Origin of the sequence: Alcanivorax sp., assembly GCF_017794965.1 — a bacterium.
In the GTDB taxonomy this organism is placed as follows: domain Bacteria; phylum Pseudomonadota; class Gammaproteobacteria; order Pseudomonadales; family Alcanivoracaceae; genus Alcanivorax.
In genome coordinates, this window is sequence record NZ_CP051240.1 from 2,122,922 (window position 1) to 2,180,592 (window position 57,671).

General features: G+C 59.4%; 50 protein-coding genes (2 of these 50 running past the window's edge). 15 read left to right on the forward strand and 35 right to left on the reverse strand.

The window, feature by feature from the left end; genetic code table 11:
- The 3 genes from HF945_RS09430 to HF945_RS09440 all read right to left on the reverse strand — a co-directional run.
- Positions 1-1,306 carry the 5' portion of an alpha/beta fold hydrolase gene (locus tag HF945_RS09430; protein WP_290522360.1) on the reverse strand. 428 nt of this gene lie to the left of the window's left edge, so the window shows 1,306 of its 1,734 coding nt (coding positions 1-1,306); the start codon lies at positions 1,304-1,306; its stop codon lies off the left edge, out of view.
- Between the two features lie 258 nt (positions 1,307-1,564).
- The gene (locus HF945_RS09435) at positions 1,565-2,281 is read right to left on the reverse strand and encodes a YebC/PmpR family DNA-binding transcriptional regulator (RefSeq protein WP_290522361.1); all 717 of its coding nucleotides are present in this window, start codon (positions 2,279-2,281) and stop codon (positions 1,565-1,567) included.
- Positions 2,282-2,479: 198 nt separating this feature from the next.
- Positions 2,480-3,400 (reverse strand): oxidoreductase, encoded by a 921-nt coding sequence (locus HF945_RS09440; RefSeq protein WP_290522362.1) that lies wholly within the window; start codon positions 3,398-3,400, stop codon positions 2,480-2,482.
- A gap of 273 nt (positions 3,401-3,673) precedes the next feature.
- Between HF945_RS09440 and HF945_RS09445 the strand changes: the two genes are divergently transcribed.
- Positions 3,674-4,069: a DUF4168 domain-containing protein gene (locus HF945_RS09445; protein WP_290522363.1), complete on the forward strand. Its 396-nt coding sequence runs from the start codon at positions 3,674-3,676 to the stop codon at positions 4,067-4,069.
- 64 nt (positions 4,070-4,133) lie between these two features.
- Here HF945_RS09445 and HF945_RS09450 read toward each other — a convergent pair whose 3' ends face one another.
- From HF945_RS09450 to HF945_RS09460, 3 genes are all read right to left on the reverse strand, one after another.
- Entirely contained in the window at positions 4,134-6,095 is a 1,962-nt protein-coding gene (locus tag HF945_RS09450; RefSeq protein WP_290522364.1) for a ligand-gated channel protein, read from the reverse strand.
- 122 nt (positions 6,096-6,217) lie between these two features.
- The gene (locus HF945_RS09455; protein WP_290522365.1) at positions 6,218-7,576 is read right to left on the reverse strand and encodes a histidine kinase sensor domain-containing protein; all 1,359 of its coding nucleotides are present in this window, start codon (positions 7,574-7,576) and stop codon (positions 6,218-6,220) included.
- Entirely contained in the window at positions 7,576-8,286 is a 711-nt protein-coding gene (locus tag HF945_RS09460; protein ID WP_290522366.1) for a response regulator transcription factor, read from the reverse strand. Before HF945_RS09460 ends, HF945_RS09455 begins: the two co-directional genes overlap by 1 nt.
- A 155-nt stretch (positions 8,287-8,441) precedes the next feature.
- On the opposite strand from HF945_RS09460, the gene HF945_RS09465 reads away from it, so the two are divergent.
- From HF945_RS09465 to HF945_RS09475, 3 genes are read left to right on the forward strand one after another with little or no spacing between them, the layout of a single operon-like run.
- Positions 8,442-9,047 (forward strand): PepSY-associated TM helix domain-containing protein, encoded by a 606-nt coding sequence (locus HF945_RS09465; protein ID WP_290522367.1) that lies wholly within the window; start codon positions 8,442-8,444, stop codon positions 9,045-9,047.
- 20 nt (positions 9,048-9,067) lie between these two features.
- Positions 9,068-9,556, forward strand: a complete 489-nt coding sequence (locus tag HF945_RS09470; RefSeq protein ID WP_290522368.1) for a DUF2271 domain-containing protein — start codon at positions 9,068-9,070, stop codon at positions 9,554-9,556.
- Between the two features lie 33 nt (positions 9,557-9,589).
- A complete protein-coding gene (locus HF945_RS09475; RefSeq protein ID WP_290522369.1) occupies positions 9,590-10,396 on the forward strand; it encodes a DUF4198 domain-containing protein in 807 nt (268 codons plus the stop codon).
- A 345-nt stretch (positions 10,397-10,741) separates the two neighbouring features.
- Here HF945_RS09475 and pdxJ read toward each other — a convergent pair whose 3' ends face one another.
- From pdxJ to rpoE, 12 genes are all read right to left on the reverse strand, one after another.
- A complete protein-coding gene (pdxJ, locus tag HF945_RS09480; RefSeq protein ID WP_290522370.1) occupies positions 10,742-11,473 on the reverse strand; it encodes a pyridoxine 5'-phosphate synthase in 732 nt (243 codons plus the stop codon).
- A gap of 91 nt (positions 11,474-11,564) precedes the next feature.
- Complete coding sequence (gene recO / locus HF945_RS09485; RefSeq protein WP_290522371.1) at positions 11,565-12,236, reverse strand: DNA repair protein RecO; 672 nt, start codon at positions 12,234-12,236, stop codon at positions 11,565-11,567.
- Positions 12,223-13,134, reverse strand: a complete 912-nt coding sequence (gene era, locus HF945_RS09490; protein ID WP_290522372.1) for a GTPase Era — start codon at positions 13,132-13,134, stop codon at positions 12,223-12,225. Before era ends, recO begins: the two co-directional genes overlap by 14 nt.
- Positions 13,127-13,813, reverse strand: a complete 687-nt coding sequence (gene rnc, locus HF945_RS09495; RefSeq protein ID WP_290522373.1) for a ribonuclease III — start codon at positions 13,811-13,813, stop codon at positions 13,127-13,129. The genes era and rnc overlap by 8 nt, the downstream gene beginning before the upstream one ends.
- Positions 13,810-14,190, reverse strand: a complete 381-nt coding sequence (locus HF945_RS09500; RefSeq protein WP_290522374.1) for a DUF4845 domain-containing protein — start codon at positions 14,188-14,190, stop codon at positions 13,810-13,812. Before HF945_RS09500 ends, rnc begins: the two co-directional genes overlap by 4 nt.
- Position 14,191: 1 nt before the next feature.
- Positions 14,192-14,983 (reverse strand): signal peptidase I, encoded by a 792-nt coding sequence (gene lepB, locus HF945_RS09505; protein ID WP_290522375.1) that lies wholly within the window; start codon positions 14,981-14,983, stop codon positions 14,192-14,194.
- Positions 14,983-16,782: a translation elongation factor 4 gene (gene lepA / locus HF945_RS09510; protein ID WP_290522376.1), complete on the reverse strand. Its 1,800-nt coding sequence runs from the start codon at positions 16,780-16,782 to the stop codon at positions 14,983-14,985. Before lepA ends, lepB begins: the two co-directional genes overlap by 1 nt.
- Before the next feature lie 181 nt (positions 16,783-16,963).
- Positions 16,964-18,397: a DegQ family serine endoprotease gene (locus HF945_RS09515; RefSeq protein WP_290522377.1), complete on the reverse strand. Its 1,434-nt coding sequence runs from the start codon at positions 18,395-18,397 to the stop codon at positions 16,964-16,966.
- 10 nt (positions 18,398-18,407) lie between these two features.
- A complete protein-coding gene (locus tag HF945_RS09520; RefSeq protein ID WP_290522378.1) occupies positions 18,408-18,887 on the reverse strand; it encodes a SoxR reducing system RseC family protein in 480 nt (159 codons plus the stop codon).
- Positions 18,887-19,852 (reverse strand): MucB/RseB C-terminal domain-containing protein, encoded by a 966-nt coding sequence (locus HF945_RS09525; protein ID WP_290522379.1) that lies wholly within the window; start codon positions 19,850-19,852, stop codon positions 18,887-18,889. Before HF945_RS09525 ends, HF945_RS09520 begins: the two co-directional genes overlap by 1 nt.
- A 3-nt stretch (positions 19,853-19,855) precedes the next feature.
- Complete coding sequence (locus HF945_RS09530; protein ID WP_290522380.1) at positions 19,856-20,428, reverse strand: sigma-E factor negative regulatory protein; 573 nt, start codon at positions 20,426-20,428, stop codon at positions 19,856-19,858.
- Between the two features lie 4 nt (positions 20,429-20,432).
- Positions 20,433-21,017: an RNA polymerase sigma factor RpoE gene (gene rpoE / locus HF945_RS09535; protein ID WP_290522381.1), complete on the reverse strand. Its 585-nt coding sequence runs from the start codon at positions 21,015-21,017 to the stop codon at positions 20,433-20,435.
- 296 nt (positions 21,018-21,313) lie between these two features.
- Between rpoE and nadB the strand changes: the two genes are divergently transcribed.
- Complete coding sequence (gene nadB / locus HF945_RS09540) at positions 21,314-22,912, forward strand: L-aspartate oxidase (RefSeq protein WP_290522382.1); 1,599 nt, start codon at positions 21,314-21,316, stop codon at positions 22,910-22,912.
- Positions 22,913-23,299: 387 nt separating this feature from the next.
- On the opposite strand, the gene HF945_RS09545 is transcribed toward nadB, so the two are convergent.
- Complete coding sequence (locus tag HF945_RS09545; RefSeq protein ID WP_290522383.1) at positions 23,300-23,692, reverse strand: hypothetical protein; 393 nt, start codon at positions 23,690-23,692, stop codon at positions 23,300-23,302.
- Positions 23,658-23,960: a succinate dehydrogenase assembly factor 2 gene (locus HF945_RS09550; RefSeq protein ID WP_290522384.1), complete on the reverse strand. Its 303-nt coding sequence runs from the start codon at positions 23,958-23,960 to the stop codon at positions 23,658-23,660. Before HF945_RS09550 ends, HF945_RS09545 begins: the two co-directional genes overlap by 35 nt.
- Before the next feature lie 64 nt (positions 23,961-24,024).
- On the opposite strand from HF945_RS09550, the gene HF945_RS09555 reads away from it, so the two are divergent.
- Positions 24,025-24,963 (forward strand): folate-binding protein, encoded by a 939-nt coding sequence (locus tag HF945_RS09555; RefSeq protein WP_290522385.1) that lies wholly within the window; start codon positions 24,025-24,027, stop codon positions 24,961-24,963.
- A 377-nt stretch (positions 24,964-25,340) separates the two neighbouring features.
- On the opposite strand, the gene HF945_RS09560 is transcribed toward HF945_RS09555, so the two are convergent.
- The 4 genes from HF945_RS09560 to HF945_RS09575 all read right to left on the reverse strand — a co-directional run bounded on the left by HF945_RS09560 (position 25,341) and on the right by HF945_RS09575 (position 29,180).
- The gene (locus HF945_RS09560; RefSeq protein WP_290522386.1) at positions 25,341-26,456 is read right to left on the reverse strand and encodes an enoyl-CoA hydratase/isomerase family protein; all 1,116 of its coding nucleotides are present in this window, start codon (positions 26,454-26,456) and stop codon (positions 25,341-25,343) included.
- 574 nt (positions 26,457-27,030) lie between these two features.
- On the reverse strand, positions 27,031-27,474 hold the full coding sequence (locus HF945_RS09565; RefSeq protein ID WP_290522387.1) for a phasin family protein: 444 nt from the start codon (positions 27,472-27,474) through the stop codon (positions 27,031-27,033).
- 159 nt (positions 27,475-27,633) lie between these two features.
- Positions 27,634-27,960: a hypothetical protein gene (locus tag HF945_RS09570; protein ID WP_290522388.1), complete on the reverse strand. Its 327-nt coding sequence runs from the start codon at positions 27,958-27,960 to the stop codon at positions 27,634-27,636.
- Positions 27,960-29,180 (reverse strand): hypothetical protein, encoded by a 1,221-nt coding sequence (locus HF945_RS09575; protein WP_290522389.1) that lies wholly within the window; start codon positions 29,178-29,180, stop codon positions 27,960-27,962. The genes HF945_RS09570 and HF945_RS09575 overlap by 1 nt, the downstream gene beginning before the upstream one ends.
- 232 nt (positions 29,181-29,412) lie before the next feature.
- Between HF945_RS09575 and HF945_RS09580 the strand changes: the two genes are divergently transcribed.
- The gene (locus tag HF945_RS09580) at positions 29,413-30,162 is read left to right on the forward strand and encodes an SCP2 sterol-binding domain-containing protein (RefSeq protein ID WP_290525405.1); all 750 of its coding nucleotides are present in this window, start codon (positions 29,413-29,415) and stop codon (positions 30,160-30,162) included.
- Between the two features lie 479 nt (positions 30,163-30,641).
- On the opposite strand, the gene HF945_RS09585 is transcribed toward HF945_RS09580, so the two are convergent.
- Entirely contained in the window at positions 30,642-30,968 is a 327-nt protein-coding gene (locus HF945_RS09585; RefSeq protein ID WP_290522390.1) for a hypothetical protein, read from the reverse strand.
- Between the two features lie 195 nt (positions 30,969-31,163).
- Between HF945_RS09585 and HF945_RS09590 the strand changes: the two genes are divergently transcribed.
- Positions 31,164-31,883, forward strand: a complete 720-nt coding sequence (locus HF945_RS09590; protein WP_290522391.1) for a diguanylate cyclase — start codon at positions 31,164-31,166, stop codon at positions 31,881-31,883.
- Here the strand turns inward: HF945_RS09590 and cmoB are convergent.
- The 3 genes from cmoB to HF945_RS09605 form a co-directional block, all read right to left on the reverse strand.
- Positions 31,863-32,834, reverse strand: a complete 972-nt coding sequence (cmoB, locus tag HF945_RS09595; protein WP_290522392.1) for a tRNA 5-methoxyuridine(34)/uridine 5-oxyacetic acid(34) synthase CmoB — start codon at positions 32,832-32,834, stop codon at positions 31,863-31,865. The genes HF945_RS09590 and cmoB overlap by 21 nt on opposite strands.
- Before the next feature lie 38 nt (positions 32,835-32,872).
- Positions 32,873-33,604, reverse strand: a complete 732-nt coding sequence (gene cmoA, locus HF945_RS09600; RefSeq protein ID WP_290522393.1) for a carboxy-S-adenosyl-L-methionine synthase CmoA — start codon at positions 33,602-33,604, stop codon at positions 32,873-32,875.
- 835 nt (positions 33,605-34,439) lie between these two features.
- Positions 34,440-34,886, reverse strand: a complete 447-nt coding sequence (locus tag HF945_RS09605) for a hypothetical protein (protein ID WP_290522394.1) — start codon at positions 34,884-34,886, stop codon at positions 34,440-34,442.
- A gap of 325 nt (positions 34,887-35,211) precedes the next feature.
- Between HF945_RS09605 and HF945_RS09610 the strand changes: the two genes are divergently transcribed.
- Positions 35,212-35,547, forward strand: a complete 336-nt coding sequence (locus HF945_RS09610) for a hypothetical protein (RefSeq protein ID WP_290522395.1) — start codon at positions 35,212-35,214, stop codon at positions 35,545-35,547.
- Here HF945_RS09610 and HF945_RS09615 read toward each other — a convergent pair.
- Positions 35,510-38,047, reverse strand: a complete 2,538-nt coding sequence (locus HF945_RS09615) for an ATP-binding protein (RefSeq protein ID WP_290522396.1) — start codon at positions 38,045-38,047, stop codon at positions 35,510-35,512. The genes HF945_RS09610 and HF945_RS09615 overlap by 38 nt on opposite strands.
- A 170-nt stretch (positions 38,048-38,217) precedes the next feature.
- On the opposite strand from HF945_RS09615, the gene HF945_RS09620 reads away from it, so the two are divergent.
- The 4 genes from HF945_RS09620 to HF945_RS09635 all read left to right on the forward strand — a co-directional run bounded on the left by HF945_RS09620 (position 38,218) and on the right by HF945_RS09635 (position 42,272).
- Positions 38,218-38,847, forward strand: a complete 630-nt coding sequence (locus tag HF945_RS09620) for a hypothetical protein (RefSeq protein ID WP_290522397.1) — start codon at positions 38,218-38,220, stop codon at positions 38,845-38,847.
- Positions 38,848-39,564: 717 nt separating this feature from the next.
- Positions 39,565-41,427 (forward strand): bifunctional tRNA (5-methylaminomethyl-2-thiouridine)(34)-methyltransferase MnmD/FAD-dependent 5-carboxymethylaminomethyl-2-thiouridine(34) oxidoreductase MnmC, encoded by a 1,863-nt coding sequence (gene mnmC, locus HF945_RS09625; protein ID WP_290522398.1) that lies wholly within the window; start codon positions 39,565-39,567, stop codon positions 41,425-41,427.
- The gene (locus HF945_RS09630; RefSeq protein ID WP_290522399.1) at positions 41,424-41,816 is read left to right on the forward strand and encodes an MAPEG family protein; all 393 of its coding nucleotides are present in this window, start codon (positions 41,424-41,426) and stop codon (positions 41,814-41,816) included. The genes mnmC and HF945_RS09630 overlap by 4 nt, the downstream gene beginning before the upstream one ends.
- A gap of 219 nt (positions 41,817-42,035) precedes the next feature.
- Positions 42,036-42,272 carry a YheU family protein gene (locus HF945_RS09635; protein WP_290522400.1) on the forward strand — a complete coding sequence of 79 codons (237 nt, stop codon included), beginning with the start codon at positions 42,036-42,038 and terminating at the stop codon, positions 42,270-42,272.
- A gap of 150 nt (positions 42,273-42,422) precedes the next feature.
- Here HF945_RS09635 and HF945_RS09640 read toward each other — a convergent pair whose 3' ends face one another.
- The 5 genes from HF945_RS09640 to smc all read right to left on the reverse strand — a co-directional run bounded on the left by HF945_RS09640 (position 42,423) and on the right by smc (position 51,590).
- Positions 42,423-42,851, reverse strand: a complete 429-nt coding sequence (locus HF945_RS09640) for a hypothetical protein (protein ID WP_290522401.1) — start codon at positions 42,849-42,851, stop codon at positions 42,423-42,425.
- 1,023 nt (positions 42,852-43,874) lie between these two features.
- Positions 43,875-44,459 carry a transglycosylase SLT domain-containing protein gene (locus HF945_RS09645; RefSeq protein ID WP_290522402.1) on the reverse strand — a complete coding sequence of 195 codons (585 nt, stop codon included), beginning with the start codon at positions 44,457-44,459 and terminating at the stop codon, positions 43,875-43,877.
- Positions 44,456-46,789, reverse strand: coding sequence for an NAD-dependent DNA ligase LigA (ligA, locus tag HF945_RS09650; protein ID WP_290522403.1), 2,334 nt, complete (start codon positions 46,787-46,789; stop codon positions 44,456-44,458). The genes HF945_RS09645 and ligA overlap by 4 nt, the downstream gene beginning before the upstream one ends.
- A 185-nt stretch (positions 46,790-46,974) precedes the next feature.
- Positions 46,975-47,895, reverse strand: coding sequence for a cell division protein ZipA (gene zipA / locus HF945_RS09655; RefSeq protein ID WP_290522404.1), 921 nt, complete (start codon positions 47,893-47,895; stop codon positions 46,975-46,977).
- Between the two features lie 197 nt (positions 47,896-48,092).
- The gene (smc, locus tag HF945_RS09660) at positions 48,093-51,590 is read right to left on the reverse strand and encodes a chromosome segregation protein SMC (RefSeq protein ID WP_290522405.1); all 3,498 of its coding nucleotides are present in this window, start codon (positions 51,588-51,590) and stop codon (positions 48,093-48,095) included.
- A gap of 529 nt (positions 51,591-52,119) precedes the next feature.
- Here smc and cysZ point away from each other — a divergent pair.
- Positions 52,120-52,899, forward strand: a complete 780-nt coding sequence (cysZ, locus tag HF945_RS09665; RefSeq protein ID WP_290522406.1) for a sulfate transporter CysZ — start codon at positions 52,120-52,122, stop codon at positions 52,897-52,899.
- A gap of 269 nt (positions 52,900-53,168) precedes the next feature.
- Here the strand turns inward: cysZ and uvrB are convergent, their stop codons facing one another.
- Entirely contained in the window at positions 53,169-55,187 is a 2,019-nt protein-coding gene (uvrB, locus tag HF945_RS09670; RefSeq protein WP_290522407.1) for an excinuclease ABC subunit UvrB, read from the reverse strand.
- Between the two features lie 1,414 nt (positions 55,188-56,601).
- Here uvrB and HF945_RS09675 point away from each other — a divergent pair.
- Positions 56,602-57,671, forward strand: partial view of a pyridoxal phosphate-dependent aminotransferase gene (locus HF945_RS09675; protein WP_290522408.1) — the 5' portion only. Its footprint extends 121 nt past the window's final position; 1,070 of the gene's 1,191 nt are visible here — the first part of the coding sequence; its start codon is at positions 56,602-56,604; its stop codon lies off the right edge, out of view.

Sequence of the window (57,671 nt, forward strand, 5' to 3'; positions counted from 1 at the left end):
TCAGCATGAACAAGCGGGGGTCCCGGCGGGAAATCTGCACACACATCCGGTGGATCGGCTCCAGCCTGTCCACATCAAAGTGCTCACCGGCCACTGTGCTACCCAACAAGCCCAGGCACTCAAAACTGTCAGGATACTGAACGGCGGCACACAAGGCATAAGGCCCACCGCCACAGTAGGCGGCCAGCGCCGGTTTATGAATCCCCAGATGCTGGCACAGATACAGGATATCCTCGCCCAGATCCCGAAACTGGAATTGGGGTTTGTAGGTGGAAATGCCATACCCCGGGCGTACCAGCATGATCACCCGCAGCCCCTGCTGCCGATACCAGTCTTCAAACAGGGTATGGTCCGGCATGGATGCCCCCTGGTTTTCCAGTGTAATCACCGGCCTGCCTTTGCGGTCTCCATATTCATACCAGCTCAGCACCCGCCCATCCGGCAGGGTCACGGTGAACTCCTCATCATCCTCGGCCTTGGCGGGTAGTCTGGCCACCTGGGCCAGGGCATGGCCCATGGCATGGCTGACCAACTGAACCTGGCTGTTGGTATTCAGCTTGGCCATGATGGATTTCAGCTGGGAACGGGCAGTACTGATCTTGATGTTCAGCAACTGGGCACACTGCTGAAGATTGCCAATCTTGCACAACAGATGCAGCAGGCGGGACTCCGCCTCGGTGATGTTGAATAGCGAGCGCAATAATTCAGGAGAAGGCGTCACCACACTGTGGCCATCCAGCACCCAGACGATGGTGCGCACCAGACTGATTGGCCCCGGTGCATCCGACTTGCGCACCGGCATACACAGCAGGGAAATGCCGGTTTCCGGCGCCGTCAGCAGTTGTGGCCCACGCCCTTCTGCCAACCGGTTAACCTGCTGCAACGATGCCTTCAGCTCCCGGTCCCTGAATATCAGGGCGTTGCCTTTCAGGGAAACCGGGCCTTCCACCAACACCTGGCTGGCCACCGGATTGCTTTCCAGTACCACCAGATCATCACCCAGCATGAGCATCGGCCAGGGCATCTGGTTGTACATGGTATTAAGCACACTGGTGCGGTCTTCCAGCGCATGCATGTAGGAACTGGAGCGTACCGCCCGTTCAAGGTGATTCACCAGGGCATCCACTTCCGCACGGCTTTGCGACGCAACTTCGGACTGGGCCGACCCGGCCTGCCCGTTCCCACTCAGGGCGTCATCAGGCGAACCGGTCCATCCAGCAATGGTATCGAGCAACTCCACCCAGTCCCCCGGTGACAGGGCTGTGTCGTAGATCTTGCCGATGAGATCATGATCGTTGTTATTCAAGTGCCACCCCGGTAGTCAAAAACGATCATAGTTTTTCATGCTGGCGGCGGCAAATCCGGCTCCTGCAAACAACAACACCGCCCTGGGTATTGTTCGCTTAAGCTCGTTTGTTGCTGTGCAGCGTGCTTGCACGCGAAACCTTCATTTCATGGCGCGCCATTCGCGTGCAAGCACGCTCCCACAAGACGCCAAAATCAAATGAACAGCATTAGCCAGAGTGGCGGTGTTGTTGAGGCGCATCCCCGTGCGGCGTAGGGGTCAGAGCTCCACGTTGTGATAGACGTTCTGCACGTCATCAAGATCGTTGAGCATGGCCAGAAACTTGTCGAACAGCTCCCGATCATCCCCTTCCACGGTGGTGTAGGCGTGGGGGATGAACTGGATCTCTTCCACCTCGAAGTCGATGCCTTCGAACGCGTCCGTCAGTGCCTGGCGGGCCTTGGCGAATTCGGTATTGGGGGTGAAGACGGTGATCATCCCCTCTTCGCTTTCCACGTCCGTCACATCCACGTCCGCTTCCATCAGGGCTTCCAGTACGGCGTCTTCATCCTCGCCGGCAAAACGGAAGATGGCAGCATGGTCAAACATGTGAGCCACAGTGCCCTGGGTGCCGATCTTGCACTTGGTCTTGGTAAAGGCCACCCGCACATCACCAAAGGTGCGGTTGGGGTTATCGGTGAGGCACTCGATGATGGCCATGGAGCCCCCCGGTCCATAGCCTTCGTAACGGGCGGGCGCGAAGTCTTCTCCACCCGCCCCACTGGCCTTGTCCAGCGCCTTCTCGATCACATGGGAGGGAACCTGGTCCTTCTTGGCGCGTTCGATCATGCTGCGCAGGGCCAGGTTGGCCGACGGATCCGTGCCGCCGGATTTGGCGCAAACATAGATCTCACGACCATAGCGGCTGTACACCTTGGCCTTCATGTCCGAGGTCTTGGCCATGGATTCTTTGCGGTTCTGAAAGGCGCGCCCCATAGTGCTGCTGCTCCGAATGTGAAATGAGAGGGGGGAATTCTAGGGGAAAATGATCCATTTACCTATGCCATGGGTGGGGGCACGCCCCCTGGCAATGATCCAGAAGGGCAGACTGGACCGGGCGAGCGACGTTTTTCACCCTCATGGGGCTCCCTCACTCCATCCGCTTTCCTTCTGCCCCTCCCCTGATGACAGCCATCAATGGGCTGACGAGTCGTTCAGGTAACGAATGCCGGTCAACGTTTCAGACACGTCCCACAGTCGCTGCGCCACCTGCCGATTGGATGCAATGCGGCGGGCATACGATGGCGCCGGGTAGCCTCGCAGCTCCAGAAAGCGCCCATTCGGCCCATAGTATCCACCGGGCTGCACCGCATCGCTGGTCGCCGCCATCACCCCTGGCAGGCACCCCATACGGGCGGGCTGTGCCATGATCTTGTTGATGATCTGCCCACCGATGACAGTGTCCTGCAGGTGGGTGGCGGAATAACCCGGGTGAACCGCGTAGGCACGGGCCTTCAGGCCTGCCGTTTCAAGGCGACGGTTCAGGTCACGGGCAAAGACCAGATTGGCCAGTTTGCTCTGACCGTAGAACGCCCAGCGCGAATACCACTTCTCCGCGTTCAGGTTGTCCCAGTAAAACTTGCCGATACGATGCATGACGCTGGACACCTGCACCACCCGTGGGGCGGGAGCCGCCTCCAGCACCTCAACAAGCTGTCCGGTGAGCGCGAAATGCCCAAGGTGGTTGGTGCCAAACTGCATCTCGAAGCCATCGCGGGTGCGCTGCAACGGGGGCGCCATCAGCCCGGCATTGTTAAGCAGCACATCCACCGCGCCGTAGCGCGCCTTGACCGCATCGGCAAACTGGCCGATGGACGCCAGATCGGCCAGGTCCAGCGGCAGGAAATCCAGCTGTGCCCCGGGGGTGTGTTGTCGCACTGCCCGGGCGGCCTCCTCGGCCTTGCCGGTATTACGGCACGCCATGATCACGGTGGCGCCCTTGTCAGCGAATTGTTTCACGGCTTCAAGGCCAATGCCGCTGTTGGCTCCTGTGACCAGGAGGGTCTTGTCCTGCAGATCCGGTATCAGGCCCGGATGCCAGTCTGAACGACGCATTGCACTGTCCCTTGTGAGTAGAGTCAGCGCACATCTTGCACGGTTCGTCGCAGGATGTGGATGACCACACCCGTGGCGCAAGATACATGGCAGTGCAGGGGCCGGCTCAGGCCACGAGACCGCCAACCATTGTGTGATATTTATCACATCATGACGTTTTTACGCCCTCCCCAGGAACTTCATGAACTGAGCCTGTCGCACCTGAGAGGGATCTGTCACTAGACAGGCAAATGTCGCGCTCTCCTCAAGGGGAGTCGCAGCTGGAGAACGTTCATGAAAACCACCCTTCTCGCCGCATCGGTACTGGCCACCTCTCTCACCCTTGCAGGGCCGGCTACCGCCGAACAGCCGCAGCGCTCAGCACAGCCGGCACAGCCACCCGCTGCCGCACAAACCCCGCTGCCCAAGGCTGAGGATTTTTCAGAACAGCAACTGGAAGCGTTCGTGGATTCACAGAAAGAGATGGGCAGCATTCAGCGTGAATACGCCAAAAAGCTGCAGAACAAGCAGGACAAGCCACAGGAAGCCATGGCGATCAGAAAGGAAGCGCAGCAGGCTCTCGCCTCTGCCGTACAGGAGAGCGGCCTGGAGGTGCAAACCTACAACCAGATTATCCGCTTAGCGCAAAATGATCAGGCGTTCCGTGCCCAATTGGAAGCCATGATGTAGCGCCCCTCGTGCGGCCAGACGGCAGCACCGGGCCATGCCCGGGCTGCCAGCCGCCGTGTCAGGATTAGAAATCCACCTGCAGGCCTAGCCAGTAGCGACGGCCATCTTCCACATAGCCGTATTCCTCCTGGAAGATTTCCTTGTCGGCCACATTGTAGATGCCGGTATTCAACTTGGCCTGTGGCGACAACCTGAAGCCGATCCCGGCATCCACCAGAGTGGTGGACGGGGCAATGATGGCACTGTTGGAAGGCCCGGTGGTGGGCTGACTTTCCTCACTGCGATAACGCACCGTGGCCCACGGGGAAACCACGTCCGTGGCCTGCCAGTCCAGCTGCAGGCTGGCCAGATGCTCAGGCAACTGAGTCAGCGGCTCGCCTTTGTATTCACCGGATTTCTGCTCGGAGTCGGTAAAGGTATAACTCAGGTTCACCGACAGCACCTTGGCCAGCGTGGACGAGAGCGCAAATTCCACCCCCTGGGTTTCTGCTTCGTCCACATTCACCCGGTAGGTCGGATCAGAACCAAACTGGTTCGCCCCGTCGGTACAAATCGTCACCGGACAGGCAATACGGGTGATCTTGTCTTCGAAATCCGTATGGAACACGGTCACGTTCGCCATCAGACGGCGGCCGGCGTTGTAATACAGTCCCAGCTCCTGGTTCACGGAGGTCTCCGGCTCCAGATCCGGATTACCGTAAATATTCCCGCCCCGGCTCACCTGGCCCCAGTCCGGAATCACTTCACGCAGGGAGGGGGAACGGAACCCGGTGGATACCCCGCCTTTCACGGTCCAGCGAGGGCTGAAGCCCCAGACGCCATACAGTCGCGGACTCACATGACTGCCGTAATTTTCATCATCATCCATGCGTGCGCCCACCGTGAGGAAGAAGGTATCAGTGAGCATCCATTCATCTTCTGCAAACAGGGCCCACTTTGCGTTCTCCACCCGGGTACGGTCTGAAATCCGGTTGGATGTATCGTCACGGAGTTTTTCTTCGGTGAAATCCACCCCCACGCTGACCATGTGATCACCCAGTGGCATCAGCAGGGTACTCTTGGCGTTGTCGTTGGTAATGATCATTTCACGGCTTTCGTTTTCCGCCCGCTCGCGCTGCAGATAGGTTTCCGAAGTCCCGAACCCCCATCGGCCCGTGTGCTGGATCGACCAGGCGTCTCGGGTGTGCTCGGAAAAGGCATCGCTGCACCCGCCGCGACCGCAATCCGAGGTGGGCTGGGTACGCCCCATCAGCCCCTGCCGGGTATCCACAGAGCTGCTCGCCTCCAGGGAAATGTCCTGGTTATCCGTGGGGGTCAGAGTCAGGCGGGCATTCAGGTTCTTCAGCTCTTTCTGCTCGAAACCATCCACAAACCCGTCTTCCTGACGATTGTAGAAGCCACCATAGAGCTGCAACCCGGCGGTACCTTCCTTGAGCGGGCCACTGACACTGAAGTTGCCCTGGGTAATATCCCCGGAACGGGAGTCATCCTGGATCACAGTATCCACCTGGGCGGTCCCCCCCCATTTGTCCGCGACCTTGCGAGTGATGATATTGATCACCCCGCCCATGGCATCGGAACCATAAAGGGTAGACATGGGGCCCCGGATCACTTCAATACGCTCAATGCTTTGTACCGGCGGCAACCAGCTCTGCTCGAAACCGGCACTGCCATTGGGACGGGTTTCGCGGGTAGAAACCGGTTTGCCGTCCACCAGAATCAGGGTGTATGAGGCCGGCATGCCACGAATGACGATGTCCGTGCCGTTGTCCCCGGAGCCCCCGCCAGTGACCACCACACCGGGCACATCACGCAAAACATCCGTGACATCCTGGTAATAGCGCTCTTCGATCTGTTCCCGGCCGATAACACTGATGGAAGCCGGAGCATCCTCCACCTGCTGGGCATAACCGCCTGCGGTGACAGACACCTGCCCCAGTTCGTACGCATCCTGCTGATCGTCAGCCCAGACAGCACTACTGGCCGTGCTGATCGCCAGCGCCAACGCCCCCAAACGTATCGTCATGATTCTGCCTCCTCGAAAATTCGCCAACAGCGAGTGGATTCACGCCCCCGGCAAAAAAATGAATGTTATTCAGTTCGGCAGATGATATTGATTGCTATTTGCAATTAAAGAAGATTTACATTCTATACGGCGGCACAGGCAGGTAGCTGCATATGAATAATCAAACCGGGATGCGCGTTTTCGGCCCACATCTCTCCCCCCAGGCGGGTCAACGCCCGCCGGGCAATACTCAGGCCCAGTCCGAAACCGGTTTCGTTGCGGGCCGCCTCCAGGCGCACAAAGGGAGAGAAGATGGTTTCCAGACTGGCGTCGGGGACACCGGGGCCCTGATCGGTGAGGGTCAGGTGCCAGACGTCCCCTTCCCGGCTCCCTGACAGCACAATGCTGCCGTGTGCCGGTGAGTGACGGATCGCGTTTCTTACCAGGTTTTCGAATGCCTGAGCCAGCACATTCAGGTGTCCGTGCACGCAGGCCTGCGCTGGTAACTGGCAGGGAAACCGCTCCCGTGCCCAGCCACTTTCAAAACCGGCATTATCCACCACCAGATCCCACAGGGCGTGGATAGAGATCCCTTCCAGCATGCTGCTGTCCACCTGGGTATCCTGCCAGCCCAGCGCCAGGGTATCGTCCACCAGGTCACGCATACGCGCCAACTCAGCCGCCAGACGTTCCCGCAGGGCAGCTTCATCCATAGGGCTTTCCAGTGCGACAGCAAGACGACTCAACGGGGTGCGCAGCTCATGGGACATGTCGTTCAACAACTGCTTCTGGGTACTCATCATGGTCGACACCTTGTCGGCCATGCGGTTGAAACTCCGTGCCAGCTCACCAAACTCATCTCGGCGCTGGACCACCGGCGCCCCGACCCTGGCGGCGGTGTCGTCCTTGAAATGCAACACCTGATCCTGCAGGGCACGCAGCGGCCCACGAACCCGCCAGAAAAGCAGCAACCCCAGCAACAGTGCCGACACGGCAGGTATCCCCACCAGCAGGCCGCTCTCCAGATAGGGCCAGTAGGTTCCGGGACGGTAGCGCGGCGGCAGCTGAAGGATCAGCCGTGGGGCGTCCTTTTCTGCGGAGAACGGAATACCGATATAGGGCATCCGCTTTCCATAACGGAAACTCATCAAACCATTCAGACTGCGTTGAAAACGCAACCCTGCACGTTCCCGTTCGGTGAGCGGCGTACCGCTGAGTGACTGATCCTCGTGATCCACCACCATGATGTTGCCCGCTTCTTTCTCGCGCATCATGGCCAGCCACGCGGCCACCCCCTGCTCGCCCTCATCCCGCCAGGCCTGTTCGGCTTCAGCGGCGTAGCCGCTGAGTACTTGCCGGGCCTCACTCCCCAGCCGCTGGGCATCGCGGCGCAACTCTCCCATCAGCCAGACCCCCAGCACCATGGTCATCACTGCCGTGAGCACCAACACAATGGCAAGTCGCCAGAACAGGGAATGGGGGGCCAGCCAGGCACAGCGCATTAGCGGGAATCCATCACCAGGGTGTAGCCCTGCCCCCAGACGGTGCGCACCGGGGAATCCGGCATACCGGCATCGCGCAGCTTGCGGCGCAGATGACTCACATGCAGGTCCAGACTGCGGTCATGGCGGCCACAGCCGCGATACAGCACCGTCTGATAAAGATAGGGTTTGCTGAGCGTCTCACCACGGTGCGCCATGAGCACCTGCAACAAACGGAATTCGGTGGTGGTCAATCCCAGATCCTGCCCGTTGAAGCTAGCTTTCTGCTCCACATCATTCAGTTGCAGCCCGCCTGTCTGGACCAGCTGCCCGTGCAGATTGCGCTCCAGCGCAACCCGCCGTAGCACCGCATCCACGCGCACACCCAGCTCAGCCATGCTGAAGGGTTTGGCCACATAATCATCTGCGCCGCTGATCAGGCCCTGGATGCGAGCTTCCTCATCCCCCAGGGCCGACACCACAATCACCGGCACGGTACAGCGCTGGCGCAGGTTAGCCAGTAGCTCCAGACCGTTGAGCCCGGGCAGGAGAATATCCAGCAGCACCAGCTCATAGTCTCCACTGGCCGCCTGCGCCAGTCCGTCAAGACCATCCTGGCAAACAGCGACCTGATACTGGCGGCTTACCAGAAAATCGCGCAGATGTTCGCCGAGAAGAGGGTCATCCTCAATTACCAGCAGGCGGGCAGAAAGGTTGGCAATAGCATTCATTCGCGAATGATAAGAATTATTATTACAGCGTTCCAGCTTTTCCGGTGAATGACATTCAATTTTTCCGACTGCCTTACATTCTTTACGTGCGCGAACCTATATATCAATAACAATTCTCATTAACATCGCTCCTCAATCTGATATTGAGTCTGGCAGTGAACAAGAAACGTAAAGCTTTCTGGCTGAAACAGCTTCACCAGTGGCACTGGGTCACCTCCGCCCTCTGTCTGATCAGCCTGCTGCTGTTCAGCATTACCGGCATCACCCTCAACCATGCCAATGATATTGCCGCCGAGCCGGCAATCCGCAGCCTGGAAGGCCAGCTTCCAGAACCGTTAATAGCCTCCCTTTCCGGTCTGGAACAAGGCCCACTGCCCGTCCCGGTGCAGCAATGGCTGCAGGCACAATGGGACCTGGACAGTGCCCACAAGGCCGCGGAATGGGCCCCGGATGAGGTCTATGTCGCCCTGCCCCGCCCCGGCGGTGACGCCTGGCTGGCGATCACTCTGGACAGTGGCGAAGTGATGGGCGAAATCACTGACCGTGGCTGGATTGCGTTCTTTAACGACCTGCACAAGGGACGCCATACCGGCACGGCATGGGCCTGGTTCATCGACATCTTTGCGGTCGCCAGCTTGCTGTTCGCCCTGACCGGATTGGGGCTGATGATGCTCCACGCCAAACGCCGTCCCGCCACCTGGCCGGTTACCCTCGCCGGTCTGGTGCTGCCCTGGCTGCTGATCGTTTTCTTCATGCATTAAAGGACATCAAAGGAAATGCCATGCGTGTACTACTGACTCTCTGTCTGGCCCTGGTAGCCAGTCACTCCCTGGCGGAAAGCTTCCGTGTTGAAGTGGAAGTTCCACGTCTGCGGGTAGCGGAATACCACGCCCCCTATGTGGCGTTCTGGGTAGAAAACCCGGACCGCAGCACCATCCTTCCACTGGGACTGTGGTATGACGACCAGGAGAAATGGCTCAAGGATATCCGCCAATGGTGGCGCCGCACTGGCCGGGGCCAATCCAAACCCTACGACGGTCTGACCGGTGCCACCCGCCCACCGGGCAAGCACAGCATTGATTTCGCCGAACTGAAGGCGCTGCAGGACCTGGCGCCCGGAGAGTACGAACTGATCGTCGAAGCGGCCCGTGAGGTCGGCGGACGCGAAGTACTTCGCCTGCCGTTCCAATGGCCCGCTGAACAAGCGCAGACACAGCAAGCCAACGGCGACAACGAACTGGGCTCTGTCACGTTGACCATTACGCCCTGATTAATATTCCTGACACCGTAAAAGGAGAGCACCATGCCTTCCCTGATGAAACAGCTTGGTCTGGCCACCCTGCTGGCCGCCGCCCTGCCGGCCCACGCCCACAAACTGTGGTTACTACCCAGTCATACCGCCGTATCCGAACCGCAGTGGGTGACGGTGGATGCCAGTATTTCCAATGAAATCTTTGGCTTCGAGCGCGCCTACCCGGTCGATGCACTGAAAGTCACCGGTCCGGATGGCGAGTTGGCGACAGTGGATAACGCCACCCGCATGCACACGCGCAGCGTGTTTGATGTGCAGCTGGAGCAGCAAGGCAGCTACCGCATTGCAGTCGCCCAGCCCGGCTTTTTCCTGATGTACGAAGTGGACGGCGAGCGCAAGCGCGCCCGGGGCAATGACGCAGAAAAAATGCTCAAGGAACTGCCGGCCAACGCCAGCAACGTAAAAATGATGGAATCCCATAACCGGCTGGAAACCGTGGTCACCCTGGGCGCGCCCAACACCACCGCACTCACCCCCACCGGCAAAGGGCTCGAGATCGAATTCCTGACCCACCCCAATGACCTGTACGCCGGGGAAACCGCACAGTGGCGCCTGCTGGTGGATGGCAAGCCCGCCAAGGACCTGAAAGTGGAACTGGTCCCCGGCGGTACCCGCTACCGCGACAGCCAGGAAGACTGGGCCGTGACCAGCGACAAGAAAGGACTGGTGAACATTACCTGGCCCGCCGCCGGCCGTTACTTCCTGGAAGTCGGCACCACAGACAAGCAGACCAGCCACAAAAAAGCCGACCAGCGCCGCCTGCAATATCTGGGTACGGTGGAAGTGCTGCCAATGTAGTAAGGCCTGACGCTGGACGCCCGACGCCTGACGCTAAAAAGCTCCGCACCCGGAAAGGTGCGGAGCTTTTTTAGGTTCATCGTGGGTAAGCAGGTAGGAGCGATGCGAAGAATGTCTCCGCCCTGATCCTGCGTAGAGGTTGCCAGATTCCTGACGCCCGACGATAAAACCACCACACCGGGTTACCTCTTGCGATTGTTCTTCATCACCCCGTTTTAGCAATAACCGGCAGGCTGAGCCTCAGATTTTTACACCATTAGAGCCTTTCAGGGAGTGCCGCCTCCAGGCCAGGATTTGCCTTGCGCAGAGCGTTCTTTTCCGGCAATAGGCATCCGGCGTCGAGCGTCAGGCGTTCAAACGATCTATCAGATCGCGCATGTCTTTCACCGCCTGATGCAAACCGCTGATGACTGCCCGGGCGATGATGCCGTGGCCGATGTTCAGTTCGTTCATGCCGGGAATTTCAGCAATGGGCAGGGTGTTGTGGTAGTGCAGGCCGTGGCCGGCGTTTACCACCAGGCCGAGTTCCAGTGCCAACGCAGTGGCTTCACGGATGCGCTGCAGCTCCTTTTGCTGAGCCTCAGGGGTTTCCGCATCGGCGTAGTGGCCGGTGTGGATTTCAATGGTCGGGGCACCACATTCACTGGCGGCACGTATCTGCGCCGGATCTGCATCAATGAACAGGGACACATCAATGCCGGCCTCCCCCAGCGTCGTGCAGCACTGGGCAATCCAGGCCTGATTGCCAACCACATCCAGTCCTCCTTCTGTGGTCAGTTCCTCGCGCTTTTCCGGCACCAGACAGCAATGCGGCGGCTTGATCCGCGTGGCGATGGCAACCATCTCTTCGGTGGCCGCCATTTCCAGATTCATGCGTGTCTGCAGCGTCTGCGCCAGCAGCTCCACGTCCCGGTCATTGATATGACGACGATCCTCACGCAGGTGAACGGTAATCCCGTCCGCCCCTGCCTGCTCCGCCACCAACGCCGCCTGCACCGGCTCCGGATAACGGGTGCCACGTGCCTGACGCAGGGTGGCAACGTGATCGATATTAACGCCGAGAAGGACTCTGGACATGAAATTCACCTTAAACGCTTTTATGAGGCCCTCCGTGCGGGGACTCTCGGAATGTTTTTCTAGCTCGTAGCTCGTAGCTCGTAGCTGATTTTCACTTTTCCCGGAACAGCTCGCGGCTCTTCAGGGGCTTGTCGCCCAGATGCGGGGCCAGCAAGGCCCGACATAACTGCCTGGCGGTCCGACGCGTGTCTGCTTGCCAGTCGCCGTTGAGCATGGCCAGCAGATCAGAACCCGGGTAGCCTTGGGCGGCAACCAGCAAGCCCTGTTCAGGATCCAGCTGATAGTAACAGTCCGAGCGGACCGGTTCGCCCAGGATGTCATAACCCAGATTGATACCGTAGCCCATCTCTTCAAGCAGCCCCATCTCGAACTGTCTCAGAATCACATCCAACCTCTCTCCCTGGCAAAGGGCGGCAAGGGTGTGCTCGTAGAGGGGCCACAGATCAGGGTGAGGATCATCGCGATGGAGCAGCCGGGTCAACAGCTCGTTGACGTAGAAGCCGCAGTAGAGCCCCTTGCCCTGCAGCTGTAGCGTCTGGCCACGTGGCTCACAGCCTCGCAGGGAATACATCTCCCCGGAGGGTTTCAGCTCCACCAACAAGGGACGAAAGGGGGACAGGGACGGATCCTTCCGCCCTCCCCTGACCACCGCGCCGATCCGGCCCAGACGGGGCAGAAACAGCTCAACAATCAGGCTGGTATTACGAAATGGCCGACGATGCAGTAACCAGGCCGGCTGCAGAGTCTGATCAACGGGGCTCATCGTAGCCGAGGGATCGCAGGGCACGGGCATCATCAGACCAGCCAGCCTTGATCTTCACCCACAGGTTGAGCATCACCCGGCGCTCGATCAGGCGCTCGATATCTTCACGGGCCTGGGTACCGATCTGCTTGATCCGTTCGCCCTTGTCGCCGATCAGAATCTTCTTCTGGCCACGACGCTCAACAAGAATGGCCGCCGAAATTTCGGTGACCCGCGGGCCATCTTCCCACAGCTCCACTTCCACGCTGACCTGATGGGGAACTTCCTGACCGAGCTGGCGAACCACCTTTTCGCGAATGATCTCCGCAGCCATGAAACGCAGGCTACGATCAGTAAGCTGATCCTCGTCGTACCAGAAGTCGCCTTCGGGCAGCCGCTCGACCAGGGCCTTTTCCAGCTGTTCCAGGTTCTGTTCTTTCAGGGCAGACACCGGCACAACGGCATCAAAGGGATAACGCCCGGTAAGACTCTCGATGTAAGGCAGCAACTCGGCCTTGTCTTCCAGGTTATCCACCTTATTGATGATCAGCAGCACCGGCACATCCGGGTTGGCCGGCAACAGCCCCAACACATGCTCGTCACCGGGGGTCCACTTGAGCCCGTCCACCATCATGCAGATCACATCCACCCCGCTCAGGGTAGACACGGCAGCATCGTTCATGGCCCGGTTCAGCGCACGCTCCTGACCGGTATGGATGCCAGGCGTATCCGCGAACACGATCTGGTAGTTATCCCGGGTATGAATACCGTGAATACGGTGACGGGTGGTCTGCGGCTTGCGGGAGGTAATACTGACCTTCTGCCCAATCAGGTGGTTCATCAGGGTCGACTTGCCCACGTTGGGACGGCCGACGATGGACACCATGCCGCAACGGGGAGTATTGGTGTGCTCAGTCATACTGCTGCTCCAGCCAGGTCAGCGCTTCTGCTGCCGCCTGCTGCTCTGCCTTGCGGCGGCTGCCTCCCTGGGCCATGAAGGTTTGTTGCATTTGTTCCAGTTCACAGGTCACATCAAAGGTCTGCTTGGGGGCCAGCCCTTCGACCCGGGTCACCTGATATACCGGCAATTCGAACTTGCGCGCCTGCAGCCATTCCTGCAGGCGGGTCTTGGCATCTTTCTGGGCGCTCTGTGGCGTGATGGCCTCCAGCCGCTCTGCAAACCAGCCGAGTACAACCTGGCGACAAGCTTCCTCACCACCGTCGAGCAACATGGCGCCAATGATAGCCTCAAGGGCATCCGCAAGAATGGAGTCGCGCCGGTAACCGCCGCTTTTCAGTTCACCGCCGCCAAGCAGCAGGTGCTCGCCAAGGCCCAGCTCCCTGCCTACCTGCGCCAGCGTCTGGCCACGCACCAGGGACGCCCGCATGCGCGTCAGCTGCCCTTCCGCAGCATCGGGAAACTGTTCAAAGAGGGCCACGGAGATGATCTGCCCGAGCTGGGCATCCCCCAGGAACTCTAGCCTCTCGTAATTGCGGTGGCGGCTGACACTGCGATGTGTCAGCGCCAGCGCCAGCAGTTCCTGATTGGCGAACTGGTACCCCAGGCGGGGCATCAAACGGTCCAGGTTCTGGGTCACTGGCGCACGTCTTTGCTGAACTCTTCCTGGAACGTCATGACAATGCTGACGTTGTAGAACATGGGCTCACGCACTTCGTAGTCAACCTCCGCCTTCAGGAAGGCACCGTCCTTGTACACGTCAACGTCGTCAGGGCTGATCACCTTGACCTGATTGAGCACAAAACGCTTGCGAATACTTTCCCTGATTTCACCCTCGGACATCATCGCCGCCCTGTTATCCTGCAGGGTTGTACGGATAGTCGTGGCTACGGTGTTGTATTCCATGTAGGCCGGTATCATGCGAAACGCTGCCGTACCAAGAATCACCACAACCACCAGGATAACCATCCAGCTGATCAGGGAAAGTCCACGTTGCCGAGCGGGCATTGTCGTCATTTTAATTTGCCTCCACCTTGTCTATGGCACCATTACGGGAAAAGCTGGGCAGTGAGAAAATCGGCTTCCAGTGCATCCAGATCAGGAAGGCCTCCCCCATTACCAGCTCATCCGGCACTATACCCCAAACCCGGCTGTCGTTACTGTTATCGCGGTTATCGCCCATCACGAAGAACGCCTCTTCCGGCACAGTCCATTCTCCGTCCAGGTTCATCTTGGCGACTTTCTTGCCGGTAAAGGGGTTGATCTTGCCTTCCTGCCAGATCAGGTGCTCCACGCCGCCTAGCGTTTCAATGTACTCGGATTGCCAGTATCGACCATTGTCCACTTCCCGCACTACATTGCGTGACACCAACTCACCGTTGATGAACAGCCGGTTATCCTTGATCAGGATGGTATCCCCTGGCAGCCCCACAACCCGCTTGATGAAGTTCTGGTTACGGTTTTCGGGGAACTTGAACACCATGACATCGCCCCGCTCCGGCTCACCGGTGTCGAGGATCTTGGTATTGGTGACCGGCAAACGCAGGCCATAGGCAAATTTGTTGACCAGAATGAAATCGTTCACTTTCAGGGTCGGCAGCATGGACCCTGAAGGAATGGTGAAAGGCTCGACAATGAACGAACGGATCACCAGCACCACAAAGAATACTGAAATCAGCGAATTGGAGGTTTCCACCACATTCGCCACCGGCCCCTCTTTCTGTGAAAGCTTCAGGGCCTTGTCCAGCCCCCAGACGATCAGCGTGACCAGCAGCGCCAGGGAAAGCCAGAAACCGATATCAATATCCATTAATCATCCACCTTGAGCACGGCCAGGAAGGCTTCCTGCGGAATCTCCACATTGCCCACCTGCTTCATCCGTTTCTTGCCTTCTTTCTGCTTCTGCAGCAGCTTCTTCTTACGGGAAACGTCACCACCGTAGCACTTTGCCGTCACGTTCTTGCGCAGTGCCTTCACGGTCTGGCGCGCAATGATCTTGCTGCCGATGGCCGCCTGGATCGCCACGTCGAACATCTGCCGTGGCACCAGCTCTTTCATCTTTTCACACAGGGCCCGGCCGCGGTAGGCGGACTGGTCCAGGTGACAGATCATGGCCAGGGCGTCCACCTTGTCGCCATTGATCAGCACATCCACCCGCACCAGTTTGGTTGCTTCAAAGCGCTCGAAGGCGTAGTCCATGGAAGCGAAGCCACGGCTCACAGACTTGATACGGTCAAAGAAGTCCAGCACCACTTCGGCCATGGGAATGTCGTAAGTGAGGGCCACCTGCTTGCCCAGATACTGCATATTGATCTGGCTGCCACGACGCTCCACACAGAGGGTGATCACATTCCCCACGAACTCCTGGGGCACCAGAATATTGACCCGGGCAATGGGTTCGCGGAATTCCTCGATCTTGTTGCCTTCCGGCAACTTGGAGGGGTTATCCACGTAGATGGTTTCGCCGTCGGACAGCAACAGTTCATAGACCACGGTGGGCGCGGTGGTAATCAGATCCAGATCGTATTCGCGCTCCAGACGTTCCTGGATGATTTCCATGTGCAACATGCCCAGGAAACCAACCCGGAAACCAAAGCCCAGGGCATCCGACGTCTCCGGCTCATAGAACAGGGAAGCGTCGTTGAGGGTCAGCTTGGCCAGTGCATCACGGAAGTCTTCATAATCATCTGCACTCACCGGGAACATGCCCGCATACACCTGCGGCTTGACCTTCTTGAAGCCCGGCAATGCTGCCACATCCGGCGTTTTCGCCAGGGTCAGGGTATCCCCCACAGGCGCACCGTGAATGTCCTTGATGCTGCCACTCACCCAGCCTACTTCACCGGCTTCCAGCTGTTTGGTCTCGGTACGCTTGGGAGTGAAGATGCCCAGCTGGTCCACCACATGGGTCTGGCCGGTGGACTTCACCAGGATCTTGTCGCCCTTCTTGAGGACGCCATCCTTCACCCGCACCAGGGAGATCACCCCCAGGTAATTATCGAACCAGGAATCGATGATCAGTGCCTGAAGGTCAGTATCCCGCTCCCCTTCCGGGGCGGGAATACGCTCAACCAGTTGTTCCAGCAGGTCATCCACCCCCACACCGGTCTTGGCGGAAACCCGGCAGGCATCATGGGCATCCAGACCAATGATCTCCTCGATCTCGTTTATCACCATTTCAGGCTCGGCCTGGGGCAGGTCGATCTTGTTAAGTACCGGCAGCACTTCCAGGTCCTGCTCGATAGCGGTATAGCAGTTGGCCACCGACTGGGCTTCCACGCCCTGGGCCGCATCCACCACCAGCAACGCCCCCTCACAGGCGGAAAGGGAACGGGACACTTCATAGGAGAAGTCCACATGCCCGGGGGTATCAATGAAGTTCAGCTGGTAGGTCTCTCCATCGCGGGCCTTGTAATAGAGCGTCACGCTTTGGGCCTTGATGGTAATGCCTCGTTCCCGCTCCAACTCCATGGAATCCAGTACCTGCTCCTTGAGCTCACGGTCGGAGAGCCCGCCGCAGACCTGGATAAAACGGTCCGCCAGGGTGGATTTGCCATGATCGATATGGGCGATGATGGAGAAGTTGCGAATATTCGAGATGTCAGTCATAGGGCCTTGTAAGCAATCAGTCGCTGCCGCACCGGCCCATCACAACAGGGCCTTACACCACCGGAACACCGGTGGCACCGAAATCAGAAAACGGCAAACAAGGGTCGCGATTCTAGCGGATAACGGGGGGCAGTTGCACGACGCAGCCGTGCTGCGCCGTGAAATAATGCCCTGGCGGGGATTATTTGAGCTTCAGGGCGAGAAAACGGGGAGTCCCGTCCCGGTTGATCAAGGCCGCCACGGTACCGGACTCTGGCAGTGCCGCTACCACCTCCGCGAAACGCTCAGGGCTTTCCATGGGGGCGTTATTCAGGGTCACCAGCACATCGCCCTTGGCAATGCCGGCGCGCAGCGCAGGCCCGTCGTTCACCTCGGTAACCACCACGCCGGCCTTGATATCACGCTTTGCCAACTCGTCGTCGGTCGCAGCACGTACCTTCAGCCCCAGGGCATCCGCACCGTCCTCACCACTGATACCACCCCGCATAGCCAGGCCCGGATCGTCCGGCAGCAGCCCGATAGTCACTGTCAGGGTTTCTTCATCGCCATCCCGGATAACGGTCAGTTCCGCATCCTCGCCCGGCTTGACCAGCCCGACCCAGCGCGGCAGCTCGGAAGAACGGTATATTTCCTCACCGTTGAAACCGGTGATGATATCCCCCGGCTGAACCCCGCCCTCTTCCGCGGGAGAGCCGTTCAGCACCTGGGACACCAGCGCCCCGCGGGGCTGGTCCAGTCCGAAGGACTCGGCCAGATCCCTGTCTACTTCCTGAATCAGCACGCCCAACCAGCCCCGGCTGACCTTGCCGTGCTCCTTGAGCTGGGACACCACATCCATGGCCATGTCGATGGGAATCGCAAAACTCACCCCCATGTAGCCACCGGAGCGGCTGAAAATCTGGGAGTTGATCCCCACCACCTCACCACTCAGGTTGAACAGCGGGCCACCGCTGTTGCCCGGGTTGATGGCCACATCGGTCTGGATAAACGGGACATAGCTGTCGCTGGGCAGACTGCGGCCCTTGGCACTGACAATGCCGGCGGTCACGCTGCTATCAAACCCAAAGGGCGCACCGATGGCCAGCACCCATTCGCCCACCTTCAGCTTCGCAGAGGAGCCGATCGCCGCCACAGGCAGATCCTCGCCCTCAACCTTGAGCAAGGCGATATCACTCTGCTCATCGGCACCAATCAACTCCGCCTTCAGCTCGCGACGGTCCTGCAGGCGCACCATGATCTCATCCGCTTCCGCAACCACATGATTGTTGGTGAGCACATAGCCGTCCGAGGAAATCAGAAAGCCGGAGCCCAGCGATCGTGCCTCACGATCCTGAGGCATGCGGGGCGCACCCTCGCCGCCAAACTGTTCAAAGAAGCGGCGGAAAAATTCGGGAATCTGCTCCATCTGTTCCTGCAGATCTTCCTCTTCCTGGTGGGTAACCGTGCTGATATTCACCACGGCCGGCCCTTCCTTCTCCACCAGCAGGGTGAAGTCAGGCAACCCGGTTACCAGGGGTTCCGCACGTTCAGAGGACGAAGTTGAATCGGAGCAGCCAGCAAGAAAACTGAGTACCACCAACAGCCATAACGCAGCTACGGGGCGCAATTTTCGCATGGAGTTCTCCTTATTTTTTGAGAGGTTGGACCTGTATCACCTGGCAGCCATCATCCCCTGGCGGCACCAGCGCAGGTTGATAAGCCTGATTATGGCCACTTCGATGGCTCATGACACGGTTAATCACGAAACCGGCCAGCAGACCGCCCATACCGAGAAGGGCTGAGGCGTCCACCGCCGTGACAGGCAGAGAGGCGCCGATCAGAGCGCCAAGAAACAGTAGCAAAAGAGGAAGGCCGTACACCCAGAGGGCACCCCGCATCAGGGCACCTTCCGGCAGCCCAAGGGTAACCGTATCCCCCACCTGATACGCAGAGGTATCCGCTTCGGGAACCCGCAGTCGGGCCCGCTGCCCCGACTGCTGTTGGTTGATCATATGATGACCACAGGCTGAACGCGCCTTGCAGGCGCCACAGGTTGAGGCTCGCACTGTTTCTACCCAGACAGCGTCCGGGGCCACAGCCACCACCACCCCCTGCTCATAAATCATCAGTGACGGGCGTCCCTGACACTGACCCCCTGAATCACGCGTTCCGCCGTGGTCTGGGGAACCTCGCCCACCAGGGTGATCAGATAGTTGCCACTGGGCGCGGCAAGACGGCGGCTGACGGCAACGGTGGGCCCTACCCGGCTCACCCCTTCCTCAACCGCTCCCTCTCCCACGGTTTCCACAAACACCGTGAACGCGGCGAGACCGTCTGAATAGCCCTGGGCGGCAACCGGCTTGCGCTTGCCATCGCCACTGCGCCAATCCTGATCGGCCGCTTCAAACCCGGCAGGCAGCCACGCGGATTGTACCCGCAGCTGGCTTGCCTCATGGTCACTGGCCACCGGTTGCAGTTCATTCTGGCCTACCGCGGCAGGCACCTCGAAATCGGCCAGGGTCAGCGACGGGTTCAGGTCCAGGCTGACAAACTCAACCCGCTCCAGCGCCACGCCACTGCCGTCCACCACCTCGGATTTGAGCAACAACCGGGAAGCATCATCCAGCCATAGTCGGTAGCCATAGCGATGGGTATCCAGGGGAGCAACACGAACCCGGGTAGCGGTGCGACCGGCCACTCGGCCGTCACCATCCACCAGAATGTTGTATTGGGCGGGCACATCATCGGCCAGACGCTGGGCAAGCCCCATGGGCCCACCTTGCGCTTTCTGCATCCGGGTCAAACTGCGGTCCGGGTGCACACATATGACCTCATCACCGCGGCGGAGCACTTCCACCAGGCGGCCATCAAGATGGGTAAGTCGCTGGTATTCATTGCCGTCAATCACTGCATGACTGACTTCCATGGTGCTCACTTCAGCACCGAATTGGTAAAGAAAGCGGCCGGTGTATTCAAGAGAGCGATTGGCCTGGGACATGGCCTGGAGCTGGGCGTGCGCTGGCGATACTTCCGCCAGCGCCGGCACAGGGGCAAGCAGGGTCAGGGAAAGGGCAACAACACGCAACTTCATCCGTTATTTGGCTCCGCTACGGGCATCCATACTTACCAGACGAGCAAAAGGCATCATCCCCTGGCCACTGTTGCGGGCAGCAAAATCACTGTGACGCAGCAGCATTTCATTCACCCGCGGCGAAGCGGAGACCGGCGTGGTAGCCGCTGCCGGCGTCGCGCCAAAGGACTGGGACACCAGCGATGCTTCAGCAAAGGGACGGTTCAAACGGGTGTCCTGGGCGGCGGCCAGTGCCGGCGTGGCGTCAGCGCCCCCGGACACATTGCCTTCCCAGGTCTGCCAGCCCACCACTGTCGCTGCGGCCACAGAAGCGGCCACGGCCAGCCGGGCCATACCGCCCAGCCAGGCAGGACGCTTGGCGGGTGCACCTTCGGCGGACAGTGCCGCCGACAGGCTGGCATTGAAATCCGCAGGCACCGCCACGGATGAATGACCATGCATGACATCCTGGGCCAGCTGCCATCGGGACAGCGTATCCAGTTCTGCATTATCGATATCACGCATTACACGACGGGTTTCCAGCTCGCTGGTTTCACCATCCAGAAATGCGGACAACGTTTCCAAATCCCTGTTCATACACTCACCCTTTCTCGCCTCGCTGCGTGCCCAACAGAGGGCGAACAGCCGTATCAATCGCTTCCCGCGCCCGGAAGATGCGCGAACGCACCGTACCGACCGGACAGTCCATCACTTCCGCAATGTCCTCATAGCTGAGGCCCTCAAACTCACGGAGGGTAACAGCCGTTTTCAGCTCTTGGGGCAGCTCCTCGATGGCCGAGTGAATCACTGCCTCCAATTCTTCTGACAACACCAGAGACTCCGGGGTTCCAATTTCATGCAGCATTTCTGCCCCGGCGTACTGTTCAGCCTCAGCGGCATCCAGGTCTGAACGGGGTGGACGCCGACCAGCGGCCACCAGATGGTTCTTGGCGGTATTCACCGCGATACGGTAAAGCCAGGTGTAAAAGGCACTGTCACCCCGAAAGCGGGGCAGCGCACGCCAGGCTTTGATAAAGGCTTCCTGAGCCACATCCTGCACTTCATCCGGGTCACGTACATAACGGCTGATCAGCGCAAAGATACGTTGCTGATACTTGCGCACCAGCACCTCAAAGGCGCGCTGGTCGCCGGATTTGGCTTTCTTGACCAACTGTTCGTCTGACACCGATCCCCCGGATCTATCGCGAAATGCGTAATTCTGTGGACGGTCGGTTTCCCGACCTCATAACCCACTATTGTAGCAGTTGTTATTGCCACGGCCACACTCCATGCATTGGAGGCCGTTGATTTACAAGCATTTCACATTACGTGCACAATTCCAGACCCTTTGTGACCCGGACCGCACGCCAGAGTTCCACGATCCCCGGGAGAATTTTCCGCTTCGTCATTTCCGTCATTTAGTCGTCACCCGGTTCGCCGCTATACTGGCGCGGTTTTCAGGCCATTCACACAGGACATCCCATGGCTACCTACCGACACGATGTACTCATTATTGGCTCCGGCGCCGCCGGACTCACCGCTGCCCTGCGGTTGCCCGATGAGTGTCAGGTTGCCCTTCTCTCCAAGGGAGAGCTGACCAGCGCCAGCACCTACTACGCCCAGGGCGGCGTGGCAGCCGTGCTGGACCAGCAGGATTCCCTTGAGAGCCATGTGGCCGACACCCACGTGGCCGGTGCCGGCCTGTGCCATGACGATGCCGTGCGGTTCACCGTGGAAAATGGCCCGGATGCCATTCGTTGGCTAATCGACCTGGGGGTGGATTTCACCCGCCTGGATGCGGGCGATGACGGCAGCACCCTGCCCTACCACCTGACCCGCGAAGGGGGCCATAGTCACCGCCGCATCATTCATGCCGCCGATGCCACCGGCAAGGCCATCTCCAGCACCCTGATCGGCCAGGTGCGGCAACGGGACAACGTGACCCTGTTCGAGCACCGGGTGGCTGTAGACCTGATTCTGCAGGAGCATGCAGGAGAAAAACGCTGCTGCGGCGCCTATATCCACAACATCAAGACCGGCGAAACCGATGTGGTACTGGCACGCTCCGTGATTCTCGCTACCGGCGGGGCCTCCAAGGTCTACCTCTATACCTCGAACCCGGATGTGGCCACCGGTGACGGCATTGCCATGGCCTGGCGAGCGGGGTGCCGGGTGGCCAACATGGAATTCATGCAATTCCATCCCACCTGTCTCTACCACCCAAAGGCCAAGAGTTTCCTGGTCACCGAAGCCATTCGGGGCGAAGGCGGCCACCTGTTGCTACCGGATGGATCCCGGTTCATGCACCGCTTTGACGATCGCGGCGAACTGGCCCCCCGGGACGTGGTCGCACGGGCCATTGACCATGAAATGAAACGCCTGGGTGCCGACTGCCTTTATCTGGACATCAGCCACAAGCCCGCCGACTTTATTATTGAGCACTTCCCCACCGTCTATGCCAAATGCCTGCAATTGGGCATCGACATCACCCGTGACCCCATGCCGGTAGTCCCCGCCGCTCACTACACCTGTGGCGGTGTCATTATCGACGAGCACGGCCAGACCGACCTGCCCGGCCTCTATGCCATCGGCGAAACCAGCTTCACCGGCTTGCACGGTGCCAATCGCATGGCCAGCAACTCGCTGCTGGAATGCTTTGTCTACGGCAAGGCCAGCGCCGACCACATCAGCGCCCACCTGAGTGACCTGCCGCAGCCCCGTGATGATGCAGAATGGGATGATTCCCAGGTGACAGATTCCGATGAAGACGTGGTGATCAGCCACAACTGGGATGAGCTGCGTCGCTTCATGTGGGATTACGTGGGGATTGTGCGAACCGACAAGCGCCTGCAGCGGGCGCTGCACCGTGCCGAATTGCTGAAGAATGAAATCACCGAGTACTACAGCAATTACCACATCAGCAACGACCTGCTGGAATTGCGCAACCTGGTAGTGATCGCCGAATTGATCATCCGTTCGGCCATGCAGCGTAAGGAAAGCCGTGGCCTGCATTTCATGCGCGATTACCCCGACAGCATGGAAAGCCCGGTGGATACGGTGCTGGTGCCGGGGAGCTTTTAGCACGTCCCCCGCAGAAGCCCGCCTGCACGCAATCCGAGCCTCAGCGGTGGAGGTATTGATGTAGGAGCGGTCGTTCGACCGCGATCCGAGCCTAAGCGAGGAAGTGAGTGTCGAGTTACGAGAAGCGAGTTGCGAAGATCAAACCCCGAACCCACAGCCGGTTTCAGGTTTTCGAAACTCGGCACTCGCCTCTGGAATCCGTACCTCGCTTGGGCTCGGATCGCTCAGGCAAGCTGAGCTCCTACAGGTCAGACTATAGCTGTAGGAGCCCAGCTTGCCTGGGCGAATCGGGCCGCTAAAGAAACCACCCACCTCCAGGAACTTTTGGCCTTTCCTGATCCAATCGAGCGTAGCTCATAGCTCATAGCTCATAGCTCATAGCTATTATTATTTCACCCGATTCAGCCAAAGCCACTGATAAATCGGTTGCAGCTGTTCCCGTGGGGCCTGATCCTCGAACAGATTCAGCCACCCGGCGGGCGTCTGCATGGCCAGCCAAGGCCCCAGCCGGATTACGCGCCCCGGCGACGTGATGACCTGCACCTCATCCGCCACCACCGTGAGCACATTGTCACACAGCTGTAGCTGGCGAATCTGGGGCAGCCGCCAGCGGTATAGACACGCTGCGATGACCAGCAACAACAGACCCTTACCCCACCAGGGCCAACCCACCAGCCCCACCACCGGCAACAGACACGCCCCGGCCAGCCAGGGAATCCGGCGAAAATACCGGGACTTGACCAGGTTAACGTTTACCGTGGGCGACCAGTTTGAGGACATGCTTCACGTACTCTCGCATTTCGTCATCCGCGGGCTCACTGCGATAGGTGAACCACTCGAACATATCCGCATCCTGGCAGGCCAGCAGCGTTTCGAAACGTGCCTGATTGTCCGCACTGTCCTCATCAAAGTGATCATCCAGATAGGCATACAGCACCACCTCCACCTCGGAGGCACCACGCCGGCACTGCCAGCGGTATTTACGTTTCAGCTCTTCGTTGCTCATGAGATCCAGATCCGGTGTATGACTTTCAGACTGCGCGCGCATTATCTATCATGCCCGCTGAATTCTCGACACTTGATCCCGATTGGGTAAGCCCCACAGGAGTCTCATGAGCTGGTCCGCCTTTCTCGACACGCAATCTCTGCTTCCAACGGCCGACACCCCCTGGCTCGCTCCCGTTGAGCACCTCACCGTCGTGCGCGCACGGGGCGAGGAAGCTGATCACTATCTGCAGGGCCAGCTTTCCTGCGACCTGCGGGCTGTGGATCAAGGCGCCCACCTGACCGGCATGCACCTGAGCCTCAAAGGACGCGGCCTGGTCAGCGTCCGCGTGGTGCGTGACGGTGATGATTACCTGATGCTGACACCCGACGGAATGGGGGAGGCCCTGATAAAGTCCCTGATGAAATATCGCCTGCGCGCCAAGGTTGAGTTTGAACAGTTGGAGGATCTGGCGGTCATCATGCTGGGCGGCGAACTCGCCCCTGATCTGCCCGCACCGGGGCAGAGCCTTCGCACCCCTGAAGGGCTGTGGCTGCGTTACCCTCATACAGACCATGCACTGCTTCTGGTTGAAGCAGGCGAAGCAGAAAACCGCTGGCAGACGCTTTCTGAAGGGCGCAATGCGGTGACCCCCAATGGCCCTGTACTGGCTGATATCGAAGCCGGAGAAGGCATGGTCTACCCGGGCGCAGAAGACCTGTTCTTGCCTCAGGTGCTCAATTACGACGTGACCGGCGGGGTCAACTTCAAGAAAGGCTGCTATACCGGCCAGGAAGTGGTGGCCCGCATGCACTTCAAAGGCAAGCTCAAACAGCGCATGCAACGGGTGGACTTCACCGCCGACCTGGCCCTGCAACCTGGCGAAGTCCTCCGCGATGGCAACGGCAAGGCAGCAGGCGAAGTGGTCATCAGCGCCAACACCCGCAACGGCGGAGCAGCGCTGGTGGTGCTGCGCCGTGACACTGACGGTGTGCTGTACAAGGACGACACCCCCCTGGACAGCCAACTCAATGAACTGCCCTACCCCCTGCCCTGGAAAGATTGAATTGATGCCTGATGCCTGATGCCTGATGCAAAAAGGCCCGCCCAGTAAACCGGGCGGACCTTTTTGCATCGGTAAAACCCTCGCTATACCCCGCTGTAGGAGCCCAGCTTGCCTGGGCGATCCGAGCGACAGCGAGGCAAGGATTCCAGAGCCGGGTTTCGAGTACCGAGTCTCGAAGATCAAAAGACAACAACCAAGCACGAGGTTTGAGGTTTTGCCTTTCGAAACTCCTTACCTCGCCTGGGCTCGGATCGCCTGCAGGCAGGCTCCTACAGCGGCTTCGTAGAAATGCAAACCCCGGGAACTTTCCCGGGGTTTTCTATCGAATCGAGCTATAGCTCATAGCTCATAGCTCATAGCTCATAACTCATAGCCCCTCACCCCTCCCCGAGTGACGCCAGTGGGTGGACGGGGGCCGGACAGTCGAAATACCTGTCAATGTAATCCCGTGGCACATCAGCGATGCTGCGGTGACGGAAGCCCGGCTTGCCATCCTTGTCGATCAACAAGGCACGCACCCCTTCGCGGAAGTCACCGTGCAGGGAGCACTGTACCGCCAGGCACCATTCCATGCGGAACACCTCTGCCAGGGACAGATAAGTAGACCGGTCCAGCTGCTCCCAGACCAGGTGTGCGGTTTGCGGACAGCCCTTTGCAAGGGTACCCAGCGCACGATCCAGCCAGCTGTCCCGATCCTTGGCAGACAGCAACTGCTCCACGACTACCTGCAGACTTTCCCCGTCACAGAGGCTGTTGATCAGTGGCAGATGGTCGGTCAGCGGATGCGCCAGTGCACTCATGTCCGCCTCGTGCTGCTTGAATACGCGGTAGAGCACCGCCCGGTTATCGCGGGCTTCCGGCGAGAAGTGTTGCGCCGCCAGCGCCGCCAACAGGGCATCCGCATCCCCGTCCACCATGCGATCTGCCAGCCCAACGTCCACCGCTTCACGGCCGTTGATGTGAACACCAGTGAGCCCCAGGAACAACCCGGCTTTACCCGGCAACCGGTTGAGGAACCAGCTCCCGCCCACATCCGGGAAAAGGCCAATGGTGATTTCGGGCATGGCCATCTTCGAGCGCGGCGTCACCAGCCTGAAGTCCGCCCCCTGCAGCAAGCCCATGCCGCCGCCCATGACAATCCCGTCACCGAAAACCACCACCGGGATACGCGAGCGATGCAGACGGTAATCCAGTGCATATTCTTCTGCGAAATACTGTTCAGTAAACGGGTTTCGCCCTTCCCCGGCATGCTTCACCATGGATTTGTGCATCTGCACAATATCGCCACCAGCACAGAACGCCTTGCCACCTGCACCGTCCAGCCACAGCGCCACAATATCGTCCCGCTGCTCCCATTCATCCAGCTTGGCAGACAGGGCCTGAATCATATCCAGCCCCAGCGCATTCAGCGCCTTGGGCGCGTTCAGGGTGGCACGGGCAATCACCTGCCCACAGGCAGTCGGCATTTCGGAAAACAACACACAATCAGACACTTTCTCTCCAAAGCCAAAACGGCATCCATGAATGCTCAGGGATACTAACAAAGGGACGCAAAGCCTTCATTGGTGATTTGCGACGGTTGAGCGCCTGATGCCTGATGCAAAAAGGCCCGCCCGGTAAACCGGGCGGGCCTTTTTGCATCGGAAAAGACTCGCTAGAGCCTGCTGTGGGAGCTTGCCTGCAAGCGATCCGAGCCTAAGCGAGGCAAGGATTCCAGAAACCCCTCCCGAAGAGCAAACCCTAAACCCTCTCGATGCTTCTGGTTTTGCCTTCCGAAACTCGCTTCTCGCAACTCGAAACTCATCACCTAACCAAGGCTCACAGCGCCTGCATGCAGATTATTCGCTCCGCTCACCCCCGCACTACGTGCGTTACTCCGCTGCGCTACGTTCCCACAGCGGCTTCGTAGAAATGCAGAGGCCCGGAAGCGTTCCCGGGTTTGCGTGTTGCATGTTGCGTGAAGCATGATGCAGCCGCGTAGCGGCCAAAAAAAAACGGGTACCCAAGGGGGTACCCGTCGAAAGACACCACTAGGGGTTAGCGGTGTGCGCTACAACACTGGTTGGATTACTCGGGCTTCTTGCGCGAGCGTTTTGCCGGGGGCGCTTTTTCTTCAGCGCTGTCCAGAGCCTGCGTCAGCTCCAGCACCCGTTGTTCGAGCTCTTCGACCTCACGCTTGTTGGGCAAGCCCAGGCGGGACAGCGCCTTGTTCAAACGATCATCAAAAGCCCTTTCCATTTTTTCCATGGTTTCGCCGGTGTGGTGGCGAACCCGTTCCTTGATCTCTTCAACCCTGGACTCTGTCTTGTCCTTGGTCTGCTTCTCCACTTCACGCCCCGCTTCAACGAGGGCGTCGAAAAAGCCGCTTCCCTCTTCTTCAGCGCGAGCGAAAGCGCCCAGACCGGCGAGCCAGATCTGGTGGGTGTACTTGCGTATATCTCTGGAAGCACCGGTGAGTGCTTTCAGCGGGTTTACGCGACCGTCTTTATCGTTCTGATTTTCATCGGACATAGTCCAAACTCCCGAAGGCAATTCCACGAGCGAATGCAGCGGGAACAACACACAACATCATCAACGCGTGGGTGAATTATAAGAGAGGAAATAGCGGGGAGCCGAAGAGTTGTCGAACAATCCGGCATATTTTGTTTATGTGATCAATTTCTCAACGATTCAGCGATCCAGATCATCGTCCGGGTCATCCGGCGGCGGCCGTCTGGCACCACCGATCAGGCCCATTCCCCGCGCCAGATCCCGGGTCCTGTCGCGAAGCACTTCACGGGGTCGGCCAGTCAGCAGATCCATGAACCGTTTTCGGAGGTTTTCTTCCAGGCGCTGCGCCCCTTCTTCAAGGCGCCGATCAATCTTGCGCTCCACTCTTGGGGCAACCACATAGTGCCCCAGAATCGCCACCAGTATCAGCGTCAGGATAGAGGACGCGCCGGCTGCAGCGAACAGCAACCACCCGAGGGTGGCAACGTCGATCTGCAGCCCTTCCATTACGCGGCCCCGAACATGACCAACAGCTGGAACAGACCGGCCATGGCACCCAGAAAGCCACCCACCACAATCAGGATCCATTCATCTTCCTGGAAGGCCGGACGCAACAGATCCTGGAATTCTTCTGAACTGAGCGCCTGCATCCGGTCGGACATGATCTTCTCCACCAAGGCCCCACGCTCCCGGTTGAACCCCTGATCTTCAAAGGGTTCCACCGCCAGATCCACGGCTTTCTCTTCCACTGCCTTCTTCAGATCCGCATACCCTTCCGGGCCCACGGTCAGCTGGGCGGCAGTACGCACCACCCCGCCGTTGAGCAGAGGCTTGAGATGACGCTTGATCAATGCCTTGGTGCGGTCTCCGCGAGGGCCATTAACCACCTGGTACATGATGTTGCGCAGCGTGATCACTTCCTCAGTAGAGAGACGGGCAAAGGTCTCTGCCACATCTTTCTGGCGTTTGAGGAACAGGCCCTGAATGCGGAACGGCCCGACTTTCACTGGATTGAGAGGACGGAAGATCAGGTTCAGGGCCAGCCAGTTAGTGGCCACACCCACCAGAAAACCGAACAGGGGCAGCACCCAGTTTTCCGGCATCAGGATAAATACCGGCACCTGGATCAGGCCAAACAGGAAACCGAAGTAGAGCCCGGAATTGGTTACGAAGCGGAATTCCGGATCACCCACCTCACGGAACATCTGCACCATCAACTGTTTATCTTCCGCCATCTGTACGGTGACCATGTGCTTCATGTCCACCAGGCTGTCCAGATTACGGCTGATATCATCCACCACGCTGTCCATCACCGACGGGATAGCCCGGCGGGCACGGCTGTAGACACGCTTGCGCACCAGCAGGGGCAGGTTTTCCCACAGCACGGCATTGCGCTCGGTCATGACTTCGTCGGTGTATTCTTCGATGCGACCCTGGATCGTGCGGGTCAGGTGGGCGGCGATTTTTTCAGGCTCCATCTCCCGAAAAAACTCATCCAGACTACCCAGCTTGGACAGCGCCTTGTCGACAACAATGCCGGCCATCTTTTCCACTTTGGACGGGATGATCCCCTGCCAGCCAAAAAATGGCCGAATCCCCATGAATTCCAGGGGATAAAAGGTCATCTGAACCGCCATCCAGTTGGTAGTCCAGCCTACTGCACCAGCGATAAAAGGAATACTGACGTACTTCCAGAAATCCGGGTACGCAAGCAACGATTCCAGCATTTATAAACTACTCCCCTCCAAGGGCTGCCGCAGAGTAACAGGCGCGGCAGAATGTAAACAGGTTGCGCATTCACCCATCCCGGTCAAATAAGTCAATGTTGTCTTGTTATGAAAATGCATAGTATAGGGAGCCGGGTTTCCAAATATAAGCAAGATAACGTAATTTTTGGCAACTGTAAGAAGACCGAACCAAACAAACCGGTCGCATTTAGAACAGGAACCGTCATTGCCCATGGCCCAAACCGGTAGCTTTCCACAATTGATTGTGTTGGGGGGATTGGAAAGTGCGCTCAATCAGGCGCTCACTGCAACCCCCTCAGGACAGCAGTATCTGGCGGATTTGCACGGCACAGTGGTGCGCATCCGCGCCGAACGGCCCATGTGGGTACTGTATGTGCTGATCTATGAAGATGGCATCGAACTGCTGCCCGAATACGAAGGCAACGTGGATGTGCGTATCCGCGGCCCATTGGGAGGGATGCTGCACTGGTTGTTCTCCAACACCCCACTGGACGAGCAGGAAGAGCTGCGGGTGTCTGGTCACGAAGAGCAGATTCGCCAACTGACAGTACTGATCGAACAATTCAGCCTCTGGCCGTTGGTACGCAACTGGCTGGATGACCATGTGCGGCTCAAGGAGCTGCTCGCCGTCCTGCGCCGTGAAGACCCGGTGTGGCTGGAAAAGCTGTCCTCATTGCCGGAGCAGATGGGCAAGCTGGCCGAGCAGGTGGCCCACCAGCAACTCCTCCAGGAAGATATCCTGGAAGAACTGCAGCAGATGCGGGGAGAGTTGCGCCGCAACCGCAAGATGGATTTATTCTTCACCCTGACCGGCACCCTGCTGGTGTTGCTGTCGGTGCTCAAGGCCGCGGACCTGTGGAGTGTCACCTGGCATGCCCTGCAAGAGGATGTGCTCTCCCTGGCCATGCTCAGCCTGGGTATTGCCTGCCTGGTCGCCAGGCTGCTGCCGGCAAGAACTTAGGCATCATTGCAACTTGGCACAAAACGGGGGAAGCCACCTCCAATGTGGGAGCTCTCTGTGCTCGTCAGGGTATGCTTGCAAGCGAACAGCCACCCCTTCGTCTGCAAGCAGACTCCCACAAAAACCTGGTTCATCGCGGGTTTGCGGGAACCTGCTGCTCCAGCGCTTTACTCTGCCTGAGTGGAATCGATGCCAGGGGGGATTCAGCTTGCTGAACGAAGGGGGGGGGTGTGATCCTGGGTTTTGTTCGCCCCACCAGTGGGCCTCCTAAAACAAGAACAGCAACACTTCGCAATTCGCCCTCAGTGAACTCTGTGCCCTCTGTGGTGAATCCGCTTTTGATCTTTGCGTGCCGCATGTTGCAGCCGCGAAGCGACATAAAATTTACCCCACACCAGTTCAACAGCCCCGCTTTGGCTTTTGATTTTCCTCATAGCTCATAGCTCGAAGCTGCTTTTCAACTCGCTCCTGCTGGCGCCCTAATCTTTCTTGCGCGGCCCACCGCCGAAGATCTGGCCCAGACGCTCACTGACCAATTCGGCGCCAGAACGGGCCAGGCTTCGGCTGGCACCTTCCAGAACCTCTCGGGACGGCAGATTACGCACCCCTTCAACCAGACCGCGCCGCACCCCCTCCTCTACCCGCTCGGAGATCACCTGGGCTGCCGCTTCCACCTGCTCATCCAGTTCCCGCTGCAGCGTATTACGCAGACGCGGCTGGAAATAGAAATGCCCCCACACGGCCACCACCACCAGGGTTAGCAGCGAACTCAGAACCGCACTGGCAACAATTGCGAAAATACTCATGACACCCCTCTGTAAACCCAAGCCTTCACGTCAGCTCCCACATTATCGGTGGAGCAACGTTACAAACCCCGGCATTGTTGTTAAATAAAGTATGCACCAACTGCCAGTACACGAGTGACCGACTAGGATAGTGACCGTGGCAGGACGCCATTCACTTGCAGGGAACGCATCTTACCGCTCTGGATACAGATGCCAATGACTGCCGTGACACCCAAAAAACGTAAAGAAAGTCACACCCCGCTGGCGATTCATCAAGTCTTTTCACTATGCCATCGCCACCAACACCCGGTCAGCCTGCTTGCCATCGAAATGGCAGACCGGGAGAACCTGAGTGCCGACATTGGCGCGTCCCGGATGGACACCCTGTTCAGACGACTCGCCAGCCAACTGCATGCCCTTAAACGCTGTGAAGATCTGCTGATCACTCATGGGAACAGCCACACCCTGCTGATGGTGCTGCCGGCTACCCCCCTGTCCGGCGGCCAGGATCTGGCGCGACGCCTACTCGCACGCCTTGCAGGCACAGAAACCCAGCTGGATGAATTTCAGGTAGAGATCTCGCTGCGAATCGCACTACATGGCAGCGAGCGTCTGGAAAACCCTGATCCACAGCCGCTGATCGAAACCACGCTGGCGCTATTGCAGGGCCAGGTGAAAGGCCAAGTGAAGGAAAAGATAAATGGGCAACCGCTGTTACTGAGCAAGACCGCCAAGCAGGCCCTGGCAGCACCCGGCAAACCGGTTGACGACCTTGTCGCCAACCTGGTCACCCAGGCCACACACAAAGGCGGTCAGGCCCTGCTGGATTCACTCAAGCCGGCCCTGTCCCGGCTGGCCGAATGCGATCGCCTGAAGCTGGTGGACCACCTGCTGAATCTGTCCATCCGGCTGGATTCAAGGCTTTCGCGCCACTAACACGGCCCGGCGGGGGGCCGGGTAACCCTCGCGGGTGCGAGAGGGATCATCAGGGTCAAGAAAATCCGGCAAGGACTGGAAACGCATCCATTCGGTGGCTCGCTGCTCTTCCACCGTGGTGGTCGATTCATCCACACAGCGAATATCCACGAAACCGCAGCGACGCAACCAGATTTCCAGCATAGCCACTGAGGGCAGGAAAAACACATTACGCATGGCCGCATAACGGTCTTCCGGCATCAACGCAGTCCGCGCATCGCCTTCAACCACCAGGGTCTCCAGCACCAACTCGCCGCCCTGGGCCAACGCGCCCTTCAGTTCCAGAATATGGTCCAGGGGGGAGCGACGGTGATACAGCACGCCCATGGACAACACCGTATCAAAGTTCTGCTGCCCTGCAGGCAACTCCTCCATGCGCAACGGCAGGAACCACACCGGCATATCGGGGGCGAACCGCTTTACCGCAAGGTACTGCACCAGGAACAGGATCGTGGGGTCAATGCCCACCACCTGCCGCGCCCCTGCCGCCGCCATGCGCCAGCAGTGATAGCCGCTACCGCAGCCCACATCCAGAACCCGGCGACCGGACAGCGGCGAAAGGTGCGGCGCCACCCGTTGCCATTTCCAGTCCGATCGCCACTCGGTATCCACCGATACCCCGAAGAACTCGAAGGGCCCCTTTCGCCAGGGGATGAGTCCTTCCAGAGCTGCCCTGACCGCCTGCGGTGCCTGCTCCCCTGTCTGCCCGATACGCAGCGCTTCAGCGCCCAGATCACAGTCCGCTGGCCCGGCAGGTAACGCCTCGAGCGCAGCCAGCCAGCGAGGCAAGTCACCATGGGGACGATCCAGCAGGCGCTCCCGGGTCAGGGACATCATGAACGCCAGCGATTCGTCGGCAACGTTGTCGGCCAACGCGGCCTGACAGTCCTGCAGATAGGTAGTCAGATTCATTACTTTGCTCTTGCTGAAGCCGCTGAAACGAGCGTGGCTCAACGCACCGCCAGCAACGACATGAAATTGAAACAGCGGAACCACACGTGGATATGGCGATACCCGGCCTTGCGAAGGCGTGCCTCATGGGCGGCCAGCGTTTCGGGAATCAACACATTCTCCAACGCGGTACGCTTCTGGCTGATCTCCAGGTCGGAATAGCCATTGTTGCGCTTGAAGGCATGATGCAGCTCGGTCTGCAGGGCATCCTCCGCCTCGTCTTCAAAACGGATCTTTTCGGACAGCACCAGGATACCGCCAGGCACTGTCGCCTCAGCCAGCCGCTCAATGAAATCATCGCGGCGCTCCGGCGCGATGAACTGCAGGGTAAAGTTCAGCACCGCCATGGAACAGGGCTCAAAAACCATCTCTGCCACGTCTCCTTCCACCAGCGACACCCGATTTGAAAGGCCGGCATGATCCAGCAGCACCCGGGCCTGTTCGATCATGGCCGGGGAATTGTCCACCGCAATCACCGAATTGCCCTGTTCTTCAGTCAGCGCCGCCATCGCAGTCGTAGCCGCGCCCAGAGAACAGCCCAGATCGTAAAGGCAGGTATCGGGTTGGGCATAACGGGCCGCCAGCACCCCGATCATATCGATGATGGAAGGATAGCCAGGCACCGAACGACGAATCATATCGGGAAAGACCTGCACCACCGTCTCGTCAAACGAAAAGCGTGCCACCTGCTGGTGCGCAGTGGCGTAGATGTTGTCCTGCTGGTCAGACATGACGACCCCGGTTGGCAAAGTGCGGCGTGATTATAGCGGCGGGAGGCGCGAGAGAGAAACGGGCGCAGCGAATAGCGCCTCTCGTGGTGCTACCTGCGGTGATTGTGGTGCCCACCTGGCTGACTTGGCATCTGCTGATATGTCATCGCACTATGACACGTGCTTGTCCTCGCCGGACGGGCCCAAAGGGGGAACAGGCTCCCCCTCTGGCGTTCCGGCCATTCCCCGGTATGGGAATGGCGCTCCAGCGGGCAAAACATGTTTTGCAAACACCCGCTTCCGCCCCCTTACCCCGACTCCCTTCGACCCGCTCCGCGGGCACACTCCGGTACTCGCCCTGTGACGGACGCAAGAAAGACTCGCTCCGCTCAGACAGGTTTTTTGCTCTACGCCGTCACAGGGCTCCGTTCCTCGACTCACTCTAACGGGGAAGCTGCCGTGCTGATGGCATTGGCTTTCTTTCTCGCGCAAACGCTGAGGGTTGCTGTAGGAGCTCCCTTCCAGGGGGCGAACCGAGCGCAGCGAGGCGACCGAAGGGAGGTCATTCTTTTTGGCCCTGCCGAGCCCGGATATGCCTGATCGCCCTGAGGTCGATTCCGTGCTACGCACGGTTCGTCCCCTGGAAGAGAACGCCTACAGTTCAATCCTGGGCTCTGGAATCCTTACCTCGCTCAGGCTCGGATCGCGAGCAGGCTCGCTCCTACAGCGGCTTCGTAGAAATGCAGAAAACCCGGGAACTTTTCCGGGGTTTTCTATCCAATCGAGCGTAGCTCATAGCTCGCTCTTTAACGCAAAACGCCCGGTCATAGCCGGGCGTTTTGGTTGGCGCTGAGGCTTACTTCAGCGTCAGCAGCAGGTTCGGATTGAAGTCTTCGTCAGCCAGATCGCTCAGGTAGCGCTCCACAAACTCACGGGTCTCGGCATCCCCACGGTCAGCCAGCGCCTTCATGGCATCTGACAGCACCATGGACTCACCATCCAGTTCCACACGGGACGCAGACAGGCTCAACCCCATATCAATCACGGCATATTCCAGATTCTCGGCCTGGTGGGTCAACACCATCCGCGACAGCACCGTATCATCCTGACCACATTGCAGAGACAGCAGTTCCTCACCCCCGGACAGGGCCAATTCATCCCGCTCGATGAAACCATCCACCAGCACACCAAAGGCACTGTCCTCACCCGCCGCCAGGCACAACTGGCCTGCCACGGACTGATCCAATTGAGCCTGTGACATGGATGCACAAGCCAGCAACACTGCACCTGCAAGAATCCGCATGACGCTTCCCTCTGCTTTATGGTTAGCCAATATATCGGTTACGGGAGCCGATTATACGAACAAATAATTACTCAACGTAACCACTATGATGCAAAAAGATTGATCTTTTATGACATAAAGCAATGCGATTTTCGGGCCAGTTTCATAACTTTGCCATACCGGGGGCGTAGATTTCTGCGGAAAAACGGGGACTTAACCCAGGTAGCCCCGCCTCCTGTCCCGAAATGACAGAAACAGGCACGCTACTTGCTGTATCCCACAACACCATTGTCAGGCGAATTAACCATACCCCCGGCAGGGAAGCCGGCTAACCGGAACGCTCACCATGTCTGCTATTATCATGAACGCATCTCTGATTACCCACATGCCTTCCCACTACGCCCGCCCACGCATGGGGATCACCCTGCTGGCCAGCATAATGGTCATTACAGGCCTGCTGATTGCCACTTTGGAGATACGCTGGGCCCTGCAGCTGGTCAGTCTAAGCTGCGTCTATGGCGGAGCCTTGCTCGCAGGCCTGGCTCTGGTCGTGCATCTGCTGCGCAGGAATCTGGCCTGGCTGGCCGATGGAGGGATTTTAGCGGGACTGGCGGCATTGCTGGTCAGCAGCCCCGTCCTGCCCGCTACTCTGCAGGATTATCTTGAATACCTGATGCCTTGATTCCCAGGTACTCGGACAGCACCCGTGACATGGCCGCCAGAGACAACGGCTTGATGATCTGCCCATCCATGCCTGCGCGGCGGATGGCGCCGGCCTGCTCGTCCACCGCATGGGCACTCAGGGCCAGGATGAGACAGGCTGGCCGCCCCTCTTCCTGCTCCAGCTCACGCATGGCTGCTGCGCTGGTAAAGCCGTTCATCACCGGCATATCCAGGTCCATGAGCACCAGATCAAACGGCTCTCGGGCGTCACTGAACACGTCCAGCGCCTGTTTGCCGTTGTTGGTCATCACCACCTGCTCTATGCCCAGCTTTTCAAGGTAGCCGCGGGTCACCAGCTGGTTGATGGGATTATCTTCGGCCACCAGCACGTTCAGCTGGTCCATGGAGTTCACCGTCTCCTGCCGGCTAGTGGCCCCGCCCACCGGTATGCCCCCGGTGAACAGGTGCAGCAATTCATGGACGGTGAGCACGGACCGGCGCAGCAAGCGCACGCCCTCTGGCAGCCAGTCCGGCACCTCACTGCGCATTCCCATCATCAGGATGACCGACATTGGCGCGCCATGGGCATCCAGCCGTGCCATCAGGTCCGCCAGAGCCAGGGGATCCGGCACGCCATTGATCAGCAATTGATGTCCATGGTCCCTGAGTATACGGTCCAGCACCGGCGAACGGCCCAGGCAGTGCACATGGCGAAAACGGGGGTCCGCGGCTATCCAGTCCGACAGGTTGCCTTGCACGTCCCACAGCAACGATGCCGGTGCCGACATCTCCGCCATGGGCACAGCTACCTCATCAACGGGCATCTGCAGGCTGAAACTGAACCGGGCGCCCTGCCCTGGTGCACTGTGCACATGAATATCGCCCCCCATCATCGCCACCAGTTCATGGCTAATGGACAGCCCCAGCCCGGACCCACCAAAACGGCGAAACGTGTCCGGGGATGCCTGTGAAAAGCGCTGAAACAACCGCGATTGCTCCTCCTGACTCAAACCAATCCCCGTGTCCGTCACCGCAAAGGTGAGCAACGGGTCCTGCCCCGGGGAGTAACGACAGGTCAACGACAGCACCACCCTGCCACCGCGGGTAAATTTCACCGCGTTACCAAGCAGATTGATCAACACCTGCCGCAACCGGACTTCATCACCCACCACGGTGGACGGGGTCCCAGAATCCACATCCAGCAACACCAGCACATCATTATCACTGGCCGAGAGCTGGAACATCTGTGCGCACTCCACCAACACGCCAGGCAAATCAAAAGGCTCCAGCACCAGGTCCAGCTTGCCCGCCTCAATCTTGGCAAAATCCAGTACATCATTGATCAGCGCACTGAGGGTACGGCCGGCACTGTCAATCAGGGTGATGTATTCCCGCTGGCGGGGTGAGGGGTCAGTTTCCCGCAGTAATTCAGCCAGGCCGATCACCCCGTTCAGCGGAGTGCGAATCTCATGGCTCATGCGCGCCAGAAACAGATCCTTGGCCTGGCTTTCCGCCCGGGCACTGATAGCGCGGGAGTTGTTGCGGTAGACCATCATGCCCAACCCCAATACCAGCAGATAGCCGATAATCACCCCTGCCACCAGCAGCACGGTTTCATGGACCCGGTTCTCCCGTGAGGTCGTCAGCAGCCGGCTGGCCAACTCCACCAACATGTCGGAAATCCCGTCCAGCGACTGCATGGCGTGGCGGCTGCGGTCGTAGGCCTGCTCCCAGGTAATGGTCACCTGGGGCGCCAGAATCAATTCGGTTTCCGTCCAGGCGAGAAAACTTTGTAACTCCTGACGGACCAACCGCCACTGCTGCTGTAACTGCACCGCCCCGGTACGTGCCGCCAGCGCCTTGATTTCTCCATCGATCACCGCCAGCTCCCGCTGCAATTCCTGCCAGGCACTTTCCAGACGGCGGGCATCGTTATCGCCCAGGTAACCACCGCGCAGGCTGACATACAGAGCCAGCGCCCGGATGAGGCCGATATTCTCCTCACAATGGCGAAACGAACTGATCGGCAGGGACAACACCTCATTGGGCTGCAGCCCCGGACCGATAGCCATATCAGAGATGTAAAGAATGGTGGACAGGGTGCTGGCCACTCGGTCTGTCACTCGATTCACGTTATCGAAAGGGCCCGACACATCTTCGATGGGAATACCGGTCTTGACCGTTAGCCCCGCCCAGCTTTCACTGATCAGCCCGGCCTGGTCGTTCAAGGCAGGCAGATTGCGATCGCGCAGCGCGTCAAGAAAGCGGTTCAGGCGGCTGGCCGTGCGAGCACGGCTGAGTTCGAAGCGGGACAGGATCTCCGGGTCCTGGGTGTGAATGGCCACGGGGGCAAAATCGCGCATGTCCTGCAGGGGACGCATGGCTTCCAACCCGGCATCATAGAGCGCAAGGTCCTTGCGCATGCTCGCGTTGGCGTCAAGAATCTGCAGGCGGTGCTGAACGATAAGCACCATGGCGACCAGAAACGGGACCGTGACAATGGCAAACAACATGGCCATCGCGGTTCCCGTGTGCAATCCATTCTGTGATGGTCTTTCCATCGGCCAATCCCGAAAAGGGCTACGCTTAACTACCGGACAATCCGTTGATACACCACGACACTGCATTCCAGATGACAACAATACCTTGCAACAGTCGACGCCCCAACACTGTAAAAGTTTGCTATTTATTGCTGATTACAATCGTTTTGACGCTAGCAGGCTGCCAAAGTGCCCAACAAAAGGACCAGAATGGGGATTCTGCCGTTCTGGCCAGAAAGCTGCCCGCCCTCAACGCAGAACAGGACGCGGGCAGTGCCACAGCCCATTCCCTGCCCGGCAACCACAGTGATCTTTCCCGCTTCCAGATCCCGTCAACGCTGGCCGGGCTCAAACAGGATGGTGAGATCAGCTCCCCCACTGCCCGCACCTTCCGATACGTGGACGAATCCCGCAAGGAAAGCCTGCAGGTCATCCTCACCAACCTGCCTGCAGGCTGGAACACCATGGACCCGCAGCGGGCCGTTGCCAGCTATTACAGCGAAGCGCGACAACGTCGAGTGCAGAAAGCCCTGAGCAACCCCGCCAACGCCCTGTCCATTCTCAGCGAAACCCTGCTGGACCTGGAAGGCCAACCGGCCGCCCAGGCCCAGATGCGCTGGATCGAACCCAACCGCCCGATCCAGAACCAGTCCTTGCTGATCACCCTGGTCGACGGGGCCTTTATCCGCATCAGCAACGCCAGCTATCAGCAGAACGCGCGCTGGCTGCTACAACAAGCCAAGCGTAGCCTGGCCGAATTCAAGGCGGCACAGGAGTAGCAGCAAGCTGCAAGCGGCTCACACTCACAAGGAGGTACAGCGGGAGCGTGCTTGCACGCGAATTAACGCCAATGACAGCTCCTTAGCGCACGCTTGGCCATACACGCCAAGCATCCCAAGCGCCTCTGGAATCCTTACCTCGCCTGGGCTCGGATCGCTTGCAGGCAAGCTCCTACAACGGCGGGTCCGCAACAACGTCAGATCCATGCTGTAGGAGCACCGGTTCTTTCTACGCTTACCCCTTCGGGGCCGCCTTGAAAGACGTTCCTTCGCTTCGCTCAGTGAGGTGCGAACCGAGCGACAGCGAGACGACCGAAGGGAGGGTTTTAATTAGTCGTGGTTGTGGTGCTCGTTCTTCAGAGAGCCAGGGTGCCAGCGTGACCGCCGTTCCTCGCTGTCGCTCGGTTCGCTCAGGCAAGCTGAGCTCCTACAGAGCAGACTATAACTGTAGGAGCCCAGCTTGCCTGGGCGAATCGGGCAGCTAAAGAAACCACCCACCTCCGGGAAGTTTTGGCCTTTCCTAATCCAATCGAGCGTAGCTCGTCGCTTGTCCCTCGCAGCCAAAGCCCCCGACCTGTATATTCCATCCCTTGAACAGGACAGCCCCTCACCTTTCGTCGCGGCTCAGGCATCCCTGATACGACGCCCCCGAAACCGCGTTGCAGCTTGAGGCTTGTAGCTTGTCCCTCATAGCTCACAACTCGAAGCTAGTAGCTCATGTCTCTCCCCACCTTCCCCCCCATCCAACCCGCCAACATCGATTGGCAGGACAACGTCCCGGTTGCCAGCGACTACAACGATCCCTATTTCTCCCGGCAGGATGGCATGGCGGAAAGCCGCTATGTGTTTCTCGAGGGCAATCGCCTGGCCGAGCGCTTCCGGGACATGCAGGCGGACCAGTACTTTGTCATTGGCGAGACCGGGTTTGGCACAGGCCTGAACTGCCTGCTGGCCGCCCAGCAGTTTCTCGAGGTAGCGCCAGCAGGCGCCAGACTGCATCTGGTGTCGGTGGAAAAACACCCGCTCAACCGCAACGACCTGCAAACCGCGCTTTCACACTGGCCATCACTGGCGCCCCTGGCCGAGCGCCTGCTGGCCCACTACCCGCCGCCCACACCCGGCCAGCATCGCCTGCAGCTACACCCTGCCATCAGCCTGACCCTGCTGTATGGCGACGCGGACCAACTCTGGCCTCTGTTTAACCACCCAGTGGACGCCTGGTTTCTGGATGGCTTTGCTCCCGCCTGTAACCCGGACATGTGGCAGCCCACCCTGTTCGCCGAGCTGGCACGGCTGAGCCGCCCCGGCACCACCCTGGCCACGTTCACTGCGGCGGGTTTTGTGCGTCGCGGTCTCCAGGAGGCCGGCTTCAGCATGGAGAAACGCAAGGGGTTTGGTCACAAGCGCCACATGCTCACCGGGCGAGTCGCGGACAAGACGCCGGCCAGACAACAGGCAAGACCACACGTGCTGGTGGTGGGCGCAGGGCTGGCCGGCGCCACCACCGCACGGGCACTGGCGGAACGGGGCTGTCAGGTCACCGTCACCGACCCGGATGGCATTGCCAGCCACGCTTCCGGGAACCTGGCCGGCGTGGTGTACAGCACCCCCAGCGCCCACCTAACCCCCCAGAACCGCTTCTATCAGCAAAGCTATAGTCATGCCCTGCGCTGGCTGGCACAGCACCAGTTCCCTCTCTCACCCAACAACGGACAGCTGAATGGGGTGATCCAGCACTTTGTAGACCACAAGCAGAAGGACAAGCTCACCCAGGCCATGGACAGTGGCGCCTGGCCAGCGGAACTGTTGCGCCCCGCCGGCGATGAGGCCGTCGAACTGGTGGGCGGCGGCTATCTGCAACCGGCAGCCTGGTGTCAGCACCTGCTTGATCATCCGCACATCTGCCTGAAACGCGCCACCGTGACCGCCCTCCATGAGGGCACGCCTGCCCATGCGGATCTCGCCGACGGCAGCCAGCTTCATGCCGATACCATTGTGCTGTGTACTGCCGGCGCCACTGCGCGGTTGCCAGGGCTGAGCTGGCTACCGCTCAAGCATATTCGTGGACAGGTCAGTTACTGCACCGCCACGGACGCCTCCCGGGAATGGCAACAGGCCCGATGCCACGGCGGCTACCTGACGCCAGCCATCAACGGCCTGCATTGTGTAGGGGCCACGTTCAATCTGCACAACCATGACCCGACCCCCAGTGACAACGACGACACGGACAATCTGGCGCAGTTGCAGCGCTACCTGCCCCGGCACTGGCAGGCCCTGGGCGGTGAGCAGATTCACATCGCCGACCGGCGGGTAGCATTCCGCTGCCAGAGCATCGACTTCCTGCCCCTGTGCGGCCCTCTGCCAGTGGCCAGCGACAACCCCCATCGCCTGGCTCAGGGCCTGTATCTGAATCTGGCCCATGGCAGCCGCGGCATCACCGGCACCCCCCTGTGTGCGGACCTGATCGCCGACCAGATTTGTGGGGTCCCGTTGCCCGTTGACCAACAACTGGTTGACGCCCTTGCCCCCGCACGGTTTATTGTCCGCAAACGACGAAAACAACCCGAGTGGAAACCATGAATATTGTGAGCTTGCCGATTACCGCCCTCTACGCCGCGCTCAGCGGCTTCCTCGTCATCGCCCTGGCCGCCAATGTGGTGCGCTATCGCCTCGGCAAACAGGTTTCCCTGGGTGACGGCGGTCACAAGGACGTCAACCGCGCCATCCGCGCCCACGGCAACACCGTGGAATACGTGCCCCTGGCCCTGATCCTGATGGCCCTGCTGGAACTCAACGGCGGTGGCAGCACCGCGCTGCACGTCTACGGCATCCTGCTGGTCGGTGGCCGAGCCCTCTACGGCTACGGCATGCTGTTCCCCAAACCCACCGCCAACCTCCCCCGCCAGCTCGGTATCGTCACCAGCTGGATCGTAATTCTGGGTGCCGGGGTGCAGTTGTTGGTGATTTAGTTGAAAGTTTAAAGTTCAAAGTTGAAACGCGAAGTCAGCCATCGGTTCTGAAAGGCCGTACCCGCGGTTGCCGGTAATGGCGCGGGCACGGAGGTTCAGAATCCAGGCACTCCTGGCGCGCTTTTGAACTTTCAACTTTCAACTTTTAACTTGCCCAGCCGGACAGCACCATCGCCTGTTCGCGCACCGTTTTTCACTGTTAACTATTAACTGATCTCTATGCCGCTCATCGTTCCCTGGAAAGACATCCCCGCCGACACCCTCAACAACCTCATCGAGGAATTCGTCACCCGTGACGGCACCGACTACGGCGACCACGAAATCGCCACCAGCACCAAGGTGGAACAGGTACGTCAACAACTGAAGCAAGGCGACGCCTTTGTGGTGTTCGATGAGGTCACCGAGAGCGTGTCGGTGATGGGGAAGGAGCAGGCAGGTGAGGCAATTAATAGTTAATAATGAATAATTAATAGCTGCGCGAGCAGCGTTTGGCTTGATCTTAAAGCAGTGAGGCCGCGCCCAGAGTCTGGGCGCGGCCTCATGCGTTTCAAAACATGAAAAGCCGTCTCGCGACGTTATTAATTATTCATTATTAACTATTAATTGCTACGAAATCGCCCCTTCCCTGGCCCACTCACACCGCACCCTGAGCGGCATGTCCGACGGCTCGTGACAGACGTCGGCGCTGTCCCAGACGAAGGTATGGAAGCCGGAGAGTTCGGTTTCCAGGTGCACCACCGCGTTCACCCAGTACATGTTCTTGAGCAGGGATTCGAACTTCGCCACCCAGTGCTCCCATTCGTATTCCACCGCCCGGTAGGACATGCCAAAGTGGATCACCTGGGTCTGGAAGGTGCCTCCCATGAGGTCGTCGCCGGGCACGGAAAACATTTCCCGGCACAGGAAAGGCCACTCATCTGCCTGGGGAAGCTGGCGGATAGCTTTGCGATTGTGAAAACAGCTGGCCTTGCGCTCCTGGATAGAGCCAAAAGGCAAATGCTTGATACAGCCGTAAACGATGGATTCGTTATCCAAAAAACACCTTAACTGCAGCGGCAAGATTCAAGTTGCAAAAGACAACGCGATAATGAATGTGCCTAACCTACCAATTTTATCGTCGTGGTTCACCGGTTTGTTTGGCAAAAACCTCTCCTTCACCTCGCCAGGGACCGGATCGCTTGCAGGCATACCCTGACGAGCACAGAGCGCTCCCACAGCCCCCGCCCGCAACCACGTCCGATCCGAGCTGTAGGAGCTCCCTTCCAGGGGGCGAACCGAGCGCAGCGAGGCGACCGAAGGGAGGGTTTTAATTGGTCGTGGGTGTGGTGCTCGCTCTGCAGAGAGCCCGGGTGCCAGCGTGACCCCCGTTCCTCGCTGTCGCTCGGTTCGCACCTCAAGTGGTGCCTGTGCAGTCGGTACAAAAGGCGTTTCTGGAATCCTTACCTCGCTTAGCCTCGGATCGCGGTCGAACGACCGCTCCTACAGTAGCTTCGTAGAAATGCGGATAATCCGGAACTTTTCCAGGGTTTTCTATCGATTCGAGCGTAGCTCTTAGCTAACCCTTAGCCCCTGCCGCAACGGCTAATTGAGGATGAGGACATGCATATCCCTGCTCGCTTCAAGCGCTCAGCCATGAAAATGAACCAATGCCATCAGCGCGGCATCTTCCCCGTTAGAGTGAGTCGAGGAACGGAGCCCTGTGACGGCGTAGAGCAAAAAACCTGTCTGAGCGGAGCGAGTCTTTTTTGCGTCCGTCACAGGGCGAGTACCGGAGTGTGCCTGCGCAGCAGGCCGAACGGAGTCGGGGTGGCAGGGAGTCCAGAGGGGGAGCCAGTTCCCCCTTTGGGCCCGTCCGGTGAGGACACGCACATATCATAGTGCGATGGCATCTCAGGAGATTCAAAGTCACCCAGGTGGGGGCCACAATCACCGCAGGTTCGCGCCTCAAGTGGAGCCTGTGCAGTCGGTACAAAAGGCGTTTCTGGAATCCTTACCTCGCTTAGGCTCGGATCGCGTGCAGGCACGCTCCTACAGCAGCTGCGTAGCAGCTCTTGGGGGCTAGCCCCTGCCACAACCGCGCATTTGCTCTTGATACCGGTTGGCCATCTGGGCGGTGCGCTGGGCGGCGCCCTTCATCCACTTGTTGTTCTTCCAGGTGCCGCGGGCGTAGCCGCCATGGCCGGCGTAATAATTGAGATAAAGGCTGTAGGTATCGTTGCGGGCCACACCATTCTTCTTGTAGCTCTGATAGTGATACCAGCCCACAAACTGCACCGCATCCTTGAAGTCATCCCGGTCGGCGCCGCGTCGGCCTGTCTCTTCCTTGTACCAGTCCCAGGTACCATCCAATGCCTGGGGATAGCCATAGGCGCTGGAGGGACGCTTCCAGGGGATAAACCCCAACAGTTTGGTGCGCGGGGGGCGGGCTTTGGCGTTGAAGCCGGATTCCTTGTAGATGGTGGCCATCAGCACCGGCACCGGCACCCCGTATTCCTTCTCGGTATTCTTGGCGTACTTGTACCAGTTATTGAACCAGCCGCCCCGTTGATCGAAGACCGAGCAGACATTGTCGGTATTGGTGGGTGTACCCGCACAACCACTCAGTATCCCTGCCAGCAACAACAATGTCAGTCGGATGTTCATAACGCTCCCGGATCAATACCGTGTTCTTCAAACAACGACACCAGCGCGGCCTCATCACAAACCTCAACCCCGAGGGACTCCGCCTTGGCAAGCTTGGAACCGGCAGCCGCACCGGCCGCGACCATGGCGGTGTTCTTTGACACCGACCCGGCCACCTTGGCTCCCAGTTGCTGCAGCGCCTTCTTGGCCTGATCCCGGGTGAACTGCTCCAATGTGCCGGTCAGTACCCAGGTTTGGCCTTCCAGTGGCTTGCTCTCGGTCTGTGCCGGAGCGCGAGCCTGCAGGTCCGCAGCCATGGCCTCGGCCTGCTCCAGCTGCGCCTGCCAGCCATTCTCAGCCAGCGCCTTGCGCAACTGCAGCATCACACCGGAACGTACCCCCTTGGGTTCCGCTCCGGCCCCTTCGGCGGCACCGGCGACCAGTGCCGCCACGGTCTTGTAATGACTCGCCAGCGTCTCCAGGGACTTGTCGCCAATGCCTTCCAGGTCCATGCCCAGACGCTTGGCCGACTTGAGCAGATGCGCCAGAGTCAGGGTACCTGCAAATGCCGCAGAGGGCTCGCCACTGGACTGGGGCGACACCCCTTCCGTCAGCAAACCGTCAATCACCGTCTCGTTATCCGCTTCGGCAAAAAATGCGCCGATGGCCTTGGCCACCTCCATACCCACGTCCGGCACCGCCAGCAACAACATGGGGGGGGCACGGCGAATCGTTTCCAGATCGCCAAAACAATCCGCCAGATTCTTGGCCGTCTCTTCACCAATCTGCAGGATGCCCAACGCAAAGAGGAATCGGCCAAGGGAGACCTTTTTCGAGGCTTCCAGCGCGGCAATCAGATTATCCGCCGACTTCTCGCCCATACGCTCCAGGCCCGCCACCTGCTCCGCTTTCAAACGGTAGAGGTCGGCGATGGTGGCAATCAGTTCCTGATCCACCAGCGCATCCACCAGCTTGTCGCCCAGGCCATCGATATCCATGGCCCGCCGGGAGGCAAAGTGCTTGATCGCTTCGCGCTGCTGGGCGCCACAGATCAGGCCACCGGTACAGCGGGCCACCACTTCCCCGTCACCACGGAGAATGTCGCTGCCACACACGGGACAGTGAGACGGCAGGGAAATCGTTTCGGTATTGTCAGGGCGGCGCTCGGGAATGGCCCGTACCACCTTGGGAATCACATCCCCGGCGCGGTACACCACCACGGTATCGCCCACGCGAATATCAAGACGCTGGATTTCGTCAATGTTGTGCAAGGTCGCGTTGCTGACCGTCACCCCGCCCACGGAAACGGGCTCGAGGCGAGCCACCGGCGTCAGCGCCCCGGTACGGCCCACCTGCCAGTCCACACCGTTAAGTACAGTGAGCTCTTCCTGGGCCGGAAACTTGTGAGCCGTGGCCCAGCGCGGGGCACGGCTGACAAAGCCCAGATCCCGCTGCCAGTCAAAACGGTCCACCTTGTAGACCACGCCATCAATGTCGTAATCCAGCGCATCACGCTTGTCGAGGATGCCGTGATAAAACGTCAGCAGGTCGTCCACGCCCTGGCAAACGCGCACCTCCGGATTCACCCGAAGGCCCCACTCACGCAGCATTTCCAGCATGCCCGAATGCGTCGCCGGTTCGTCCACGCCCTCCAGTTGTGCCATGGAGTAGGCATAGAATTCCAGCGGGCGCTCTGCGGTAATGCGGGAATCCAGCTGACGAAGGCTACCTGCCGCCGCATTTCGGGGATTGGCGAAAGCTTTCTGTCCCGCCGTTTCCTGGCGCTCATTCAATTTGGCAAAACCGGCATGAGGCATCACCACTTCGCCGCGGACTTCCAGACGAGCCGGGATCGTATCGCCTCTCAGGGTAAGCGGCACCGAACGGATAGTGCGCGCATTGCTGGTGATATTCTCGCCGGTCTGGCCATCACCACGAGTGGCAGCACGCACCAGCTCACCGTTTTCGTAAAGCAGGGAAATGGCGAGGCCATCGAGTTTGGGCTCGGCCACGTAAGCGATATCGCCCGACACATCCAGGCGTTCATGAATACGCTTATCAAACGCACGCAGCTCATCATCTTCGAATACGTTGTCCAGGCTGAGCATGGGCACTTCATGCTGCACCTGATCAAACGCATCCAAAGGCACATCCCCCACCCGCTGGGTCGGCGAATCCGCCGTTACCAGCTCCGGATACGCTTCTTCCAGTGCCTTCAGTTCCCGGTAAAGGCGGTCGTATTCCGCATCGGGAACAGCAGGATCATCAAGAACATAGTAGCGGTATGACCAGTCATTGAGCTGGTCGCGGAGGGATTGGGCTTGTTGGGAGAGGTCGTTGTTTTTCGTCACGTTTGAGGTAGTGAACAGTTAATAGTGAATAGTTAACAGCGAAAACCCTAAGGTTCGCCCGTAGGGCGGAAATCGGCGCGAGCCGATCTCCGCCAAAAAAACGGCGGAGATTGCCTTCAGCAATTTCCGCCCTACGATTTTGCTTTTACGCGTGTTGCGTGCAGCGTGTTGCGTGCTGCGGCTTGTTACGCACTCGGCACCCGCTGGCGACGCTCGAATTCCTGAACCTTCTGACGCAGGTGCTCCATCATCTGCGGGGTCAGCACACTGTGCTGCTCGTCTTTCAGTTCGCCATTCAGCTCAGAGGCCAGACGTTTGCAGATGGACAGCATCTTGTCCAGGGAACCAATGGCATCGGTGGGTCCCGGCAACTTCATGAAGAAGGTCACACCGGCAAAGGTCTTCTCTTCCATGGTGTCCAGATCAAAGGTGCCCGGCTCCACCGCATTGGCCATGGAGAACTGCAGCTGATCCTGACCCTCCACTTTCACGTGACGGTGGAAGATATTCATCTGCCCATAGCGCAGGCCGGATTCAAGCAGCATGCGCAGCAGCTCGTTGCCGGCAAAGGGCTCGCCACGGCGGGCAATCAGGTGCACAACGATCACTTCCAGTACCGGCTGGGGCTCGCGGGGACGCTCCGGCTGACGGGGTGCCGGCGCCTCTGCAACGCGGGGTGCAGGCTCGGGCTCGGGTTCTGGCTGCGGCTCGGGTTCCGGCTCGGGGGGCGCTTCCGCCTGGACAGGGGCCTCCACAGGCGTTTCCGGTTCTTCCGCGTTAAACAGACTCTGCTGCTCCGCCGCCCGGGCCTCGCTGACGCCCTCATCGGGCTCCATCATGGTCGGCGGCAACACATCCGGCTGGTCATCAGCTTGCGGTTCGTCATACACCGGCTGTTCGCTGCGGCGAACCACCCGGGAGCTGCCAATCACTTCCGGATGGTAATTCTCTTCTTCCTCTGCCTCCGGAGCATCCCGGTAGCGCGGGTCGATACGCATGCGCAAACGCCCCTGACGTTCGCGGAACATGCGTCGCAACCCGTCCGCCAAGATCAGCAGAATCAGGATTACCAGAATACCAATCAGTGTTTCCAGGTTCAGGCCCATTGCCTCTTCTTCCTTGCTTACGCTGCACCGCCCTCAATTAGCGGCGCCGGATTCATTACATCCTCTTGCCTGAAGTGTTCAAGGCACTCTCTACCTCTACCCTCTCCCCCGGCTCCACTCCCGCCAGCGAGAGGAGAGCAATCCTGCACAGGGGCAGGATCGGGGGCAATTCAGGGACGCCCACTCCAGAGCATCAATTACATTGCCGCCATTTCGGCCGCTTCTTCCACATCCACCGCCACCAGGCGGGATACGCCCGGCTCATGCATGGTGACCCCCATCAGGGTAGCAGCCATCTCCATCGCAATCTTGTTATGTGTGATGTAGATAAACTGCACTTTTGCAGACATTTCCGACACCAGGTTACAGAAACGGCCCACATTGGCGTCATCCAGCGGCGCATCTACCTCATCCAGCAAACAGAACGGCGCCGGATTGAGCTGGAAGATACTGAATACCAGCGACAGGGCCGTGAGCGCCTTTTCCCCACCGGACAGCAGGTGGATGGTGCTGTTTCGCTTGCCCGGGGGCCGCGCCATGATGGCCACCCCGGTATCCAGCAAGTCTTCCCCGGTAAGCTCCAGGTAGGCATGGCCCCCGCCAAATACTTTCGGGAACAGCTCCTGCAACCCGCGGTTGATGCGGTCGAAGTACTCCTTGAAGCGCGACCGGGTTTCCCGGTCGATCTTGCGGATAGCATTTTCCAGCGTCTTCAGCGCGTCTTCCAGATCATCGTTCTGACTGTCCAGATAGGTCTTGCGTTCCGACTGCTGCTCATATTCGTCAATGGCCGCCAGGTTGATCTGGCCAAGGCGGGAAATGCGCTGGCCAATCAGGTCCATTTCCTGGGCCCATTCCTGCTCGTTGGCCTCTTCCGGGAGGTTGTCGAGAATGGTCTTGAGATCGAAATTCTGCTCGGACAGCTGTTCCGCCACGGTCTGACGACGGGTGCTCAGGTCCTGCCACTGCATCCGCTTCTGATCCATGGTGCTGCGGATTTCCTGGGCCTGCCGCTCAAACTGGCCACGCTGCCCCTCCAGATTACGCATCTCATGATCCACCGCTTCCAGCTCACGGCGGGCCTCGGTGAGCTTGTGCTCCGCTTCCAGCCGCACTTCCAGCTTTTCTTCCAGCTGCATCTGCAGTTCGGCGCCGGGCTCGTCACCTTCCCGGGTCTGCTCTTCCAGCAGCGCCTTGCGCTCAGCCATGGCCTGCACCTGAGCTTCCAGGCGTGACAGGTTCTGGCGCAGGGAATCTGCCTGGGTCTTGGCGCCCTGCACTTCCATGGCGATCTGGTGTGACTGGTCACGGTCGTGACGGGCCTTCTGACGGGACTCGTCCAGCCGCAGCCGCAGCTCGTCACGGCGGGACAACAAGCCCTCACGCTGCCCGCTGTCGGCTTCCATGAGGTCCAGCGCTTCCGCCAGCACCGCACGGGCTTCCTTCATCTGTTCCTGTTCCTGCTCGAGCTGCTCCTGGGTCTCTTCCATTTCACGACCCAGACGCTCACGGCGCATGGTGATCTGCTCCAGACGCACCTGACGGGCACTCACCTGGGCATTGATCTCGCCCAGATCCCGGTTCAGACGGGCCGCCTGACGCTGCACCTCCTCACGCTCTTCCTCCAGCTCACCAATCTGCTCACGGGTGCTTTCCAGCTGCTCCTTGAGCTCATCCACGGTGACCTGCAGGGTTTCAATCTCGTCTTCCAGGCTTTCCAGCTCACGGCGGCGCTCAAGAATACCGGCTTCCTGGTCTTCCTCTTTGGCGACCTTGAGCCAGTCCGGCCCCAGCCAGATGCCGTCCCGGGTGACCACGGACTCGTGGGCCGCCAGCTGGCCGCGCAGGGTCAGGGCCGCATCCAGGTTTTCCGCCACATAGACACCGGCCAGCAGGCCTTCCGGCACCTGACCGTCCACCTTGTCGCGCAACAGGTCGCCCACACTGCCCTCGCCCTTTACGGACGCCGGGCCGACCAGTGCCAACCGGCCGTGATCCAGGTCCTCCAGCCAGCCGCTGACCTGATCCAGGCCGCTCAGCGCCACCGCCTGAATGGCATCACCCAGCACCGCTTCCAGGGCCTTTTCCCAGCCCTCGGCCACCTGCACCTGATCGGCCAGACGCGGTTCGTCATCCAGCTCATGGCGGTTGAGCCAGTCGCTGACCGCACCATCATCGCCCATGGCCGCTTTCTGCAGGGCTTCCAGCGAGGTGCGGCGGCCCTTCAGGGTCTGCAGCTTCTCGCGGGCCTCTTCCAACTGACGGCCACGGTCGCCGTTTTCCCGGCGCATCTGGTTGATTTCTTCCTGCAGGGATTCGCTGCGCAGTTCGCTTTCTTCGGTCTGCGCGCGGAACTGCTCCACCTGCTCTTCCAGCTGGCGCATTTCCTGGGCCAGCGGGCCAGCGTCCAGTGACTCCTGCTCTTTCTTCAGGCGCCCGATCCGGTCGTTCAGGCGCTCCTGGGATTTCTCCAGATGCTGGATGCGGGACTGTTCCACCTCGGCCTGACGGCGGGACTCGCCGGACTTGCCGTTGAACTCTTCCCACTCCTGCTGCCAGGCCTGCATGGCCTCTTCCGCCAGCGCCAACGCTTCGTTGGAGGCTTCCTGCTGTTCGCTGATCATTTCCAGTTCCGGCTCACGCTCGGCCAGAATGGCGTCCAGCTCGGCCACCTTCTCGGTGTCCATCTTCAGGTGTTCGTCGGATTCACGGAAGCTGGCGTTGATCTGGTCCAGCTCCTCATATAGCTGCTGCTTGCGCTCGCGCTGGTTCTGGATGTTCTGCTCAAGACGGGCCACTTCCGCGCCCAGGGCATAGAAGTGCTGCTGTACCTCGTTGAAGCGCTCCTGCACCTCATGGTGCCGCTCACGCAGGCGCTCCACTTCCGCATCCACATGGCGCTGCTCCGCCACCTTGGCTTCCATGGAGACGTCCAGCTCACCGATCACGTGATCCAGCTGCTTCACCTGGGTGTCCAGCCCTTTCCAGCGCAGGGCCTTGAGCTGCGCCCCTTTCAGGCGTTCTTCTTCCTTCAGCTGCTTGTACTTCTCGGCCGCGCTGGCCTGGCGGCTCAGGCGCTCCAGCTGACGGCCCAGTTCGTCCCGGATGTCGGTGAGACGCTCCAGGTTTTCCCGGGTACGGCGGATCCGGTTCTCGGTCTCACGGCGACGGGCCTTGTACTTGGAAATGCCCGCGGCTTCTTCGATGTAGACCCGCAGCTCTTCCGGCTTGGCCTCGATCAGGCGGGAAATCATCCCCTGCTCGATGATCGCGTAGCTGCGCGGGCCCAGACCGGTACCCAGGAAGATGTCGGCAATGTCCTTGCGGCGACACTTGGTGCCGTTCAGGAAGTAGTTGGACTGGCCATCCCGGGTGACCTGACGCTTAACTGAAATCTCGTTGAACTTGCCGTATTCCCCGGTGACGGTGGCATCGGAATTGTCGAACACCAGCTCGATGGAGGCCTGGGCCACCGGTTTGCGGGCGTTGGAACCATTGAAAATCACGTCCGCCATGGACTCACCACGCAGGTGCTTGGCGGAGGATTCGCCCATCACCCAGCGCACCGCATCAATGATATTGGACTTCCCACACCCGTTAGGCCCCACCACAGCGGTGAGATTCTCCGGGAAATTGGTGGTGGTAGGGTCCACAAAGGATTTGAACCCGGCCAGTTTTATGGATTTCAGTCGCATAGTGTCTGCTTAAACTCGGGCCAGCAGGCCAAAAATTGGGCGAAATCAATCACTTTCGCCGCCCCCTGAAACGATGATCACGCACCGCGGGCATTAAAAGGGGTAAGTCTAGCGACAACCGCCGGTGAATTCATCAGGCGAGATACCGATAAGGGCCGCTACAGGCTTCACGCAGCACGCAACATGCCAAAAACCCGTGCCGGTTTTACCGGATTTGATGATTTCTGGATCAAACCCCGCCTTAACAGTCCCCTCCGGTTTTGTGGGAGCGGTGGTTCCACCGCGAAGGCGCAGAAGCGACTCACGAAAACACCGATGGCTGGCTTTCGGGGTTCGAAACTCGCTCCTCGTAACTCGTAACCTTCTTTTTACTCGCCAAGGCTCGGATCGCTTGCAGGCAAGCTCCCACAGCGCACCACCCTGTGCAGCGCGGAGCCCGACAGGTACCATTCCCCCCAACCTGTCTTCGCTTCCCTGCGTGTTGCATGATGCGTGCCGCGTGAAGCGTCTCTTTTTACAAGGATTGAACGTGTCCCAGATCGCCGATGCCATCAGCTACCTGAAACGCAGCCTGACCCTGGCCCGCAGCAAGGAATTGCGCCCCTACGTCATCATTCCGTTGATCTTCAACATCGTGGTATTCGGGGGCCTGTACTGGGCCAGCGGCAGCTGGATCAGTGGCTGGATCGCCGCCTCCACCGCCGACTGGGCCTTCAGCGGGTTCTGGAGCTTCCTCAATGGTGCCCTGGAATTCGTGCTCGATGCGGCCATCATCCTGGTCTGGATCCTGTTGCTGGCCCTGTTCGCCAGCATCTTCTCCATCGGCGTACAGCTGATCGCCGCGCCCTTCATGGGCTTCCTGGCGGAGAAAGTGGATTTTCAGGTCACCGGCCACCCCATGCCCGAAGAATCCATCCCCGCCATGATCGTGCGCACCTTCAAGCGGGAACTGCGCAAGACCTGGTACTGGCTGTGGCGGGCTCTGCTGGTGCTGTTCGTGGTGGGGGTGATCTACTTCATCCCGGTGATCAACGTATTTGCCTCCGCCATCTGGTTCCTCTGGTCCGGCTGGCTACTGGGCATGCAGTACATCGATTTCGGCGCGGACAACCGCCAGGTACCCTTTGAAGTCATGCTCCAGCGCCTGCAACAGAAACGCTGGCTGGTCCTCACCTTCGGCGCCATCGTCATGGCCCTCACCATGATCCCGCTGGTGAACCTGTTCATCATGCCGGTGGCGGTGATTGCGGGGACGTTGATTTGGGTGGAGCAACTCAGTGACAGTGAACAAGGAACAGTTAACAGTTAACAGCGGCGCGAGCCGCGCTTGCATTGGTCTTCAAGCAAAGAGGCCGCGCCCAACCTTTGGGCGCGGCCTCTTACGTTTAAGCGTTGCTGTAGGAGCGCCGCTTGAGGCGCGAACCTTGCGCAGCAAGGTATCGTCCACAGGACGATCAGGAATATCCGCAACACCCAAATCTTCGTTGAAAGGATCGAGGGCAATCCGCAACCGTCTTTCCTCGCCAGGGCTCGGATTCGCGCCTCAAGCGGCGCTCCTACAGCGGCGTAGTAGAGAGGTTAACGCATAAAGCCCAGCTCTCTGAGCTGATGAATCTTGTCCCTCGTCGCCGCCGCGTCCTCGAACTCCAGGTTCTTGGCGTGCTCCATCATCTTCGCTTCCAGTTTCTCGATTTCCTTGGCCAGCTGGGCCGGGGACATGGTTTCGTAGGGTGAGGCGTCCTCGGCCACCTTTTTCTGTTTGCCCTTGCCCGCCTTGCGGTCGAACTGGCTGCCGCCGCTGTCATCCATGATATCGCGGACCTTCTTGTTGAGGGCCTGCGGGGTGATGCCGTGTTCCTTGTTGAAGGCTTCCTGCTTCTCACGGCGGCGGTTGGTTTCCTCGATGGCCCGCTCCATGGAACCGGTCATCTTGTCGGCATAGAGAATCGCCCGGCCATTCACGTTCCGGGCGGCCCGGCCAATAGTCTGGATCAGGGATCGCTCGGCACGCAGGAAACCTTCCTTGTCCGCATCCAGAATGGCCACCAGCGCCACTTCCGGCATATCCAGGCCCTCACGGAGCAAGTTGATGCCCACCAGCACATCAAACTTGCCCAGCCGCAGGTCGCGGATGATCTCCACCCGTTCCACCGTATCGATGTCGGAATGCAGGTAGCGCACCGCAATGCCATGCTCGCCCAAGTACTCGGTGAGATCCTCCGCCATGCGCTTGGTCAGCGTGGTCACCAACACCCGCTCGCCCTTCTCGATGGCTTCCTTTGCCTCCCCCAACAGATCGTCCACCTGGGTGCCGGCCGGGCGAATCTCGATCTGCGGATCCACCAGCCCGGTGGGCCTCACCACCTGCTCCACCACCTGCCCGGCGTATTTTTCTTCATAGGGTCCGGGCGTGGCGGACACAAATACCATCTGCGGCGCCAACCGCTCCCACTCTTCAAACTTGAGCGGGCGGTTGTCCATGGCGGAGGGCAAGCGGAAACCGAAGTTCACCAAGGTTTCCTTACGGGAGCGGTCGCCCTTGTACATGGCACCCAGCTGGGGAATAGTCACGTGGGACTCGTCCGCAATCAGCAGGGCGTTCTCAGGCAGGTAATCGAACAGGGTCGGCGGCGCTTCGCCGGGGGCGCGGCCGGAAAACAGCCGGGAATAGTTTTCCACCCCGTTGCAGTAACCCAGCTCCTGCAGCATCTCGATATCAAACCGGGTGCGCTGCTCCAGTCGCTGAGCCTCCACCAGCTTGTTCTGCTCCTTCAGCTCCTTGAGGCGCTCGTCCAGCTCTTCCTTGATCATGTCGATGGCTTTCAACACCACCTCACGGGGCGTCACATAGTGGCTTTTCGGGTAAATGGTGATGCGGCTGACCCGCTTGATCACCTCACCGGTGAGCGGATCGAAGATGCTGATGGACTCCACCTCGTCATCGAACAGCTCGATGCGCACCGCTTCTTTCTCTTCTTCCGCCGGGAAGATATCGATCACATCCCCGCGTACCCGGTAGGTGGCACGGCGGAAATCCATCTCGTTGCGGGTGTATTGCAGCTCCGCCAGACGACGCAGCAGATCACGCTGATCAATGCTGTCGCCCCGCACCAGATGCAGCACCATGGCGTGGTAACTGGCCGGATCACCCAGACCATAAATGGCCGACACCGTGGCCACGATGATGGTGTCCTGGCGCTCCAGAATCGCCTTGGTAGCGGACAGCCGCATCTGTTCGATCTGCTCGTTCACCGAGGCATCTTTCTCGATAAAGGTGTCCGAGCTCGGCACATAGGCTTCCGGCTGGTAGTAGTCGTAATAGGAAACGAAGTACTCCACCGCATTCTCCGGGAAGAACTCCTTGAACTCCCCGTACAGCTGCGCAGCCAGCGTCTTGTTGGGCGCCATGATAATGGTGGGTCGCCCGGTCTCCTGGATCACGTTGGCCATGGTGAAAGTCTTGCCAGAACCGGTTACCCCCAGCAGGGTCTGGTGCCCCAGACCATCATTGATACCCTCAATCAACTGGGCAATGGCCGTGGGCTGATCACCGGCCGGCTGATAATCGGAATGGAGTTTGAACAGGCTTTCAGACATGGACACATCCTGATGGCGGCCTACCTTGTCAGGCAGGCAGCAAAATCACGGTTTCAAAATCGGCACCTAGTGTAGCAGAGCCGGCATGGCAAAGGCGTGAATTACCCTTACCTCGCTTGGGCTCGGATCGCCTGCAGGCAGGCTCCTACAGCAGGCCCAGATCCCACTGTAGGAGTCCCACTCGAGGGACGAACCGCGCGCAGCGACCGAAGGGAGAGGGTTCAAGTTAGCGGGCAACGGCGCAGAAGCGAATTTCGAGTCACGCGCTGCGAAAGGCAAACACCGCCAGTGACAGGTTTTGGGGGTTCGAAACTCGCTTCTCGGCACCCGCAACGGCTTTTCCTCGCTTAGGCTCGGATCGCGGTCGAACGACCGCTCCTACAGCGGCTTCGTAGAAATGCAGGAGCTCGGGAACTTTCCAAGGTTTTCTATCCAATCAAGCGTAGCTAGTAGCTCGTCAAAGGCATAATTAAGGACATATATGCATATCCCTGCTCGCTTCAAGCGCTCAGCCATGAAAATGAACCAATGCCATCAGCACGGCATCTTCCCCGTTAGAGTGAGTCGAGGAACGCAGCCCTGTGACGGCGTAGAGCAAAAAACCTGTCTGAGCGGAGCGAGTCTTTTTTGCGTCCGTCACAGGGCGAGTACCGGAGTGTGCCTGCGGAGCAGGCCGAACGGAGTCGGGGTGGCCGGGAGTCCAGAGGGGGAGCCAGTTCCCCCTTTGGGCCCGTCCGGCGAGGACACGCACGTATCATGGTGCGATGACATATCAGCAGATACCGTGTCACCCAGGCGGGAACCTCCATCACCGCAGAATTCTCGCCTCACCGAGCGAAGCAAAGGAGTCTGGAACGTTCCGGCGAGAACACGCACGCGTCAAAGTCCGATGACATATCAACAGCCCGCTACATTGTAGCCAACCCACTCCGGGCAGGGCTGGTCCCAAAAGTCTGGGATTACCCACTGCTGTCCCACAGTTTCCTGAAGGTTCTGAGGAAGCGGAGGCGCTTTCTCTTGTGGGAGCTTGCTTGCAAGCGAATAGCCCTTGCCGCACCAACATTCGCCTGCAAGCAGGCTCCCACGAGACAGGCATCTGCTAGCGTCAAAATGCGGCGGCTTGCCTGCCTGACGGGTTCCGGACTTCGCTAAGTCAAACTGTGGGACAGCTGTCGGGGATTACCCATTCTGGTATGCCGCCAGGTTATAACAACCCAAAAAATCGCGGTGGAACCACCTCTCCCACAAAACAGCGCCCCTTCCCAGTCCCACCGTGGGAGCGGTCGTTGGACCGCGATACCCCCACCCACCCCACAGGAATTACGGGACATTCCCGCCCAAGTCCGGTAAAATGCACGCCCCTTTCTGCGCCAAAAGCGCAGCCTATACGACTCTTTAGACGAACGAGGAGTGCATGTCCGATATCAGCCTTTCCGACCGCGTACAACGCATCAAGCCGTCTCCCACCCTTGCCATCACCGCCAAAGCCGGCGAGCTGAGAGCGCAGGGCAAAGACATTATTGGGCTGGGCGCAGGTGAGCCGGATTTCGATACCCCGGAACACATCAAGCAAGCCGCCATCGAAGCGATCAATGCCGGCAAGACCAAGTACACCCCGGTGGACGGCACTCCCGGACTGAAAAAAGCCATTATCGACAAGTACAAGCGCGATAACGGCCTGGACTACGAAGCAGGCCAGATTCTGGTCTCCAGCGGTGGCAAGCAGTCCTTCTTCAACATGGCGCTGGCCCTGCTGAACGACGGCGACGAAGCCATCATTCCCGCTCCCTACTGGGTAAGTTACCCGGACATGGTGCTGGTCGCCGGCGGCGTGCCGAAGATCCTCGAAACCGACGTGAACAGCCGCTTCAAGATCACCCCTGAGCAGCTGGAAGCCGCGATCACCCCGAAAACCCGTCTGTTCGTGATCAACAGCCCGTCCAACCCGTCTGGCATGGCCTACACCATCGAAGAGCTGGCCGCCCTGGGTGAAGTGCTCAAGAAGCACCCGAACATCATCGTCGCCACCGACGACATGTACGAGCACATCCTGTGGACCGGCAAGCCGTTCGTGAACATCGTCAACGCCACCCCGGAGCTGTACGACCGCACCGTGGTGATGAATGGTGTCTCCAAGGCCTACTCCATGACTGGCTGGCGTATCGGCTACGCCGCTGGCCCGCAAAAGCTGATTGCGGCCATGAAAAAGGTGCAGTCCCAGTCCACCTCCAACCCGGCCTCCATCAGCCAGGCCGCCGCCGAAGCGGCGCTGGCAGGCGATCAGGGCTGCGTGGACGAGATGGTCAAGCACTTCAAAGAGCGTCACGACTACCTGACCGCGGCTCTGGATGCCCTGCCCGGCGTGAAATGCGCCCAGGGTGACGGCACCTTCTACGCCTTCCCGGACTTCTCCGAGGCCATCGCCAACATGGACGGCGTCGAAACCGACACCGACCTGGCCGCCCTCCTGCTGGAGACCGCAGA

Bases quoted from the DNA above. Each gene is read 5' to 3' on its own strand.
- HF945_RS09500 (WP_290522374.1), bottom strand. From the start codon at position 14,190: ATGACGACAATGCCCGCTCGGCAACGTGGACTTTCCCTGATCAGCTGG.
- HF945_RS09590 (WP_290522391.1), top strand. From the start codon at position 31,164: ATGACTGCCGTGACACCCAAAAAACGTAAAGAAAGTCACACCCCGCTG.
- HF945_RS09440 (WP_290522362.1), bottom strand. From the start codon at position 3,400: ATGCGTCGTTCAGACTGGCATCCGGGCCTGATACCGGATCTGCAGGAC.
- HF945_RS09615 (WP_290522396.1), bottom strand. From the start codon at position 38,047: ATGGCCATGTTGTTTGCCATTGTCACGGTCCCGTTTCTGGTCGCCATG.
- HF945_RS09610 (WP_290522395.1), top strand. From the start codon at position 35,212: ATGTCTGCTATTATCATGAACGCATCTCTGATTACCCACATGCCTTCC.
- HF945_RS09605 (WP_290522394.1), bottom strand. From the start codon at position 34,886: ATGCGGATTCTTGCAGGTGCAGTGTTGCTGGCTTGTGCATCCATGTCA.
- lepB (WP_290522375.1), bottom strand. From the start codon at position 14,983: ATGGATATTGATATCGGTTTCTGGCTTTCCCTGGCGCTGCTGGTCACG.
- HF945_RS09585 (WP_290522390.1), bottom strand. From the start codon at position 30,968: ATGAGTATTTTCGCAATTGTTGCCAGTGCGGTTCTGAGTTCGCTGCTA.
- HF945_RS09450 (WP_290522364.1), bottom strand. From the start codon at position 6,095: ATGACGATACGTTTGGGGGCGTTGGCGCTGGCGATCAGCACGGCCAGT.
- HF945_RS09515 (WP_290522377.1), bottom strand. From the start codon at position 18,397: ATGCGAAAATTGCGCCCCGTAGCTGCGTTATGGCTGTTGGTGGTACTC.
- HF945_RS09645 (WP_290522402.1), bottom strand. From the start codon at position 44,459: ATGAACATCCGACTGACATTGTTGTTGCTGGCAGGGATACTGAGTGGT.
- recO (WP_290522371.1), bottom strand. From the start codon at position 12,236: ATGAGCCCCGTTGATCAGACTCTGCAGCCGGCCTGGTTACTGCATCGT.
- HF945_RS09550 (WP_290522384.1), bottom strand. From the start codon at position 23,960: ATGCGCGCGCAGTCTGAAAGTCATACACCGGATCTGGATCTCATGAGC.
- HF945_RS09455 (WP_290522365.1), bottom strand. From the start codon at position 7,576: ATGCGCTGTGCCTGGCTGGCCCCCCATTCCCTGTTCTGGCGACTTGCC.
- HF945_RS09470 (WP_290522368.1), top strand. From the start codon at position 9,068: ATGCGTGTACTACTGACTCTCTGTCTGGCCCTGGTAGCCAGTCACTCC.
- HF945_RS09555 (WP_290522385.1), top strand. From the start codon at position 24,025: ATGAGCTGGTCCGCCTTTCTCGACACGCAATCTCTGCTTCCAACGGCC.
- uvrB (WP_290522407.1), bottom strand. From the start codon at position 55,187: ATGTCTGAAAGCCTGTTCAAACTCCATTCCGATTATCAGCCGGCCGGT.
- HF945_RS09530 (WP_290522380.1), bottom strand. From the start codon at position 20,428: ATGAACAGGGATTTGGAAACGTTGTCCGCATTTCTGGATGGTGAAACC.
- HF945_RS09435 (WP_290522361.1), bottom strand. From the start codon at position 2,281: ATGGGGCGCGCCTTTCAGAACCGCAAAGAATCCATGGCCAAGACCTCG.
- smc (WP_290522405.1), bottom strand. From the start codon at position 51,590: ATGCGACTGAAATCCATAAAACTGGCCGGGTTCAAATCCTTTGTGGAC.
- HF945_RS09580 (WP_290525405.1), top strand. From the start codon at position 29,413: ATGGCCCAAACCGGTAGCTTTCCACAATTGATTGTGTTGGGGGGATTG.
- nadB (WP_290522382.1), top strand. From the start codon at position 21,314: ATGGCTACCTACCGACACGATGTACTCATTATTGGCTCCGGCGCCGCC.
- zipA (WP_290522404.1), bottom strand. From the start codon at position 47,895: ATGGGCCTGAACCTGGAAACACTGATTGGTATTCTGGTAATCCTGATT.
- cmoA (WP_290522393.1), bottom strand. From the start codon at position 33,604: ATGTCTGACCAGCAGGACAACATCTACGCCACTGCGCACCAGCAGGTG.
- HF945_RS09525 (WP_290522379.1), bottom strand. From the start codon at position 19,852: ATGAAGTTGCGTGTTGTTGCCCTTTCCCTGACCCTGCTTGCCCCTGTG.
- HF945_RS09460 (WP_290522366.1), bottom strand. From the start codon at position 8,286: ATGAATGCTATTGCCAACCTTTCTGCCCGCCTGCTGGTAATTGAGGAT.
- cmoB (WP_290522392.1), bottom strand. From the start codon at position 32,834: ATGAATCTGACTACCTATCTGCAGGACTGTCAGGCCGCGTTGGCCGAC.
- pdxJ (WP_290522370.1), bottom strand. From the start codon at position 11,473: ATGTCCAGAGTCCTTCTCGGCGTTAATATCGATCACGTTGCCACCCTG.
- HF945_RS09635 (WP_290522400.1), top strand. From the start codon at position 42,036: ATGCCGCTCATCGTTCCCTGGAAAGACATCCCCGCCGACACCCTCAAC.
- HF945_RS09520 (WP_290522378.1), bottom strand. From the start codon at position 18,887: ATGATTTATGAGCAGGGGGTGGTGGTGGCTGTGGCCCCGGACGCTGTC.
- era (WP_290522372.1), bottom strand. From the start codon at position 13,134: ATGACTGAGCACACCAATACTCCCCGTTGCGGCATGGTGTCCATCGTC.
- HF945_RS09565 (WP_290522387.1), bottom strand. From the start codon at position 27,474: ATGTCCGATGAAAATCAGAACGATAAAGACGGTCGCGTAAACCCGCTG.
- HF945_RS09475 (WP_290522369.1), top strand. From the start codon at position 9,590: ATGCCTTCCCTGATGAAACAGCTTGGTCTGGCCACCCTGCTGGCCGCC.
- mnmC (WP_290522398.1), top strand. From the start codon at position 39,565: ATGTCTCTCCCCACCTTCCCCCCCATCCAACCCGCCAACATCGATTGG.
- HF945_RS09545 (WP_290522383.1), bottom strand. From the start codon at position 23,692: ATGTCCTCAAACTGGTCGCCCACGGTAAACGTTAACCTGGTCAAGTCC.
- HF945_RS09575 (WP_290522389.1), bottom strand. From the start codon at position 29,180: ATGCTGGAATCGTTGCTTGCGTACCCGGATTTCTGGAAGTACGTCAGT.
- HF945_RS09630 (WP_290522399.1), top strand. From the start codon at position 41,424: ATGAATATTGTGAGCTTGCCGATTACCGCCCTCTACGCCGCGCTCAGC.
- HF945_RS09445 (WP_290522363.1), top strand. From the start codon at position 3,674: ATGAAAACCACCCTTCTCGCCGCATCGGTACTGGCCACCTCTCTCACC.
- HF945_RS09570 (WP_290522388.1), bottom strand. From the start codon at position 27,960: ATGGAAGGGCTGCAGATCGACGTTGCCACCCTCGGGTGGTTGCTGTTC.
- lepA (WP_290522376.1), bottom strand. From the start codon at position 16,782: ATGACTGACATCTCGAATATTCGCAACTTCTCCATCATCGCCCATATC.